Source organism: Streptomyces olindensis (genome assembly GCF_040645895.1).
GTDB classification, from domain to species: Bacteria; Actinomycetota; Actinomycetes; order Streptomycetales; family Streptomycetaceae; genus Streptomyces; species Streptomyces olindensis.
The window spans coordinates 1-57,671 of record NZ_JBEYZD010000005.1; the positions used below are offsets into that span (position 1 = coordinate 1).

Annotated in this window: 42 protein-coding genes and 1 pseudogene (1 of these 43 running past the window's edge); 20 read left to right on the forward strand and 23 right to left on the reverse strand. The window is 73.9% G+C overall.

The genetic code is table 11. The annotated features are described in order from the left end of the window. Window positions 1-193, reverse strand: a 193-nt coding sequence (locus tag ABZ948_RS04025; RefSeq protein ID WP_359757005.1) for a hypothetical protein, incomplete at its 3' end; no start/stop codon positions are given. Window positions 194-348: 155 nt separating this feature from the next. Between ABZ948_RS04025 and ABZ948_RS04030 the strand changes: the two genes are divergently transcribed. From ABZ948_RS04030 to ABZ948_RS04040, 3 genes are all read left to right on the forward strand, one after another. Then, entirely contained in the window at window positions 349-933 is a 585-nt protein-coding gene (locus tag ABZ948_RS04030) for an RNA polymerase sigma factor (protein WP_359757007.1), read from the forward strand. Beyond that, window positions 930-1,925, forward strand: coding sequence for a hypothetical protein (locus tag ABZ948_RS04035; RefSeq protein ID WP_359757009.1), 996 nt, complete (start codon window positions 930-932; stop codon window positions 1,923-1,925). Before ABZ948_RS04030 ends, ABZ948_RS04035 begins: the two co-directional genes overlap by 4 nt. A 167-nt stretch (window positions 1,926-2,092) precedes the next feature. Further along, window positions 2,093-2,839, forward strand: a complete 747-nt coding sequence (locus ABZ948_RS04040) for a dienelactone hydrolase family protein (protein ID WP_359757324.1) — start codon at window positions 2,093-2,095, stop codon at window positions 2,837-2,839. Between the two features lie 12 nt (window positions 2,840-2,851). Here ABZ948_RS04040 and ABZ948_RS04045 read toward each other — a convergent pair whose 3' ends face one another. The 4 genes from ABZ948_RS04045 to ABZ948_RS04060 form a co-directional block, all read right to left on the reverse strand. After that, window positions 2,852-3,814, reverse strand: coding sequence for a YihY/virulence factor BrkB family protein (locus tag ABZ948_RS04045; protein WP_359757011.1), 963 nt, complete (start codon window positions 3,812-3,814; stop codon window positions 2,852-2,854). A 171-nt stretch (window positions 3,815-3,985) separates the two neighbouring features. Continuing rightward, on the reverse strand, window positions 3,986-6,931 hold the full coding sequence (locus ABZ948_RS04050) for a hypothetical protein (RefSeq protein WP_359757013.1): 2,946 nt from the start codon (window positions 6,929-6,931) through the stop codon (window positions 3,986-3,988). A gap of 2 nt (window positions 6,932-6,933) precedes the next feature. Beyond that, the gene (locus ABZ948_RS04055; protein WP_359757015.1) at window positions 6,934-8,790 is read right to left on the reverse strand and encodes an HSP90 family protein; all 1,857 of its coding nucleotides are present in this window, start codon (window positions 8,788-8,790) and stop codon (window positions 6,934-6,936) included. A gap of 135 nt (window positions 8,791-8,925) precedes the next feature. Then, the gene (locus ABZ948_RS04060) at window positions 8,926-9,912 is read right to left on the reverse strand and encodes a hypothetical protein (protein ID WP_359757017.1); all 987 of its coding nucleotides are present in this window, start codon (window positions 9,910-9,912) and stop codon (window positions 8,926-8,928) included. Between the two features lie 185 nt (window positions 9,913-10,097). On the opposite strand from ABZ948_RS04060, the gene ABZ948_RS04065 reads away from it, so the two are divergent. The 9 genes from ABZ948_RS04065 to ABZ948_RS04105 all read left to right on the forward strand — a co-directional run bounded on the left by ABZ948_RS04065 (window position 10,098) and on the right by ABZ948_RS04105 (window position 29,406). After that, window positions 10,098-18,431 (forward strand): SDR family NAD(P)-dependent oxidoreductase, encoded by an 8,334-nt coding sequence (locus tag ABZ948_RS04065; protein WP_359757019.1) that lies wholly within the window; start codon window positions 10,098-10,100, stop codon window positions 18,429-18,431. 32 nt (window positions 18,432-18,463) lie between these two features. After that, complete coding sequence (locus tag ABZ948_RS04070) at window positions 18,464-18,955, forward strand: DUF2975 domain-containing protein (RefSeq protein ID WP_359757021.1); 492 nt, start codon at window positions 18,464-18,466, stop codon at window positions 18,953-18,955. Continuing rightward, the gene (locus ABZ948_RS04075) at window positions 18,955-19,200 is read left to right on the forward strand and encodes a helix-turn-helix domain-containing protein (RefSeq protein WP_359757023.1); all 246 of its coding nucleotides are present in this window, start codon (window positions 18,955-18,957) and stop codon (window positions 19,198-19,200) included. The genes ABZ948_RS04070 and ABZ948_RS04075 overlap by 1 nt, the downstream gene beginning before the upstream one ends. Next, window positions 19,197-20,351, forward strand: a complete 1,155-nt coding sequence (locus tag ABZ948_RS04080) for an NAD(P)/FAD-dependent oxidoreductase (RefSeq protein WP_359757025.1) — start codon at window positions 19,197-19,199, stop codon at window positions 20,349-20,351. Before ABZ948_RS04075 ends, ABZ948_RS04080 begins: the two co-directional genes overlap by 4 nt. A gap of 175 nt (window positions 20,352-20,526) precedes the next feature. Then, complete coding sequence (locus tag ABZ948_RS04085) at window positions 20,527-23,004, forward strand: transglycosylase domain-containing protein (RefSeq protein WP_359757027.1); 2,478 nt, start codon at window positions 20,527-20,529, stop codon at window positions 23,002-23,004. A gap of 529 nt (window positions 23,005-23,533) precedes the next feature. Beyond that, the gene (locus ABZ948_RS04090) at window positions 23,534-23,998 is read left to right on the forward strand and encodes a peptidase inhibitor family I36 protein (RefSeq protein ID WP_359757029.1); all 465 of its coding nucleotides are present in this window, start codon (window positions 23,534-23,536) and stop codon (window positions 23,996-23,998) included. Window positions 23,999-24,254: 256 nt separating this feature from the next. Continuing rightward, window positions 24,255-25,553 carry an MFS transporter gene (locus ABZ948_RS04095; RefSeq protein ID WP_359757031.1) on the forward strand — a complete coding sequence of 433 codons (1,299 nt, stop codon included), beginning with the start codon at window positions 24,255-24,257 and terminating at the stop codon, window positions 25,551-25,553. Between the two features lie 133 nt (window positions 25,554-25,686). Further along, window positions 25,687-28,116, forward strand: a complete 2,430-nt coding sequence (locus ABZ948_RS04100) for a SpoIIE family protein phosphatase (RefSeq protein ID WP_359757033.1) — start codon at window positions 25,687-25,689, stop codon at window positions 28,114-28,116. Between the two features lie 111 nt (window positions 28,117-28,227). Then, complete coding sequence (locus ABZ948_RS04105) at window positions 28,228-29,406, forward strand: GTP-binding protein (protein WP_359757325.1); 1,179 nt, start codon at window positions 28,228-28,230, stop codon at window positions 29,404-29,406. A gap of 104 nt (window positions 29,407-29,510) precedes the next feature. Here the strand turns inward: ABZ948_RS04105 and ABZ948_RS04110 are convergent, their stop codons facing one another. Beyond that, the gene (locus ABZ948_RS04110; RefSeq protein WP_359757035.1) at window positions 29,511-31,223 is read right to left on the reverse strand and encodes an IlvD/Edd family dehydratase; all 1,713 of its coding nucleotides are present in this window, start codon (window positions 31,221-31,223) and stop codon (window positions 29,511-29,513) included. Between the two features lie 49 nt (window positions 31,224-31,272). On the opposite strand from ABZ948_RS04110, the gene ABZ948_RS04115 reads away from it, so the two are divergent. From ABZ948_RS04115 to ABZ948_RS04125, 3 genes and pseudogenes are all read left to right on the forward strand, one after another. Next, entirely contained in the window at window positions 31,273-32,097 is an 825-nt protein-coding gene (locus ABZ948_RS04115) for an IclR family transcriptional regulator (protein WP_359757037.1), read from the forward strand. 64 nt (window positions 32,098-32,161) lie between these two features. Then, a complete protein-coding gene (locus ABZ948_RS04120) occupies window positions 32,162-33,184 on the forward strand; it encodes a zinc-dependent alcohol dehydrogenase (protein ID WP_359757039.1) in 1,023 nt (340 codons plus the stop codon). A 164-nt stretch (window positions 33,185-33,348) separates the two neighbouring features. Next, window positions 33,349-33,576, forward strand: a pseudogene (locus ABZ948_RS04125) (GNAT family N-acetyltransferase); the annotation flags it as partial. Between the two features lie 73 nt (window positions 33,577-33,649). Here the strand turns inward: ABZ948_RS04125 and ABZ948_RS04130 are convergent. The 8 genes from ABZ948_RS04130 to ABZ948_RS04165 form a co-directional block, all read right to left on the reverse strand. After that, the gene (locus ABZ948_RS04130; RefSeq protein ID WP_359757041.1) at window positions 33,650-35,164 is read right to left on the reverse strand and encodes a glycosyltransferase 87 family protein; all 1,515 of its coding nucleotides are present in this window, start codon (window positions 35,162-35,164) and stop codon (window positions 33,650-33,652) included. After that, window positions 35,161-36,033, reverse strand: coding sequence for a class I SAM-dependent methyltransferase (locus ABZ948_RS04135; protein ID WP_359757043.1), 873 nt, complete (start codon window positions 36,031-36,033; stop codon window positions 35,161-35,163). Before ABZ948_RS04135 ends, ABZ948_RS04130 begins: the two co-directional genes overlap by 4 nt. Further along, window positions 36,030-36,686, reverse strand: coding sequence for a TIGR04282 family arsenosugar biosynthesis glycosyltransferase (locus ABZ948_RS04140; protein WP_359757045.1), 657 nt, complete (start codon window positions 36,684-36,686; stop codon window positions 36,030-36,032). The genes ABZ948_RS04135 and ABZ948_RS04140 overlap by 4 nt, the downstream gene beginning before the upstream one ends. Further along, window positions 36,683-37,399 (reverse strand): glycosyltransferase family 2 protein, encoded by a 717-nt coding sequence (locus ABZ948_RS04145; RefSeq protein ID WP_359757047.1) that lies wholly within the window; start codon window positions 37,397-37,399, stop codon window positions 36,683-36,685. Before ABZ948_RS04145 ends, ABZ948_RS04140 begins: the two co-directional genes overlap by 4 nt. 110 nt (window positions 37,400-37,509) lie before the next feature. Further along, complete coding sequence (locus tag ABZ948_RS04150) at window positions 37,510-38,562, reverse strand: NAD-dependent epimerase/dehydratase family protein (protein WP_359757049.1); 1,053 nt, start codon at window positions 38,560-38,562, stop codon at window positions 37,510-37,512. Between the two features lie 123 nt (window positions 38,563-38,685). Continuing rightward, a complete protein-coding gene (locus ABZ948_RS04155; protein ID WP_359757051.1) occupies window positions 38,686-39,099 on the reverse strand; it encodes a hypothetical protein in 414 nt (137 codons plus the stop codon). After that, entirely contained in the window at window positions 39,096-40,232 is a 1,137-nt protein-coding gene (locus ABZ948_RS04160) for a molybdopterin-dependent oxidoreductase (protein ID WP_435857455.1), read from the reverse strand. Before ABZ948_RS04160 ends, ABZ948_RS04155 begins: the two co-directional genes overlap by 4 nt. A 96-nt stretch (window positions 40,233-40,328) precedes the next feature. Next, a complete protein-coding gene (locus ABZ948_RS04165; protein WP_359757055.1) occupies window positions 40,329-40,760 on the reverse strand; it encodes a MerR family transcriptional regulator in 432 nt (143 codons plus the stop codon). Between the two features lie 348 nt (window positions 40,761-41,108). On the opposite strand from ABZ948_RS04165, the gene ABZ948_RS04170 reads away from it, so the two are divergent. From ABZ948_RS04170 to fxsT, 4 genes are all read left to right on the forward strand, one after another. Next, window positions 41,109-42,614: a SulP family inorganic anion transporter gene (locus ABZ948_RS04170; protein ID WP_359757057.1), complete on the forward strand. Its 1,506-nt coding sequence runs from the start codon at window positions 41,109-41,111 to the stop codon at window positions 42,612-42,614. A gap of 185 nt (window positions 42,615-42,799) precedes the next feature. Further along, a complete protein-coding gene (locus ABZ948_RS04175) occupies window positions 42,800-43,258 on the forward strand; it encodes an SRPBCC family protein (RefSeq protein ID WP_359757059.1) in 459 nt (152 codons plus the stop codon). After that, window positions 43,258-43,587, forward strand: coding sequence for a TfoX/Sxy family protein (locus ABZ948_RS04180; protein ID WP_359757061.1), 330 nt, complete (start codon window positions 43,258-43,260; stop codon window positions 43,585-43,587). Before ABZ948_RS04175 ends, ABZ948_RS04180 begins: the two co-directional genes overlap by 1 nt. Before the next feature lie 132 nt (window positions 43,588-43,719). Next, window positions 43,720-45,741, forward strand: coding sequence for an FxSxx-COOH system tetratricopeptide repeat protein (gene fxsT / locus ABZ948_RS04185; RefSeq protein ID WP_359757063.1), 2,022 nt, complete (start codon window positions 43,720-43,722; stop codon window positions 45,739-45,741). Window positions 45,742-45,778: 37 nt separating this feature from the next. Here the strand turns inward: fxsT and ABZ948_RS04190 are convergent, their stop codons facing one another. Beyond that, window positions 45,779-47,536, reverse strand: coding sequence for a lysyl oxidase family protein (locus ABZ948_RS04190; protein ID WP_359757065.1), 1,758 nt, complete (start codon window positions 47,534-47,536; stop codon window positions 45,779-45,781). Between the two features lie 475 nt (window positions 47,537-48,011). Between ABZ948_RS04190 and ABZ948_RS04195 the strand changes: the two genes are divergently transcribed. Continuing rightward, window positions 48,012-48,374, forward strand: coding sequence for a (2Fe-2S) ferredoxin domain-containing protein (locus ABZ948_RS04195; protein WP_359757326.1), 363 nt, complete (start codon window positions 48,012-48,014; stop codon window positions 48,372-48,374). A gap of 40 nt (window positions 48,375-48,414) precedes the next feature. Here the strand turns inward: ABZ948_RS04195 and ABZ948_RS04200 are convergent, their stop codons facing one another. From ABZ948_RS04200 to ABZ948_RS04235, 8 genes are all read right to left on the reverse strand, one after another. After that, window positions 48,415-50,169 (reverse strand): ABC transporter ATP-binding protein, encoded by a 1,755-nt coding sequence (locus tag ABZ948_RS04200; RefSeq protein WP_359757067.1) that lies wholly within the window; start codon window positions 50,167-50,169, stop codon window positions 48,415-48,417. Continuing rightward, window positions 50,166-51,905: an ABC transporter ATP-binding protein/permease gene (locus ABZ948_RS04205; RefSeq protein ID WP_359757069.1), complete on the reverse strand. Its 1,740-nt coding sequence runs from the start codon at window positions 51,903-51,905 to the stop codon at window positions 50,166-50,168. Before ABZ948_RS04205 ends, ABZ948_RS04200 begins: the two co-directional genes overlap by 4 nt. After that, window positions 51,902-53,035: a nitroreductase family protein gene (locus ABZ948_RS04210; RefSeq protein ID WP_359757071.1), complete on the reverse strand. Its 1,134-nt coding sequence runs from the start codon at window positions 53,033-53,035 to the stop codon at window positions 51,902-51,904. The genes ABZ948_RS04205 and ABZ948_RS04210 overlap by 4 nt, the downstream gene beginning before the upstream one ends. Window positions 53,036-53,046: 11 nt before the next feature. Next, on the reverse strand, window positions 53,047-54,426 hold the full coding sequence (locus tag ABZ948_RS04215) for a YcaO-like family protein (protein ID WP_359757073.1): 1,380 nt from the start codon (window positions 54,424-54,426) through the stop codon (window positions 53,047-53,049). Continuing rightward, window positions 54,423-55,904, reverse strand: coding sequence for a CocE/NonD family hydrolase (locus tag ABZ948_RS04220; protein WP_359757075.1), 1,482 nt, complete (start codon window positions 55,902-55,904; stop codon window positions 54,423-54,425). Before ABZ948_RS04220 ends, ABZ948_RS04215 begins: the two co-directional genes overlap by 4 nt. Continuing rightward, a complete protein-coding gene (locus tag ABZ948_RS04225) occupies window positions 55,901-56,737 on the reverse strand; it encodes a hypothetical protein (protein WP_359757077.1) in 837 nt (278 codons plus the stop codon). The genes ABZ948_RS04220 and ABZ948_RS04225 overlap by 4 nt, the downstream gene beginning before the upstream one ends. A gap of 93 nt (window positions 56,738-56,830) precedes the next feature. Beyond that, window positions 56,831-56,944: a streptamidine family RiPP gene (gene amiA, locus ABZ948_RS04230; protein ID WP_268256018.1), complete on the reverse strand. Its 114-nt coding sequence runs from the start codon at window positions 56,942-56,944 to the stop codon at window positions 56,831-56,833. Window positions 56,945-57,002: 58 nt separating this feature from the next. Further along, window positions 57,003-57,671, reverse strand: partial view of an ABC transporter ATP-binding protein gene (locus ABZ948_RS04235; protein WP_359757079.1) — the 3' portion only. The gene runs 153 nt beyond the window's last position; 669 of the gene's 822 nt are visible here — the last part of the coding sequence; the start codon falls outside the window, past its right edge — the gene reads right to left on this strand; the stop codon is at window positions 57,003-57,005.

A 57,671-nucleotide genomic window follows, 5' to 3' on the forward strand; every position in this document is an offset into this window, starting at 1 on the left:
GGTCCGGCCGCCGCCGGGGGGCCGGATTCTCGGGCCGTGACCAGGCAAATGTCACAACTGCCGTGGTAATCAGCACTGTTGTGGTGCGTGCGATGCGCGGGCGGTACCCGAGCAAGCCTTCCGGAAGGGGAATGTGCGGCATGGATCCTGTGATCGTCGGAGCGGTGGTGACGGTGGCCGTCACCGTCGTCAACGGCGTAGTGAAGGTCGCCCAACGGCGTCTGAACGCCGACGTCGAGATAGCGCGCATCACCGAGTCCGGACAGACCGACCGGATCCGCTGCATCACGGCGCGAGGCGTCCGCCCCGGTCGCCCCGCGCGCCCGGTGCCAGCCGACGGGAACGGGGGTGGGCGCCGTGGAGGACGCGCTCAGTACTGAGATCGATCTCGTCGACCATGTCGAGATCAGCTCGGCGCCCCTGCCCGGCATCGAACTGGCCGAGGCGCTCCACCACGAGCAGTACCCGGCGCTGGTCCGCTTCCTGCTGCTGCACGGCGCCTCCTGGGCGGAGGCGCAGGACGCCGCCCAGGACGCCTTCACCCAGATGTGCGCGCCCGGTCTGTCGTTGACGCACCCCCGTGCCTGGCTGCGCACCGTCGCCTGGCGGTCCTGGGTGAGCCAGCAGGTCAAACCGGAGGACGCGTGCGCCGACATGCCCGAGCCGGAGACGACCCTGCGCTGGCAGACCCCGGCCCACGCGGCCGAGCTCGGGGAGGAGGAGCGCCGGGTGATCTCCCTGCTGCTCCAGTTGCCGGCCAAGCAGCGCGCCGCCATGGCCTGGCACCTCGACGGCTTCACCACCGAGGAGAGCGCCCGGGCCATGGGAACCACCCGGGCCGCCGTCCGCCAGAACCTGGCCCGCGCGAGAGCGGCCCTGAAGGAGGGCCTGCGCCTGGAAGGCCGTTACCACGAGGAGAGGAGGGCGACGTGACGGACCGCGATGCGCGTACGCCCGGGGCGCGGCCCGGCCGCGAGGACGTGCTGGACACGCTGCTGGCCCGTACCCACGACCGGTTGGGGACCGCCGTCACCGACCGGGTCACCGCACAGGGCGGGCCGCCCGAACTGCGGCCCCCGGACCTGGCGCTGGACCGTCTGCTGGCGGCCGCCCACCGTTCGATCGGGACCGCGGTGACCCGCCGCCGCTCCCGTGAGGCCCGCGCCGCCCTGGCCCAGCGGAACCCGGAGCTGGAGGCGCGCCTGGCGGAGCGGGGTCCGCTCTTCAACCGGCCCTCGCCGGTGCGGGTGAAGTACCGTCAGGAGGCGCTGCGGCTGGCCCACCGCTACTGGCCGGCCGACCTGGCCGAGGGCATGCGGGCCGCGGTCCGCACGGTGCAGAACCTGACCGACCTGCTGGAGGGCACCGCCCGGACGGTCACCGACGCGGAGCTGGTGGTGGAGCAGCTCCGGGAGAACCTGCGGGCGATGTCCCGGCTGCCCAAGCCGCAGCGGCCACCGGTGACGCTCACCGGCCTCGACTACCTCGTGGCCGTCGAGTCGGTGCTCGCCGAGCCCGCCGAGCGGCTGCTGCACGACCTGCACCGCATCCGGCAGTTGCTCGACGAGGAGCTGGAACCGGCGATCCTCACCCTGGAGTCGTCGTCGCCCGGCTACGTCTTCGGCGTGGACGCGGTCGCACAGGACCTCATCGACGATCTGACCCAGGGCTGCGACCAGGCGGACGCCCTGGCCAGGGCCGTCGCCGAGGTGGAGCGGGCGAGCAGCGACTTCGTCGGGGCGGACCTCAGCAGCGCCAAGCTGGACGGCGTGCTCCTGGAGGGGATCCTGTGGGACGCCACGACCGTGTGGCCCGGGGAGTGGGAGAGCCTCATCCGTCGTGCCTCGCTGCCGTCCGGCGAGGAACAGGGGGTGCTCATCGTCGCCGCCGAACCGTCCGAGACCGTGATCCACGCCGAGGCGTGACGGGGGCCGCGGCCTCCGCCACGGTGGCGGGGATGCGGGCGGGGGTGAGGATCGAGCCGATCACGGTGGTGTTCTCGCCATGATCGGCCGGCGGCCCTTGGCCCCCACCGGGCCGCACGACATGCTGAACCGGCCCGCCAGGGCAGTCGAGGAGAGGAAAATCCGCCATCGCCGGCAAGACGTTGCACATACCCACCCCGGACGGCCGGGCCGACGCGTTCGCCGTCTTCCCCGACGACGGCGAGCGGCACCCCGGTGTGCTGATGTACCCGGACGGCTTCGGCATCCGGCCCGTGCTGCGGGCGATGGCCCGCGAGCTGGCGGGGCACGGCTACTTCGTGCTCGTCCCCAACGTCTTCTACCGGCACGGCCCGGCACCGGTGATCGACCTTCCCGAGCACATCGGAGAGGAGGCCCGGCCCGCGGTCTTCGCCCGGCTGATGCCGTTGATCGAGGCGCACACGACCGAACGCGTCCTGCGGGACGCCGAGGCCTACCTCGGGTTCCTCACCGCCCGGCCCGAGGTCGGCGCCGGACCGGTCGCGGTGACCGGCTACTGCTTCGGCGGCCTCCTGGCGATGCGGACCGCCTCGGCCCACCCCGGCCGGGTGTCCGCCGTCGCCGGATTCCACGGCCCCGTCGTCGCCGACGGGCCCGACGGCCTGCACCGCCTGCTCTCCCCGATCACCGCCGAGGTCCACCTCGGCCACGCCGCGAGCGACCTGACGCCCGAGGCCCTCGGCGAGCTCAACCGTGCCCTGGACGCCGCGGGGGTCGACCACACCTCCGAGATCTACCCCGGCACCGTCCACGGCTTCACCATGTCCGACACCGACGCCTTCGACGCCGCCGCACTGCGGCGCCACTGGGACCGCCTGCTCCCGCTGCTGGAGCGCACCCTCGCCCACGGCTGAGGCGGCGGCGCCTCACGCGCCGGGGCCGGGGTCCGGCCGGACCGCCGTCTCGATGCCGGCGCGGGCCGCTTCCAGCTGGGCGGCGAACGCGATGCCGAGGAAGAGCGCGACGGCCGTGAGGTTCGCCCACAGCAGCAGGGCGATGAAGGCGGTGAGCGGCCCGTACACGGCGCCGAAGGCACCGCTCTCCTCGACGTACAGCGCGAGCAGCCAGGTGGCCGCCACCCACAGCATCAGATGGACGGCGGAGCCGAAGGCCAGCCAGGTGTAGCCGGGCTGGACGCGGCGGGGCGACCAGCGGAAGATCACGGCGGAGGCCACCCAGGCCAGCGCGAGCCCCACGGGGATGTCGAGGACACCCCACCACTGCGCGCCGCCCTCCCAGCCGGCGGTGTCGGCCACCGCGTCGCCCACGGCCTCCCCGGCGACGAGGACGACGAACCCCAGCACCAGGGGCAGACCGGCGGCCAGCGCGAGCAGGATCGCCCGGGCGTATTTGCGCGGGAAGGGACGGTCGCGCTCGATGCCGTAGATGCGGTTGGCGCCGCGCTCGATCTGGCCCATGGCCGAGGCGAGGTTCAGCAGCGCGAAACCCAGGCCGAGCCAGAGGGCGAGCGTGCTCCAGACGTCGCCGTGGGCGGTGCGCCGCGTCCCCTCGAAGGCGTCCTCGACGATCTCCGCGCTGGCCCCCGGCACGATCCGGCCGAGCGTGAGCTCGATGACCCGGCCCACGCTCTCCGTGTGCACCGAGGTGGCCAGCCCGACCAGCGCGACGGTGCAGGGCAGCAGCCCGACCACCACCTGGAAGGCGAGGGCCCGGGCGTTGGTGAAGCCGTCGGCGTAGCGGAACCGCGCGAAGGAGTCGGTCAGCAGGCGCAGTCCCCCGTAGTGGCGCAGAGCGGTGAACGCCTCGTCTCCGGAGAGCTCGTCCCCGATCATGTCCCGGGTCTGCGGGACGTGGACGGCGGTACCCATGGCGGACGCTCCTTGTCGTACGGCTGCTCCCTGTCCGGTTGCCCCGGGAACCTTCCCGTCCGACCTCGCCCTTGCGACACGGCCCGCGGGCCGTCCCCCGTTCGGCAGTCCCCGCGACGCCGCCCGCACCCCCGCGATGGCCAGGGCGGCCACCGCGGGGGCTGCCGGGTGTCACTCCTCGTCGCGCAGCCGCGCCGCCAGGGACGTCAGGGGCTCGGTCTCCTCGGTGTGGCCCAGGGCGGTCAGGCGGGAGATCGCCGCGTCGAGGCGGGTCAGGGCGGGGGCGGGGCGTTCGAGGTAGATGCCCTCCACGGCACCCGCGAGGCGGACGCACTCGGCCCACTCACCGGCCTGGTCCTGGTCCGGTCCCGGCTCGCCGAGGAGGGCGAGGGCCTTCTCCAGGGCGGCCAGGGCCTCCTCGTACGCGCCCGCGTAGGCGTTGACCCGTCCGTGCTCGTAGGCCAGGGCGGTGTCCAGGGAGCGGCCGCGGGCCTCGTACGCGGCGGCGCGGGCCTCGTCGGCGATCCGGGCGGCGTCGGCGAGGAAGGCACGGGCGCCGGCCAGGCCGTCGGGGCCCTGCTGCTGGGCCTGGAGCCGGGCGAGTTCGCGCAGGCAGTTGCTGAGCTGCTCGTGGCGCGGTTCCCGGGCGTGCGCGGCGAGTGCCTGGTCCGCGACCTCGCGGGCGCGGCCGAAGTCGCCGGACTCGCCGAGGAGTACGGCCGTCTCCGCGGCGATCATGGCGTGGCTGCCCGGGTCGTCGTCCCAGCCGGCCGACTCGGCCGCGAGGGCGACGAACTCCGCGGTGGCGGCCTTCAGGTCCTCCCCCGCGTGCAGCGCCCGGGCGCGGGTCAGGCGCAGCTGGGCGACGAGCCGGTCGTCCAGCTCTCCGGCGGTGACGTCGGGTTCCGCCAGCAGGGAGTCGAGCAGGGCGATGCTGTCCTCGACACGGCCGAGGTCGAGGCTGAGCTGGGCCGCGTTGCTGTAGGCGCAGTAGGCGTCCGTGCGGCTGCCGTGGCGGAGGTCCAGTTCGGCGGAGCGCGTCAGGTGCCGCAGTGCCTCGTCGGGGCGGCCCAGGTGCATGCAGACCTCGGCGAGTTCGCCGTGGAGGCGGCCGGTGTCGACCGCGTCGGCCGGCCAGTCGGCGGCCAGCCGCAGGGCCTCCGTCAGGTTCGCGTGCGCGGCCTGGGCGTCCCGCAGGCCGATCTGGAGCCGGGCGCGCAGGCCGAGGGTGCGGGGCAGGTGCCAGGCGGGGCCGTGCGCCCTCAGCCGGTCGAGGAGGGCGTCGAGCTCGGTGACGGCGGTCGGCAGGTCGCCGGAGATGGCGTGTGTGCCGGCCCGCAGCAGCAGGGCGCCGGAGATCTGCCCGGCGATGTCGTGCCGGGTGGCGAACGCGAGCAGCAGGTCCGTCTCGGCGAAGGCCGCGGCGGCGTGCTCCTCGCTCCCGGAGGTCTGCAGGCGCAGGCCGAGGGCGGTCGCCCGCATCCGCAGCAGGCGGGACTCCTGCTGCGGGGCGAGGCCGGGCGTCTCCTCCTGGAGGCGGACCATGGACGCGTGGGCGGCGGTCAGCGCGGCGGCCTTCGCCTCGGCCCGCTCCGCGCCGTCGGCGGGGCCCTCCGCGGGGATCTCGGCGGTGGCGAACAGGGCACCGGCGCGGGCCACCGCGGCATGACCGGGCAGGCCGGCGTCGTCGTACAGGGCCGCCGCCTCCTCGTAGAGGGCGGCGCAGTCGGCGAACTCGTCCTTGTCGCCCGCCCGGCTCGCCTCGTCGGCCAGCAGGTCCGCGCGCAGGCGCACGAGGGGGCCGACGGCCGGGTCGTCGGGGTGGGTGTAGTCGCGGGCGGTGACGAGGGTGCGCAGCCGCGCCCAGCAGGCGCGTGCGTCCGGGTGCCCCTGCTCCTCCAAGGCCCTGGCCCGGGCGATGAGTTCGGGCAGCGACTCGGGGACGGCGGCGGCCGTACGGGCGGCGGCAGCGGGGGCCGGTGCGGCCGGGGCCACCTCGTCGAGGCCGCGGGTGCGCAGGGTCAGTTCCAGCGCGTCCAGGAGCGGAGCCCGGTCGAGGCGGTCCTTGCGGCGGCCGGTGTGGGTCGTGGTGCCGTTGCGGGCGTCGAAGCGGGCGGCGAGGTCGTCGGCACGGCCGCGCACCTCGGCGCGCAGCCCGGCCACGGTCCAGGTGCGGCCCGCGTATCCGGCGGCGGGCAGCTCGCCGTGGCCGAGGAGTTCGACGCGCTGGAGGAGGACCTCCACGCCGGTGAGGAAGTCGAGCTGCTCCACCGGCGAGTCGACCTCGTCGAACAGGTTCCGGTTCTCGGCGAGCAGTTCCAGGCCGCGGGCCTCGTTGCCGGTCAGCGCGCAGAACTCCAGGTGCCGGCCGACCTCGCCGGACATCGAGGGGTTGCGGCGGCAGCCGCGATAGCCGGCGAGGTGCAGTTCGCGGGCCCGGTCGGTGCGGCCGGTGCGCAGCAGGGGCAGCAGCGCGTACGAGAAGGAGCGGGCGGGCTCCTCCTGGCAGGATTCCTTCCCGGCCAGCACGGGCTCCCAGGTGCGCAGGGCCCGCTCGTCGTCGCCCGCCCTGAGGTGGTGGCGGGCGCGCTGGCAGATCTCGCAGGCCTCGCAGTCGCTGAGCCGGGTGCGGGTGCGGCCCGCCCACAGCTCGTAGGCGAGGGTGGTGTCCTCGCCGACGTGGGCGGCGAGCTGGTACGCCTGTCCGTAGTAGGGCTGGAGGCCGAGGCCTGCCTTCTCGTAGCGGTCGCGCATCTCCGTCAGCCACTGGCGCAGACTGGCCAGCGGTATCTCGGGCAGGGCGCGCAGCGCGCCGGCCACCCACTTGAACCGCCAGAACAGCAGGTGGCGCAGGCGGTCGTCGAAGACGTCGGGCTGCTCGTCGAAGAGGTTCAGCAGGCGGGCGAAGACGACGGGCGACTTCCGGGGCTCTGAGCCGTAGGTGTACGCCTCCTGCAGTTCGAGGAGGGCGTGGACCAGGGGGACGGTCTCCTCGAACTGCTCGGCGGCGTCGACGAGTTCCTCGGCGGTGACGGTGCGGGTGCGGCCGTAGGGGCGCTGGTCGTTCTCCTGGAGCGCCTGGTACAGCTCGTCGGTGGTCTGGGGCGTGGTCGGCATCGTCAGCTGTCCTTGCGGAGGGCGTGGGCGAGGAGGTCGAGGAAGGAGCGGTTGATGAGGCTCGACTCGGCGGGCCTGAGCGGGCGGCGGGAGAGCATCGCGGCCTGTCCGTAGAGCGCTTCGGCGCTGGTGCGGGCGAGTTCGGGCTCGTCGATGGTGACGGCGGTGCGGACCAGCGGGTTCAGCTGGTTGAGGATGAGCTGGGCCCGCGGGGCCTCCTGGCGCAGGGCGCCGAGGATGTCGCCCCACAGGCCGCCCTCCTGCTCGCGGGCGAGCTGGGAGCGGGTGCGCTCGTGCCGGGCCTCGCGGCTGTCGACGAGGAGGGCGGGGGCGGAGGCGGGCTGGAAGGTGCGCAGCGCGACGTCGCAGTCGAAGACGGCGAGGGCGTCGCGGGCCTGGGCGAGGTAGGCCGCGGCGGCGAGTTCGGTCTCCCGGTCGACGGGGTCGAGGTGGGCGGTGAGGGTCGCCGGGTCGAGGTCGGCGACGGTGGCCTCGGGCCTGATCTCGGGCAGCCGGTGGACCAGTTCGCGGTCGTAGGTGTAGCCGCCGTTGACGACGCCGAGCCCGGCGGCCGAGGCGATCGCGGCGACCTGCCGGAACTCCTCCACGCTCGACGTCACGAGCACGGTGCGGTGGGTGCGCGCGAACTCGTCGAGGGTGGTGTGTCCGTCGGTGGTCTCGAACGGCAGCCAGGGCAGCAGCATCCGCAGGATCTCGTCGTCGTGCACGGCGAGGGACTTCACGGCCAGGTGGTGGGCCTGGAGGAAGCGGTGCAGCAGGTCCGGATCGCTGGCGGCGGCCCGGGCGATCCAGGCGCGCAGCCGCTCGGCGAGGGCGTCGCGGACGGCGGCGAGGGTGTCGTCCTCGTACAGGGACTCGCGGGACGCCGTGGGGCGCAGGCTCTCGGCGTCGACGACGCAGCGGACGAAGAACGCCCAGTCGGGCAGGATCTCCTCGGCCTGCTCGGAGAGCAGCATGCCCTTGACGTGCACGCGGTGACCGTGACGGCGCCCGGCCGGGACCGTCTCGGGCAGCACGCAGGCGATGCCCTTCAGGCCGACGGCCGGCAGGTCCAGCTCGATGGTGTCGAGCGGGGTGAAGCCGAAGACCTCCTCGCCGTACGCGGCCAGGGCGCGGGACCGGGCGCCCGGTGTGGGGTACGTGCGCGCCCAGGGGGCGGGCTCGGGGTTGACGGACGCGCCCGGGGCGTCGGGTCCGGCCGTGCCGTCGTCGAAGGTCACCGGGTGGCGCAGCAGGGAGCCGAAGTGGCGGGCCAGGGCGTGCACCTGGGCCGGGCGGGTCCACTCGCCCGCGTCGGCGCGGGGCGTCAGCGTGACGGTGGTGCCGGGCCGGGGGCGGGCGGAGGCGGGCAGGGCGCGGACGGTGTAGCTGCCGTCGCCGCGTCCACGCCACTCCACGGCGGGGGCGTCGGGGGTGCGGGCGGAGCGGCTGAGGACGTGGATCTCGTCGGCGACGAGGAAGCAGGAGAGCAGGCCGATGCCGAACTGGCCGATGAAGTCGCCGCGCTGCTCGGCGATCCGGTCCGCCCGCTTGCTGCTGCGGCCGATGGTGGCGAGGAAGCTGTGGACGTCGGCCTCGGTGAGACCGACGCCGTCGTCCTCGACGCGCACCACCGAACCGTCGGCGTACAGGCGCACGCCGAAGGCGTCGGCGGGTGCGGCCGGTTCGAGGGCGTGCCGGGCGGTCAGCGCGTCCACGGCGTTCTGCATCAGTTCGCGCAGGTAGACGCGCGGGCTGGAGTAGAGGTGGTGGGAGAGGAGGTCGACGAGGCCGCGCAGATCCACCTGGAAGGTGCGGTCGGCGCCGGCCGGGGTCGCGGCGGTGTCGGGCAGAGTCATCGGCAGTCCGGAGTGGGAGGGGTGACGGGTGTGCGGGCGCGCGGCACCGGGGCCGGGTCGGGCGGGTGAACGGGCGCGCGGGGCCGGCGGGTGCCCGAGGGAGGCGGCACCGGGCGCGGCGGGGCCGGCCGGTGGTCAGGCGCGGCGGTGGTGGCGGGCGAACTGCTTCTCGGGCTCGCCGAAGTAGGTCCAGGGCCACTTGGTGTAGGCGCCGTCCAGCGTCCGGAAGACGCGCCGGACCGTGTGGCGCTCGCCGGCCAGCGACAGGGCCATGGCGAAGATGTTGTAGTCGTGCTGCCAGCCCGGGCGCCACACGTAGGCGGGGTGGAGGATGCTGCGGTCGGCCGCCTCCCGCAGCTGCGCGCGGATCTCGTCGGTTTCGAGGTAGTCCCCGCGCTCCGCCTCGACCCACTCCTCGATGTACGCCATGGCGAGCACACAGCCGAGGCGGTGGCCCTCCGGGGCGCGGGCGGCGGCCTCCTGGGCGAACGCCAGGGCCTGCCCCGGCTTGCCGCCCCAGCGGGGCTGCAGCTGCGACACCCACTCGATGTGGGTCTCCAGGTCCAGCGGGTCGCGGCGCAGGGCGGCGTCGAGCCGGGTCTCGTTGACGGCGGAGCCCAGCGACATGCCGCGGCCGGAGGTGAGGAGGCGGCGCCACGGGGTGACCCACTCCGGCCGCAGTTCGGCGGCCTCGAACAGCTGCTCCTCGGCGATGTGGAGCCGCTCGTGGAAGATCCGCCACTGCTCCTGCGTGACGTCGACGGCCCGCGCGGCGGTGCGCGCCTCCCAGCCCCAGATGATGTGCCGGGTGCCGGATATCAGCAGGGCCGTCGCCCGGTGCTCCTTGTCCTCCTCCACGGCCCGGCCGATCCAGTCCTGCAGCCCGTCCAGTTCGGCGAGCTCGCCGAGGACCTGGTGGTCGCGGCCGAGGTCGAAGGGCGCCAGCGCCGCCTTGACCGCCTCCCAGTCGCCCGCGTCGGCCGCCTCGACCAGGGCGAGCACCCGCGTGTCCCCGAGCGCGCGCAGTGTGTACATCCCGTTCTTCTGCCTGTGCGGGACCGGCAGGGCGTGCGGATCCGCCACCGGTCTCTCCGCCCCGCTGCCGAACAGCTTGCCGAACATGCCGCGCCCTCCCCTGGTCCGCGTGATCGTTCGGAGCAGCATAAACGCCCCCACGGACACCGCTTCCACAGGGTTTTCACCCGCATTTCACGACCCCTGCCCCGGCGTCGTTCCCGAGGTCGGCGGCCGTGCGCGCCCGTAGGCTCAACATCGTTGTGCCGTCGGGGATTTGGAGAGTGGGGGACATGGGGCGTGACGAGCTGATCCGGCCGGTGGCGGACCTGTTGAAGGAGCACGCCGGGTCGGCCGCGCGGCGGGTCGCGTACGCCGACTCCTCGCGCGGCGTCACCTACGGCGAGCTGGAGCGGCGCACCCGGGGCCTGGCGGCGTACCTCCTGCGGACGGGGCTGCGTCGCGGCGACCGCGTCGCGATCTGCCTCGGCAACCGTGTGGAGACGGTGGAGAGCTGTCTCGCCGTCCTGCGGGCCGGGCTGGTCGGTGTCCCGCTCAATCCCCGGTCCTCGGACGCGGAGCTGGCGCACTTCCTCGAGGACAGCGGTGCCGCGTTCGTCATCACGGACGGCGCGCGCCTCGCCCGGCTGCGGCGCCTGGGACCGCCGTACGACGCCCTGGGCGTCCTGGTCGCGGGCGCCGGCCCGGTCCCGGCGGGCGTCCGGCTGTTCGACAGCGCGGCCGAGAGCGAAGGGGGCGCCGAGAGCGAAGGGGCCGCCGAGCCCGCCGGGATCGACACGCTCGGCCTCGACGAACCGGCCTGGATGCTGTACACCTCGGGCACCACCCACCGGCCGAAGGGCGTGCTGTCCACGCAGCGGGCCGCGCTGTGGTCCGTGGCCGCCTGCTACGCCCCGGTGTTCGGGCTCTCGCCCGACGACCGACTGCTGTGGCCGCTCCCGCTGTTCCACAGTTTCAGCCACTCGCTGGCGATCCTGGGCGTGACGGCCGTGGGCGCGAGCGCCAGGATCGCCGGGGAGCTGCCGGCGCCGGGCGGTCTGCGGCGGGAGCTGCTCACGGCCCACGAGGAACTCGGCGGGCCCTTCACCCTGCTGGCCGGTGTGCCGGCGACGTACCACGGCCTGGTCGAATCGGCGGGTGCCGCACCGCCGGCGCTGCGGTTGTGCCTTGTGGCGGGCGCGCCGAGCGGCCCCGCTCTGCGCGCGGCCGTGGAGGAGACCCTGGGGGCACCCCTGCTCGACGCGTACGGCAGCACCGAGACCTGCGGCATGATCGCGGCCAACCGTCCCGAGGGGCCCCGGGTCGACGGTTCCTGCGGGCCGCCGGTGCCGGGTGTGGACGTGCGTGTCGTCGATCCGGGCAGCGGCGCGGACGTCCCCGACGGTGAGGAGGGCGAGGTCTGGGTGCGGTCGCCCGGCCTGATGACCGGTTATCACGAGCAGCCCGAGGCGACGGCGGCCGCGCTGCGGGACGGCTGGTACCGCACCGGGGACCTCGGCCGCCGGGTCGAGCACGGCCATCTGCGGCTCACCGGGCGGGTCAGTGAGCTGATCATCCGGGGTGGCGAGAACATCCACCCGACGGAGATCGAGCAGGCCCTGCTGCGGTGTCCCGGCGTGTCCGACGCCGTGGTGGTGGGAGAGCCGCACGACGTGCTCGGTGAGGTGCCGGTCGCCTTCGTCGTCCCGGGCCCGGACGGGATGGACGCCGGGCGGGTGCTCGCCGCGTGCCGGACCCTCCTCGCCGACTACAAGGTGCCGGCCCGGATCCGCGAGATCGCCGCCGTCCCGCGCACCGCGTCCGGCAAGATCGCCCGGCACGAGCTGACGGTCCCGCCGCCGGCCGCCTCCCCCACGGCCGGCACCGCGCCCGCAGCCCTGCGCGAGCGGCTCCTGCCCCTGTCGGCCGACGACCGGCAGCGCGCGTTGCGCGCGAGGGTGCTCGCCGCGACGGCCGAGGTGTGCCGGCTCGCCCCGGACGAGCCGCCCGGCCCGGACAGCCCCTTCGCCGATCTCGGCATGACGTCCGTCGGCGCGGTCGAACTGGTGGACCGGCTCGCCGCGCTGACCGGCCTGAGCCTGCCGTCGACGCTGGTCTTCGACCACCCGACGCCGGAGGCGGTGGCCCGGTACCTGCGGGTCGCCCTCCTCGAAGCCCGGCCCGAGAGGAGCCCGGAGCGGAACGGCGGACAGGACGGGGCCGCCGAGGACGATCCCGTCGTCATCGTCGCCATGGCCTGCCGGTACCCCGGTGACGTCGAATCCCCCGAGGACCTGTGGGAGCTGGTGGCGCGGGGGCGGGACGCCGTCTCGGAGTTCCCGGCCGACCGGGGCTGGGATCTGGAGGCCCTGTACGACCCCGATCCCGACCGGATCGGCACGTCGTACACGCGGCACGGCGGGTTCCTGCACCGGGCCGCGGAGTTCGACGCCGGGCTGTTCGGGATCTCGCCGCGCGAGGCGCTCGCGACGGATCCGCAGCAGCGGCTGCTCCTGGAGACGTCCTGGGAGGTGTGGGAGCGGGCCGGGATCGCCCCGGCGTCGGTGCGCGAGAGCGACACCGGCGTGTTCGTCGGCGTGATGTACGGCGACTACGCCGGCCGCCTCACCCGCCCCCAGGAGCTGGAGGCGCACCTGGGCCTCGGCTCGACGGGAAGTGTGGCCTCCGGGCGGCTCTCGTACGTGTACGGGCTGCGCGGCCCCGCCATCACCGTCGACACGGCGTGCTCGTCCTCGCTGGTGGCGCTGCACTGGGCGGCGCGGGCGCTGCGCTCGGGCGAGTGCTCGATGGCGCTGGCCGGCGGGGTGACGGTGATGGCGACGCCCAAGTCGTTCCTCGCCTTCAGCCGGCAGCGCGGGCTGTCCCCGGACGGGCGCTGCAAGTCGTTCTCGGCGGCGGCGGACGGCACGGCCTGGGGCGAGGGTGTGGGGCTCGTGCTGCTGGAGCGGTTGTCCGACGCGCGGCGCAACGGCCATCCGGTGCTGGCCGTGCTCCGCGGCTCCGCCGTGAACTCCGACGGCGCGTCCAACGGGCTCACCGCGCCCCACGGCCCCGCCCAGCGGCGGCTGATCCGGCAGGCGCTGGCGGACGCGGGGCTGCGCCCCGGTGACGTGGACGTGGTGGAGGCCCACGGCACGGGCACGACCCTGGGCGATCCCATCGAGGCGCAGGCCGTCCTGGACACGTACGGGCAGGACCGGGAGCGGCCGCTGTGGCTGGGGTCGGTCAAGTCCAACCTCGGGCACACGCAGGCGGCGGCCGGAGTCGCCGGCGTCATCAAGATGGTGCAGGCCATGCGGCACGGGGAGTTGCCCCGGACCCTGCACGCCGAGTCGCCCACGCCGCACGTCGACTGGTCATCGGGCCGGGTGCAGTTGCTGACCGCGCACCGGCCCTGGCCGCCGTCGGACCGCCCGAGGCGTGCGGGGGTGTCGGCGTTCGGGATCGGCGGGACCAACGCCCACGTGATCCTGGAGGAGGCACCGCAGAGGGCTCTCGCCGCGCCCGAAAGCCCTGCTTCCGTGCCGGAGAGTGCTGCTTCCGTGCCCGAGAGCCCTGCTTCCGCGCGGGAGACGGCTGCTTCCACGCAGGAGCGTGCTGCTTCCATGCCCGAAAGCCCTGCTTCCGCCCGGGAGACGGCTGCTTCCACGCCCGAGAGCGCTGCTTCCACGCAGGAGCATGCTGCTTCCACGCCCGAAAGCCCTGCTTCCGCCCGGGAGACGGCTGCTTCCACGCCGGCGACGACTGCCCACGCTCAGCCGGGGGACGCGGCGCCCGAGACGGCCGCCGTTGCGCCGGAGCCGGCGGTCGCGGCCCTGCCCGCTCCGTGGCTGCTCTCCGCCGCCGACGAGGCCGCCCTGCGCGCCCAGGCCGGACGGCTCGCGGCCGCGGCGGCGGACCGGCCGGACCTGCCGCCCGCCGACATCGGCTACTCGCTGGCGGTGTCGCGCGGCGCCCTCGCCCACCGGGCACTCGTGCCGAGTGGTGACCGGACGCGCATGCTGGAGGGACTGCGCGCGCTCGCGGCGGGCCGGAACGCGCCGGGAGTGGTCCGCGCGGTGGCGGACCCGGAGGTCCGGACGGCGTTCCTGTTCACCGGACAGGGCGCCCAGCGCCCGCGGATGGGTGCCGGGCTGCGCGCCGCGTTCCCCGTCTTCGCCGCGGCCTTCGACGAGGCGTGCCGGCATCTGGACGACCGTCTCCCCCGGCCGCTGAGTGCGGTGCTGTCCGCCGAGCCGGGCTCGACGGAAGCGGCCCTGCTGGACCGTACGGACTTCGCCCAGGCCGGCCTGTTCGCCTTCGAGGTGGCCTTGTTCCGGCTGCTGGAGTCGTGGGGCGTGCGAGCCGACCGGCTGGTGGGCCACTCCGTCGGCGAGTTGGCGGCCGCGCATGTCGCCGGTGTGCTCGATCTGCCGGATGCGGCGACGCTGGTCGCCGCGCGCGGCCGGCTGATGCAGGCCCTGCCCGACGGCGGCGCGATGGTGGCCTTGGACGCGACGGAGGAAGAAGTCCGCACGGCCCTGGCCGCGTTCGGGGACCGGGTCGCGATCGCCTCCGTCAACGGCCCCCGCTCGGTGGTGATATCGGGCACGGAGAGCGCGGTGCGGGCGGTCGCGGCCGGTTTCGAGGTGGAGGGGCGCCGGGCCGTGCGGCTGCGGGTGAGTCACGCCTTCCACTCTCCGCTGGTGGAGCCGATGCTCGACGAGTTCCGGCGCGCCGCCGAGGAGTTGACCTTCCGGCCGCCGCGCATCCCGATCGTCTCCACCGTGACGGGCCGGGTCGCGGAGGCCGCGGAACTGTGCTCCGCGGAGTACTGGGCGCGGCACGCCCGGCTGCCCGTGCGCTTCCAGGACGCGGTGCACCGGCTCGCGGCGGACGGGGTCTCCGCCTTCCTGGAACTCGGCCCCGGGCCGGTGCTCACCGCGGCGGCCGCCGACTGCGTGACCGACGCCACGACGAGCGGCTCCGTCCTCGCCGTGGCCGCCCGGGGCGGTGCGGACGAACCGGAGACGCTCCTGTCGGCCGTGGCCCGGCTGCACGTGGCCGGGGCCGCCGTGGACTGGGCGGCGGTGTACGCGCGTTCCGGCGCGCGGCGCGTGGACCTGCCGACGTACGCCTTCCAACGGCGGCGGTACTGGCTCGACGAGCCTCCCTCGGCGCCCGCTGCCGAGGCGCTGCTGGGCCCGGCGTTCCCGGTGCCGGACACCGGGCTCACGCTGCTGACCGGGCTGTTGTCCCGCGCGGCCCATCCGTGGCTCGCGGACCACGTCGTCGCCGGGCGGGTCGTCGTACCGGCGACGGTGTTCGTGGAGATGGCCGTGCGGGCGGGTGACGAGGTGGGCTGCGACGCGGTCGACGACCTCGTGATGCTGGCGCCGCTCGCCCTGCCCAGCGCCGCGGGTGCGCGCATCCAGGTCGTGGTGGGCGCGCCCGACGACTCGGGCCGCCGGCCGGTCGACATCTACTCCCGGCCGGAGGAGTCCGCCGAGGAGGTCCCGTGGACCCGGCACGTCTCCGGGCAGCTGGGCCGCGGCCGTGCCACCGCGGACGAGCCGGCCCCGTGGCCGCCCGAGGGCGCCGCGGCGGTCGACCTCACCGGGGCGTACGCCGCCCTCGCCGAGGCCGGTCTCGCCTACGGGCCCGCCTTTCAGGGCGCCCGCGCCGTCTGGCGCCGCGGCGACGACGTCTTCGCGGAGGTCCGGCTGCCCGCGCCGCACGCCTCGGAGGCGGGGCGGTTCGGGCTCCATCCGGCGCTGTTCGACGCCGCGTCGCACGCGCCGCTGCTGGCCGCGCCCGCCGACACGGGCGCGATCCGGGTGCCGTTCGCATGGAGCGGGGTGCGCCTGTACGCCTCCGGGGCCGCGGAGCTGCGGGTGCGGGTGACCCGGACCGGCGCGGACACCGTCTCGCTCACCCTCACCGACCCGGCCGGCCGGCTCGTGGCCCGCGTGGAGTCCCTGACCACCAGGGAACTCCCGGCCGGGCAGACAGAGCAGGCAGCGCAGACCGATATCACGAACGACGCGGTACGAGGGTCTCTGCTGCGCCCCGAATGGACCGTCCTCGCTCTCCCCGGCGACGTCGGTGAACGTGCCTGGGAGGTGCGCGGGCCGGACGAGCTCGGCCTCGCCGCGCACCTGCCCGGCGGCGGGAAACCGGAGTTCGTCGCCGTCACGGCCGTGGCCCGCGCGACGGACCCCGACGGACCGGCGGCCGTGCACGAGCTGACCGGCAGGGTGCTGGCGACGCTCCAGGACCTGCAGGACGATCCGGGCGCGGCGGGCTCACGGCTGGTGGTGGTGACGCGGGACGCCACCGCGCCCGTGCCGGACCTGGCCGGGGCCGCGGTCTGGGGACTGGTGCGCACGGCCCAGTCGGAGCTGCCCGGCCGTGTCGTCCTGGTGGACGTCGACGGGCGGCCGGAGTCGCTGCGGATGCTGCCCGCGGCCGTCGCGACCGGCGAACCGCAACTGCGGGTGCGGGAGGGGCGGGTGACGGTTCCCGCACTGGCCGAGGTCCAGGGGGTCGCGGACGCGGGGCCCGCCTTCGGAGCGGACGGCACGGTGCTCATCACCGGAGGCACCGGGGCGCTCGGCGCCGAGCTCGCCCGCCACCTGGTCGCCGCGCACGGCGTACGGCATCTGCTGCTGACCGGACGCCGCGGACCGCAGGCGCCCGGGGCCGGGGCACTGCGCGCCGAGCTGGCGGAGTCGGGAGCCCGGGTCGGCGTCGTCGCCTGTGACGCGGCCGACCGTACCGCCCTGGCCGAGGTGGTCCGGCGCTGCGAGCCGCCGCTGACGGCCGTGGTGCACGCCGCCGGGGTCCTCGACGACGGGGTGCTGGACTCGCTGACCCCCGAGAGGATGGCCGCCGTGCTGCGGCCGAAGGCCGATGCGGCCTGGAACCTCCACGAACTCACCCGGGACATGGGGCTGTCGGCGTTCGTCGTGTTCTCCTCCGTCTCCGGCGTGCTGGGCCGGGCCGGCCAGGGCAATTACGCGGCCGCGAACTCCTTCCTCGACGCCCTCGCCCGGCGCCGCACCGCCGAAGGCCTGCCGGCGCTGTCGCTGGCCTGGGGCCCTTGGGAGCACACCGGCGGCATGGCGGCGGGGCAGCCCCGGCAACGGCCCGGGTGGCGTGACGTGCTGGTGCCGCTGTCCACGCGGCACGGTCTCGCCCTGTTCGACGCCGCGGTGCGCACGACCGAGCCGGTCCTGGTGCCGGTGCTGCTGGACCGTGCCGCGCTGCGGTCCCCGTCGCCCCCGCTGCCACCGCCGTTGCGCGGCATCGTCCGCCCGGACCGGCCGACCGCCGCAACGACGACGGCGACGACGGCGTCCGGCTCTCCCGGTGGTCTCGGGCAGACGCCGGAGCCGGGTGCCTGGCGGGCGCGGCTGGACCGGCTGCCCGTGGGCGACCGGCGGGCGATGCTCACGGAACTGCTGCGCGCCGAGGTCGCCGACGTCCTCGGCTACCCGCACGTCGACGCGCTGCCGGCCGGCAGGTCCCTGGCCGAGCTGGGGTTCGACTCCCTGACGGCGGTGCAGATCCGCAACCGGGTGAGCACCGCGCTGGGGCTCCGGCTGCCGGTGGGGGTGGTGTTCGACCACCGCACGGCAGAGGACCTGGCACACCACCTGCTCGGACTGCTGCCCACCGAGCCGGCCACCGCAGCCGCCCACGAGGCCTCTCCCGCCGGCACGGAGGCTGTTGCGCGGCCCGCGTACTCCCTCTCCTCGCTGTTCCGGGACGTCACTGCCGCCGGGCAGCCGGTGGCGGCGATGCACCTGCTCGTCACCGCCTCCTGGGCCCTGCCCACCTTCACGGCCGCGCAGGGTCACGAGCACGCGCTGCCCCCGGTCCGCCGCTCCCCCGGCCGGCCCGGCTCCGGACGGCCGACGGTCGTCTACTTCCCGGCCTACCACCCCTCGCTCCCCTCGGGCGGCGGGGACTTCCCCCGCTTCCACCGCGCCTTCCAGGACGACCTCGACGTCCTGGAGTTCCCGCATCCCGGGATCGGCGCCGGGGCGGCCGTGCCCGAGGACCTCGCCGCCCTGGCGGGCGCCCAGGCCGGGAACGTCCTGCGGCATGTCGGCGACGGGCCGTTCGTGCTCGTGGGACGGTCCGCGGGCGGCAACGTCGCGCACCTCGTGGCCCACCGGCTTCAAGCCATGGGCCGGGCGCCGTCCGGCCTGGTCCTGCTGGACACGTACCACATCACGCCGGACAACAGCGGCGCGGACTGGCTGCTGTCCCTGGCCGCTCCACCGCCGCAAGGGACAGGACAGCCCGTCTCCCCCGGGGACGCCGACAGGGCCCTGGCCGCGATGGGGGCCTACAACCGGATCTTCCTCGGCTGGGCCCCCGAGCCGGTCACCACGCCCACGCTCCTCGTGCGCGCACAGCGGCCCACGCCCGCCATGGCCGACTCCGCCGACGGGGACGACTGGCGCACGTCCTGGCCGACGGCGCACGACCTCGTGGACGTCCCCGGCGACCACCTGACGATGATGCGGGAACACGCCGAGAGCACCGCGGCGGCGATCCGCGCCTGGATCGAGGAACGCGTGGGGCCCACCCTTGCCCTCCCTATCGAATTTCGATAGGTTTCCATCGCGTTTCGATTGAAGGGGCATCGATGGGAAAGATCACCGTGCTGGCGCTGCGAGCCGTGCTCGTGGCGCTGCTCGCGGGTTCGCTGTTCGTGCAGACCGTGATGGTCGCGCTGCTGGCCGACGACATGGAGGGCGGCGCCCTCGCGGACCGGCGCGTCCCGATCCTGCTGATCGTGGTGCTGGGCATCGCCTCGGCCCAGGCGGTGCTGGTCTGTGTCTGGCAGCTGGTGACGATGGTGCGACGCGGGAACGTGTTCTCCGACGGCGCCTTCCGGTACGTGCACATCGTGATCGGCGCGTTCGTCGCGGCGGCGCTCCTGGTCTTCGCGCTGGGCGTGGTGCTGGCTCCGGGTGAGGCCGTGGCGCCGGGCGTCGTCCTCCTGCTGGGGGGCGTCTCCCTGGCTGTCTTCGCGGTGGCCCTGATCGTGCTCGTGCTGCGGATGCTGCTCGCCCAGGCCGTCGCCCGCGACGTCGAGGCGGCCCGCATGCAGGCAGAGCTGGCCGAGGTGATCTGATGCCGATCGTCGTCGACATCGACGTGATGCTGGCCAGGCGGAAGATGTCCGTGGGCGAACTCGCCGAACGCGTCGGCATCACCCCCGCCAACCTGGCGGTCCTCAAGAACGGCCGTGCCAAGGCGGTGCGCTTCACGACGCTGGCCGCGCTCTGCGAGGTCCTGGAGTGCCAGCCGGGAGACCTGCTGCGCTGGGAGGCCGAGAACCTCGCGGACGAGGCCGCACCGGCGGGACATCACCTGTGAAGCCGACCGACACCTCCCGCCTCGGGGCCACCACCCGCAGCGACGTCCTCGTCGTCGGCGCGGGACTGGCCGGCCTGCACACCGCCACGCTCCTCGCCCGGCAGGGCCACGACGTGCTCGTGGTGGACCGGCGTACCAGTCTCGCGGGCGCGATCCGCACCACGGGCATCTTCGTGCGCAAGACGCTCGACGACTTCCCGCTGCCTCCCGAGCACCTGGGCCCGCCGATCCGGCGGGTCGTCCTCTACCCGCCCGACCTGCGCCGCCCGGTGGCCCTGGTCAGCGAACGCGACGAGTACCGCGTCGGCGACATGGCGCCCCTGTACACGGCCACGGCGGCCACCGCGGCGGCGGCCGGCGTGCGGATCGCCCTGGGCACGCGCTACGCCGGCCGTCAGGACGGAGCCGTCCGTCTGGTCGGGCGCGACGGGCCGACCCTGGCCCGGGCACGTTTCGTCGTCGGCGCCGACGGGGCCCGTTCCAGCGTCGCCCGGGACCTCGGCCTCGACCGGAACCACCACCTGCTGGTGGGCGCCGAGGAGGTCTTCGCCGTGCCCGGTCACGGCGAGCCGCCGACGTTCCACTGTGTGCTCGACCCCTCGCTCGCTCCCGGCTACCTGGCCTGGGTGGTCGACGACGGGCAGCACGCGCACGTCGGCGTCGCCGGCTACCCGGACCGCTTCCCGGGGGGACTGCGCCAGGCGTTGCGGCGGTTCAGCGCGTCGGCGCCCGGCCTGGCCGGCGTGGACCGGCCGGAAGCGGTGGAACGGCGCGGCGGCCCGATCCCCGTCGGTGGTGTGCTGCGCCGGATCAGTTGCGCCGACGGTCTTCTGGTGGGGGACGCGGCGGGCGCGGTCTCCCCCCTCACCGCCGGGGGGCTGGACCCGTGCCTGCGGCTGTCGGAGTTCGCGGCCGCGGTCCTCGACGACGCGTTGCGGTCCGGGCGGCCGGACGCGCTGTCCTCCTACGACGGTGCCGCTCTGCGGGCCCGCTTCCGAGGGCGGCTCACGCTGCGCAGGGGGCTGGCACAGGTGCGCACGCCGGCCATGGCGGGGGCGGCTTTCACACTGCTGCGCACGCCGCTCGGCCGGGCCGCGGCCGGCCGGGTCCTCTTCGGCGACAAGTCCTTCCCCACCCCGGCCCCTCGCTGACTCCCCCTGCGGGTCGCTGACCGCACGCCGCCCTGCCGGCCCTTCGGCCAGGGCGATGCAACGGGACCGGAATATCTGCCCGATAAGCCGGTCAACAGCAGCCCAAACCGTCCGGCCCGCGCCTCGGCGGCCGCTTACGCTCATGCCCTCCGCACCTCACCGAAGGCAAGCAAGAATGAGCGATGGCCGCAGCGCACCCTCCTGGCCGGACGGCGAGTACGCCACACCGCCCGCGGCCGGGCAGGCCCGGTTGACGCGCGCGGAGATGCGCAGGGCCGCCCGGACGGCGAACCGGCGGCCGGCGCGCGGGAAGGGCCGGGCGCGGGCGCGAGGCGCCTCGGCGAGCGCCGGGTCCTCGTCGCGGCGACGGCCGTCGGACAAGCGCAGGCTCATCGACTATCCGCGGGCGGGCAGACGTGGCGTGCGGCGCTGGCTGCCGTCGTGGAAGCAACTGGCCGGACTGTTCCTGACGGTGTGCGGCAGCCTGCTCGCCGCGGTGGCCTACGCGTACGCGACCGTGTCCATCCCCAGCGTCAATCCGGACACCCAGACGCAGGCGAACACCTTCTACTGGTCGGACGGCTCGCAGATGGCGGAAGTCGGCCAGGTCGACCGGCAGAACGTGACCCTCTCCCAGGTGCCCTCCGCCGTCCAGTGGGACTTCCTCGCGGCCGAGAACGCCTCGTTCTACACCGACCCGGGTGTCGACCCGCAGGGAATCCTGCGGGCGATCTACCACATGGCGCAGGGCGGTGAGGTGCAGTCCGGGTCGACCATCACCCAGCAGTTCGTCAAGAACACGTACCTCAACCAGAGCCAGACCCTCTCGCGCAAGCTCGACGAGATCATGATCTCCCTGAAGATCGGCGGGAAGCTCAGCAAGCGGCAGATCCTCCAGGGCTACCTCAACACCTGCTACTACGGCCGCGGTGCCTACGGCATCGAGGCGGCGTCCGAGGCCTACTACGGCATTCCCGCGCAGAGACTGACCGTGAGCCAGGGCGCGTTCCTGGCGGCCACGGTCAACGCTCCCAGCGTGATGATGAACGCCGACGACCCGCAGCAGCGGGCACCGGCCGTGGCCCGCTGGAAGTACGTACTGGGACGGATGGCGGCCATCGGCAAGATCAGCGCCGCGCAGAAGGACCGTTACCTGCACGCCGGGTTCCCGACACCCGAACCGATGCGCGGACGGGGCTCCATGAGCGGGCAGATCGGCTATCTGGTCCAGGTGGCCGAGCAGTACGTCGAGCAGCACTCGTCGATCTCGGACCAGCAGCTGAACGAGGGCGGCTACCAGATCCACACGACCTTCGACAAGCACGAGGTGGCCGAGCTGAGTTCCTCGGTGGCGGCGATGCGCAAGCAGCACCTGGACCCGGACCACCGTGCGGCCGACCGGAACGTCCAGGTCGGTGCCGCCTCCGTCGACCCGACCACGGGCGCCGTCGTCGCCCTGTACGGCGGGGACGGGTGGGACAAGGGCCACTACACCGACAACGCCGACAGCTCCGGCGTGCCGGTGGGCTCCACGTTCAAGCCGTTCGACCTCGCCGCCGCGCTCGACCACGGCGCCGTGCTCTCCCCCGGCGCGGCGCCCTCCCCCATCACGCCGGAGAGCCTGTTCGACGGCGACGACGGCATCGAGATCAAGAACCAGCAGGGCCATGCCCTCCCGGACGGCAGTGACCCCACCGGACTGCTGCACCAGCAGAACGACACCCCCACCAAGTGGGGTTACATCACCCTGCGCAAGGCGATGGAGCAGTCGGTCAACACCCCGTACGTGCAGCTCGGGGAGTACGTGGGCTACGACAACGTGGAGAACGAGGCGCTGCAGGCCGGTCTGCTGCGCAACAGCCTGCAGTACGACACCGCCGGTTTCTACATCGGCACCTCCACCCCGTCGGCGATCCGGATGGCCGACGCCTACGGCACGTTCGCCGACCACGGCATCCGTCACCAGCCCTACTCCGTCACCGAGGTGGTGCACGCCGGCGGGCGGCTGCCCGGGTTCCGGGCGCCCTCGGGCACCCGGGCGATGCCCGCCTCGACCGCCGACACCGTCACCGACGTCCTCCAGGACGTCGTCCGGCACGGCACCGGCACCAACGCCCTCGCCCTCGGGCGGCCCGCCGCCGGCAAGACCGGCACCACCGACGACTACAAGTCGGCCTGGTTCATCGGCTACACGCCGCAACTGTCCACAGCGGTCGCCATGTTCAAGGAGAACCCGAAGAACTCGGGCCTGCAGTCGATGGCGGGGGTCGGCGGCTACAGCAAGGTCTTCGGCGCCGACATGCCCACCCAGGTCTGGCTCGGCTACATGACCGCGGCCCTCCAGGGGCAGCCGGTGCTCTCCTTCCCCGCCGCGCCGCAGCTCGGCCAGGGCACGAACGAGGACGGCGCGCCCTCCCCCGGCCCCTCCCCGTCCCCCAGCGCGTCCCCCACGCCCTCCCCCACCCCGTCGGCCCCCTCTCCCACCCCGTCCCTTACACCGTGCAGCGACATCCCGGGCGGGTGCGCCTCCCCCACCCCGACGCCCTCCCCGTCGCAGCCCGGCGACGGCACCGCGGGTGGCCTCTTCGGCCCGGGGACCGGAGGCCAGGGGCAGGGGGCAGCCCCCGGGCCGACGATGCGTCCGCGGAACTGAGGTCCTCGTCGGCCGGATGCGTCCAGGACGAGACGGGAGAGCGAAACACCCTGGACCAACGAGGAGATGTCCGGAAGATCCCTGCCGGCGCCCCGCCGGCATCCCGGAGGGGAGACGCAATGCTTCGGACGCCGCCGAGTACATCCCGCCGCGGCCCACCGAGGGCGGTTTCGAGACGGTGTCCCGCTCGCTGCGGACCCGCTTCGTCGAGGAGTGGAACGACCGCCCCGAGGCTGCCGCCGCGTCGGCGGAGGCGTTGCGCACCCAGGTGATGACGGCGCTGCGCGACGGCACGGCACACCGACTGATCCCGATGACGGGGCGTGACGGAGGGCTAGCCCCTCGGCCGGACGCGCCCGGGATGCCTGCCCGCCCGGGCGTGGAAGCCGTCGCCCGGAGATACCGGCGCGTGCGCGGGGGGCGTGCGGCGGGACGGTCAAGAACTCCGGTACAGCCATGTGGGGGAGCTCGGGCGACCTGGCCCAGGGGCATATGACTCCGTGACATCACTCTTCGTCGGGAGTCGCCCGTGAACCGCAACGCCTTCGACATCCTCACTCCGCCCAAGCGGTCCGCCGTGTTCTTGCGTACGACGAGCGGGGCGGGGAAGCGCCTGGCCTGGCACGCGGGCCTGGTGGCCGTCCTCACGGCGTTCCTGCTCCCGCTCGGGGCGGTACCGGCCCTCTCGGCCCCGGCCGGCCTCGGCGACTGCCCGCAGTACCGCTTCTGTGTCTACGCGGCCCACAACTTCGAGGGCCGGCCGACGGCGTACAAGCTGCCCGCCGGACGGGAGTGCCTGGACACCCGCGAAGGCAGGTCGTACTACAACACCATGCTCGACACCCTGCGGGTATGGGAGTTCAGCAACTGCACGGGCCGCTCGGAGCTGGTGGCGGTGGGACAGTCGGGCAACGCGACCGCCTTCACCTACGACGCCGTGAACTCCGAGTACTGCGGCGGCGCCTGCCGGCGCGCCGCCGGCGGTGAGCACTGAACGCTCGAGGGGCGGGCGAATTCCGCTTTCGCACCCGGTCGGCGACGACTAGGGTGCGGACGCGACGAGTCACTACCAGGAGCGAAGACATGGTCGGTGTTCCGAGCGCGCGTTGACGTTTTCGGCCGTGAGCGGCCCGTCATCGCGTGCTGCCCTTGATGTTGCGGCACAGCGAGCCTTCCCCTCGCCTGAACCACCGGTGCACGTCTCCGTGCTCGGTGGCGGGCCTCGTCGTCGGCAACCACAAGGGATTCCCGTGCCGTCCGCTTCCTCCGCCGTATCCGATTCCGATCGGCCTGTTCCGCCGAGCCTGTGGCGGAACGCCGACTTCCGCAGGCTCTGGGTGGGGCAGACGGCCTCCCAACTCGGCGAACACGCGACCCTGGTGGTCCTGCCGCTCTTCGCCGTCCTGACGCTCCACGCCGGTCCGGGACAGTTGGGGGCACTCCGCGCGGTGGGGCAGGCGCCGATCCTGCTGTTCTCGCTCTTCGCCGGCGCGTGGGTGGACCGTTGGCGGACCCGCACGACCATGGTGCTCACGGACGCCGGCCGGGCCCTGGCCCTGGGCGCCGCCGCCCTGGCCGGCCTCCTCGGCTGGCTCGGGCTGCCCGCCCTCTTCGTGCTCGCCTTCGCCGTCGGGGCCCTGTCGGTGTTCTTCGACGTGGCGTACCAGGCGTCCCTCGTACGCCTGGTGGAACGCGACCAACTGGTGCGGGGCAACAGCGCGTTGGAGGGCAGCCGGTCCGCGGCGCAGATCGGCGGCCCCGCCCTCGGCGGCGCGTTGGTGTCCCTGCTGTCGGCGCCGCTCGCCGCCGCCTCCGGCGCGCTGTTCTTCGCGCTGTCGTTCCTGTCGATCCGGCGGATCCGCCGGGCCGAACCGGTCCCGGAGCGCCCGGAGCACGCCCCTCGGGTGTGGCGGCGCATTCACGAGGGCCTGCGTTTCGTCGCCGGCGATGCCGCGCTGCGGACCGTGTGCCTCGCCTCGGCGGCCTTCCAGTTCTCCCTGGCGGCCGTGATGACCGTCTATCTGCTCTTCCTGCCGCGGGAACTGCACCTGTCGGGCACCGTCGTCGGGCTGGCGCTCACGGCGGCGGGGCCGGGCGCGCTCCTGGGCTCGCTGCTGGCGGCCCGCCTGCCGGGCCGGTTCGGTCACGGCGCGGTGCTGGTGTGCGCGGCGGCGGTCGGCGACGGCGCGTTCCTGTGGGTGCCCGCGTTGCGGGACTCCTCCGCAGTGACGGTTCCCGCGCTGCTCGCGGCCGGCTTCGTTTTCGGGTGCGGCGGCCAGTTGGTGAACGTCACCGTCATGGCCGTGCGGCAGGCCGTCACCCCGGACGGGATGCAGGGGCGCGCGGCCGCGACCCTCACCTTCGTGGGCATGGGGATGACCCCGCTCGGTTCCCTGACCGGCGGGTTCCTCGCGGAGGAGTGGGGGTTGCGCACGAGCCTGCTGGTGACGGCCGCGGGCATGATGCTCTCTCCCGTGATCATCGCCCTGTCCCCGCTCGCCCGCCTGGGACGGGAGCTTCCGGTCCGGCACGACGCACCGCCGGCCTGACGGGAGGCACGTCCTGACCACGGACCCACTCAGCGTCCTTTATTGCAATTTCATCACTAATGCTGAATTCTAAACTCTATGTACCAGTCTGCTGCCGCGTCGGACCGGTGCCTGCTGCCGGCAGGATGACGTGATGCCTCCACCAGACACCATCGGGGGCGATGGGGCGGGGCTGGAACCGCTGCCGTCGATCGACGACACGGCGACGGCCCGGGCCGTCGTGGACGCCCGCGGCACGGTCGTCGGATGGAGCGAGGGCGCGCACCGCCTCGTGGGCTACCCGGCCTCGGAGATCGTGGGCCGGTCCGCGGCCGTGCTGCTCGCCGGGAAACCCCCCGCCGGGCCACTGCGGTCCCTGGAAGGCGCGCGGCGGTGGAGCGGCTCGGCGACCCTGCGGCACCGGGACGGACGCGTCCTGCCGGTGACCCTGCTGGCCCATAGGCGGGAGCGGCCCCCAGGAGGCGAGTCGCACGAGTGGGTGCTGGTCTCGCCCGTGTCTGCCACCCGGCCGGAGTCCGACGAGCACGCTCTGATCGACTGGTCCCTCGCCCAGTCCCCGTGCACCATGGCCCTCTACGACACCCGCCTGCGGCTGCTGAGGGCCAACGCGGACATGGAACGCGTGATGGGTCTCTCCGAGGCGGAGATGCGCGGGCTGAGGGTGTCGGAGATCCTCCTCCATCCGGAGGGTGAGCGCGCCGAGGAGTTGATGCGGCAGATCCTCGGCACCGGCGAACAGCGGCACCTCGACGCGGCCCTGCACCTGGCCGGCGACGACCACGAGAGCGTGTGGTCGGTGTCCCTGGCTCCGGTCCGCGACCCCGACGGAGTGGTGCGGGGAGTGCTGCTGTCCGCGCACGACATCACCGAGCAGCAACTGGCCCGCCGGCGGCTCGCCCTGGTCGCCGAGGCCGGCGTGCGCATCGGCACCACCCTGGACCTGGCCCGCACCGCGCAGGAACTGGCCGACGTGGCCGTCGGGCAGTTGGCGGACTTCGTCACCGTGGACCTGCTTCCCGACATCGAGGACGACCGGGAACTGCGGGCGGAGACGCTGCCCGAGCCGATCACACTGCGCCGCGTCGCCAATCAGTCGGTGCTGCCGGGGTGCCCCGAAGCCGTCGTCCCGCTGGGTACGGTCGCCGCCTACCCGGACACCTCCCCCGCGGCGGAATGCCTGGTCTCCGGGGAGCCGCTGATCCACACGGTGACCCCGGAAGGCATCGACCGGTGGGCTTCCCTGGCGCCGGACCGTGCGGAACGCGTGCGCCGGTTCGGCTTCCACTCGGTGCTGGCCGTACCGATGCGCGCCCGCGGTGCCACCCTGGGCGTGGCCACCTTCTCCCGCCACCGGCGGCCCGAGCCCTTCGAGCACGACGACCTGCTGCTGGCCCAGGAGATCACCACCCGGGCCGCCCTGTCCATCGACAACGCCCGCCGCTACACCCGTGAACGCGACACCGCGCTGACCCTGCAGAGCAGCCTCCTGCCGCAGAAACTGCCCCCGCAGCCCGCCGTGGAGGTCGCGTCCCGCTATCTGCCCGCCAGTGCGCAGATCGGTGTGGGCGGCGACTGGTTCGACGTCATCCCGCTCTCCGGCGCCCGCGTGGCCCTGGTGGTCGGCGACGTCGTGGGCCACGGCGTGCAGGCCTCCGCCGCCATGGGACGGCTGCGCACCGCCGTGCGCACCCTGGCCGACGTCGACCTGCCCCCCGACGAGCTGCTGACCCACCTGGACGACCTGGTCAACCGGTCGCTCGCCGAGACCGACGGCACGTCCGGCACCGCAGACATCGGCGCCACCTGCCTGTACGCGGTGTACGACCCGGTGTCACGGCGCTGCACCCTCGCCCGCGCCGGTCATCCCGAACCCGTGCTGGTCAGCCCCGCGGGCGAGGCGCGCGTCCTGAGCCTGCCCGCGGGGCCCCCGCTGGGGCTGGGCGGCCTGCCGTTCGAGGCGGCCGAGGTCGAGCTGCCCGAGGGCAGTCTGCTCGTGCTGCACACGGACGGCCTCATCGAGGCCCGGGGCCGTGACATCGACGAGGGTCTCGACCTCCTGCTGAACGCGCTGGTCCGGTCGGGCACTTCGCTGGAGGGCATCTGTGACGCCGTCCTGCGCGAGGTGCTCCTGCCCCGGCCCACCGACGACGTGGCGCTGCTGCTCGCCCGCACCCGGGCGCTGGACTCGGCCCACGTCGCCACCTGGGACGTACCGCCGGAGCCGTCCGCGGTGGCCGAGGTCCGCAACAAGGCGATCCGACAGCTCCAGGAGTGGGGCCTGGGCGAGGCGACGTTCGTCACCGAGCTGGTCGTCAGCGAACTGGTCACCAACGCCATCCGGTACGCCGGGCCGCCGATCCAGTTGCGCCTGATCCTGGACCGCAAGCTCATCTGCGAGGTGTCCGACGCCAGCAGCACCGCCCCTCACCTGCGCCGGGCCCGTGTCTACGACGAGGGAGGGCGCGGCCTGCTGCTGGTCGCCCAGCTGTGCCAGGGGTGGGGGACCCGTCACACGTACCAGGGCAAGACGATCTGGGCCGAGCAGGCCCTGCCGGCCGGGTGACGCCCCGACCGGCGGACACTCCTCCCTCTGCTTTGGAAACGGGATCCGTTTTCATATAACGTCTTCCTCGCCCGTCACAGGAGGAGAACCATGGCCGTCCCCGAGGGAAAAATGTCGCACCGGCTGCCGGTGACCGTTCTGTCCGGCTTCCTCGGGGCAGGAAAGACCACGCTGCTCAATCACGTGCTCGGCAACCGTGAGGGACTGCGGGTCGCGGTCATCGTGAACGACATGAGCGAGGTCAACATCGACGCGGCGCTGGTGCGCGGCGGTGAGGCCGCGCTGTCGCGCACCGAGGAGCGCCTGGTCGAGATGACCAACGGATGCATCTGCTGCACCCTGCGCGACGACCTGCTGGAGGAGGTCGACCGGCTGGCCCGCGAGGGCCGTTTCGACTACCTCCTCATCGAATCGAGTGGCATCTCCGAGCCCATGCCGGTCGCGGCCACCTTCGCCTTCGCCCGCGACGACGGCGCCACGCTCGGCGATCTCGCCCGTCTGGACACCATGGTCACGGTCGTCGACGCGGCCAACTTCCTGCCGGAACTGGCGAGCGGCGACGAGCTGGTCGAGCGCGGCCTCGACCAGTACGAGGACGACGAACGCACGGTCAGCGACCTGCTGATGGACCAGATCGAGTTCGCGGACGTCCTGGTGCTCAACAAGCTCGACCTGGTCGACGACGCCGACGCGCGGCGGCTGCGGGCGACGCTGACCCGCCTCAACCCGGCGGCCCGGATCGTGCCCGCCGTCCAGGGCCGCGTGGAGCTTCAAGAGGTACTGGGCACCGGGCTGTTCGACCTGGAGCGTGCCCAGCAGGCCCCCGGCTGGGTCATGGAGCTCAATGGCGACCACGTTCCGGAGACCGAGGAGTACGGCATCTCGTCCACCGTCTTCCGCTCCGAACTGCCCTTCCATCCGGGGCGGTTGTGGAGGTTCGTGACCGAGGAGATGGACAGCGGCGCCTACGGCCAGGTACTGCGCTCCAAGGGCTTCTTCACCCTGGCCAGCCGCCCACGGGTGACGGGGCTGTGGTCGCAGGCCGGCTCCGTCGCACGCTTCGAGCCCTCCGCCGCCCGCGACACCGACAGCCCGGCGGGCCAGGAGCTGGTCTTCATCGGTACGCGGCTGCACGCCAAGGCGCTCCACGCCGCGCTCACCGACTGCCTGCTGGCGGACGGCGAGAGTCTGCCGGCCGACGACCCGTTCCCCGCCTGGGACACCTACGGCGTCGACGACACCTGCGACCACGAACAGCCCGGACACCGCGACCTCGTGGCGCACACCTGAGACCCCGGGCCGGGCGGTGGACGCAGCCACGGCACCGCCCGGCCCGGAACACCCCGTCCGCAGCCGACGCTCAGGCCCCAGGTTCCGGTGCGGGAGCCGGCAGGTCAGTGCGACTCGCGGCTGACCTCCGAGCCGCTGGAGCCGACGAGGAAGTCCAGGTCGGCACCCGCGTCGGCCTGGAGGACGTGGTCGACGTAGAGGCGTTCCCAGCCACGCCGCGGGGCGGCGAAGCCGACGAGGGTCGCGTCGTTCGGTGTGCGGTCGGCCAGTTCGCCGGCGGGGACCTCGACGTCGATGCGGCGGGCTTCGACGTCGAGACTGATGACGTCCCCCGTGCGCACCACGGCGAGGGGGCCGCCGGCCGCCGCCTCGGGCGCGACGTGCAGGACGACGGTGCCGTAGGCCGTGCCGCTCATCCGGCCGTCGCAGACGCGGACCATGTCGCGTACGCCCTGCTCCAGCAGCTTCTTGGGCAGCGGCATGTTGGACACCTCGGGCATGCCCGGGTACCCCTTGGGTCCGCAGCCCCGCAGGACGAGCACGGAGTCGGCGTCGACGTCGAGGTCCGGGTCGTCGATCCGGGCGTGGAAGTCCTCGATGCTGTCGAAGACGACGGCCCGGCCGCGGTGGCGCAGCAGGTGCGGGGAGGCGGCGGCCGGTTTGATGACGGCGCCGGCGGGTGCGAGGTTGCCCCGCAGCACGGCGATCCCGCCCTCGGCCACCAGGGGCTGGGAACGGGTGCGGATGACCTCCGTGTCCCAGATCGGGGCGTCCTCGAGGTGGTCCACGAGCGGGCGGCCGGTGACGGTCAGTGCCCCGGGGTCGAGCAGGTCGCGGACCTCCCGCAGGACGGCGAGCAGTCCCCCGGCGCGGTGGAAGTCCTCCATGAGGAAACGCCCGGCCGGGAGGAGGTCCACGAGCACCGGGACCCGCGAGCCGATGCGGTCGAAGTCGTCGAGTGTCAGGTCGATGCCCAGTCGGCCGGCGATGGCGAGCAGGTGGACGACCGCGTTGGTCGATCCGCCGATGGCGGCCAGCGCCACGATCGCGTTGTGGAAGGACGCCTTCGTCAGCAAGGCGCCCGGCCTCCGGTCGGCGGCCACCATGTCGACGGCCAGGCGGCCGGTCCCGTGGGCGGCTTCCAGCAGGCGGCTGTCCGGCGCGGGGGTGCCGGCGACACCGGGGACGACCGTGCCGAGCGCCTCGGCGAGCAGCGCCATGGTCGAGGCGGTGCCCATGGTGTTGCAGTGTCCGCGGCTGCGGATCATGGCCGACTCGGAGCGGGTGAACTCCTCCTGGGAGAGCGTGCCCGCCCGCACCTCCTCCGACAGGCGCCACACATCGGTGCCGCAGCCCAGCGGCCGGCCACGGAAGGTGCCGGTCAGCATCGGGCCGCCGGGCACGACGACGGCGGGCAGGTCCACCGAGGCGGCGGCCATCAGCAGCGCCGGGATGGTCTTGTCGCAGCCGCCCAGCAGCACCACGCCGTCGATCGGATTGGCCCGCAGCATCTCCTCCGCGGCCATCGCCGCCATGTTCCGCCAGAGCATGGCGGTGGGCCGCATCTGGGTCTCCCCCAGCGAGACCACCGGCAGCTCCAGCGGGATGCCGCCGGCCTCGTACACGCCGTCGCGGACGGAGGCGGCCACCTCGCTCAGGTGGGCGTTGCACGGCGTCAGATCGGAGGCGGTGTCGGCGATGGCGATCTGCGGACGGCCCTCGAAGGCATCGCCCGGGACGCCGCGTCGCATCCACGCCCGGTGGATGTAGGCGTTGCGGTCCTGGCCCGCGTACCACTGTGCGCTGCGCAGCTTCACACCCGCCTCTTTCCAGTAATCGGTACGGAGGTCTAACCTCTGGAACCCCATGGAGCATACGCAGACGCCCAGAGGATCGACAGACCGCGACGGGGACGACTCGGAGCCCGCCGGCGGCGGTCGCCTGGTCGGCTCCGACCGTGTCCTCGCCGTCCTCAAGGAACTCGCCCGCTACCCCGACGGGGTGGGCCTGGAGGAGCTGACCCGGGTGATCGGCAGCCCCAAACCCACCGTGCACCGGGCCCTGGGCGCCCTGCGCCGGGCGGGTCTGGCCGGGCAGGACGCGCGCGGCCGGTACGTGCTGGGGGACGAGTTCCTGCGGATGGCCTTCGCCCACCACGAGGCGCGCCCCGAGCACGTGCGGATCCGCCCGGTGCTGGAGGCGCTCGCCCACCGGTTCGGCGAGACGGCGCACTACGCGGTCCTCGACGGGCGGGAGATCGTCTACCGGGCCAAGGTCGACCCGCCCGCCGGCGCCGTCCGGCTGACCTCGACGATCGGCGGCCGCAACCCCGCGCACTCCACCGCCGTCGGGAAACTGCTGCTGGCCCACCGGTTGGACACCCTGGAAGCGGTCCGGGAGTGGATCGGCGACCGGCCCCTGGAGCCCCGCGCCCCGCACACCCGCCGCACGGCCGAGGACCTGCACGGCGAGCTGCGGGCCGTCAGGGAACAGGGCTACGCCCTCGACGACCAGGAGAACGAACCCGGCGTCAACTGCCTCGCGGTGCCCGTCTACGCGGCCTCGCCCACGGCACCCAGCGGCGCCGTGAGCGTCAGCGCCCTGACCTATCGCACGCCGCTGCGCACGCTGACCGAAGCGGCCGACGAGATCCGGGCCGCACTCGGCCCGCTGGCACACCCGCACCGCTGAGTTCCGCCTCCACGTCCCGCCCACCGTACGGAGACCACCCCATGCATCCCATGGACCCCACGGCATGAGGGCGTTCGTCCTGACCGCCCCCGGCACATACGAAGTGCAGGAGGTGCCCGCACCCGAACCGGCTCCCGGGGAGGCCGTCGTCGACGTCGAACGGGCCGGCGTCTGCGGTACCGACGTCGAGTTCTTCACCGGCGAGATGGCCTACCTCCACCAGGGTCATTCCTCCTACCCCATGCGCCTGGGGCACGAATGGGCCGGCAGGGTGGCGGCCGTGGGCCACGGTGTCGACCCCGCCTGGATCGGCCGGCGTGTCATGGGCGACACCATGCTCGGCTGCGGCATCTGCCGCCGCTGTCTGCGCGGCCACCAGCACGTGTGCGACCAACGGCATGAGGTCGGCATCCGCGGGGACCGGCCCGGCGCCCTCGCGGAGCGACTCGCCGTGCCGGTCTCCTCGCTGCACGTCCTGCCCGACACGGTCGACGCGACCCTCGGCGCCCTGGTGGAGCCGGGAGGCAACGCCCTCCGGGCCGCCCGGGCGGCACAACTGCGGCCGGGTGACATGGTGTTGGTGCTCGGCCCGGGCACCATCGGACTGCTCGTCGCGATGTTCGCCCGTGCCACAGGCGCCGAGGTCCACCTGATGGGGCGGACCGAGAGCTCCCTCGCCTTCGCCCGCGCACTCGGCTTCCCGCACACCTGGTCCGAGACCGAGGTCCCGGACCTCCCCTTCGACGCGGTCATCGACGCCTCGAACGCCGCCCACCTGCCCGCGACGGCCCTCGACCTCGTGGAACCGGGAGGCCGTGTCGTCTGCATCGGACTCGCCGGCGAACCCAGCCGGATCGACACCCGCACGCTCGTCCTCAAGGACGTCACCGCGGTCGGCATCCTCTCCGCCTCCCCCGGCCTGTCCGCCACCATCCGCGCCTACGCCGACGGATCCGTCGACCCCCGCCCCCTGGTCGCCGCGACCGTCCCCCTCACCGAGGCGGGAGCCGTCCTCGCCGGACAACGCCCACACGACGCGGGCCCCGGCCCGAAGATCCATGTGGATCCCCGCCGGCTCGACGTCTGAGCGGATCGAGGGGTGGCCGCAGCAACCTCGGGATCGCGCAGTTCCGGCCGAACGCTGTGACCGCCTGACTCATTCTTGAACGGCGCAACCGCAGCGGGCGCGCACATGTCCTGCAAAGATGTGGTCGTTCAGTGGTCGGTCAGGACACCGAGGGAGCCGGGGCCATGAGTTGGTCGGGGGGCGGCGGGGACTCGGGCGGTCGGTCGTTACGGGTCACCGGCGGCACGGCGGGGCATCCGGGCCGGGCGGCCGAGGTCGTCCTCGCCACCCGCGGGCACGAGGAGGTCGGCCGATTACGCTTCCGCGCCTGCCCAAAGTGCCGCACGGGACGGATCCTCGACATCTGGGTCGAAGAGGAGTGGCGGCGGCAGGGACTGGGGCGTGAGGCCCTGCACTGCCTGCTCGTCCTCCACCCGGGCCATCGGTGGACCACCACCCACCAGACCAGCGAGGGCCACACCTTCTTCAGTGCGATGTCCCAGGAGACGGGGACGGACTTCCCGGCCGGGGCTCCGCTGTGTCCTCATCTCCGGGGACCCATGAGGAGGTGGGTGCACCGCGTGCTCCGCCGGAGCGCAGACAGGCAGCAATGATGATCACGGTCGCCGCCGTGCCGTAGGCCCAGGCCTGGAGGGGGAAACCGGGCAGGAGACGGCCCGCGAGGTAGAGGGTGGTGCCTGCGAGCGTGACCGTGAGCCACTCCCAGCGGCCGTCCATGGCGACGAGCGCGACCACGAGCAGCGAGTACCAGGGGTAGCTCGGGGAGAAGAGGAGCAGGGCGGTGCCGGTGAGCAGCAGGGCCCCGCGCCAGGGGCGGGCGGGGTCCCCACGCCACCACACGTGCAGGCCGATCAGCGTGAGCAGCGCGGCCGCGGCCACGCCCGCGGCGGCGTCCGGCAACAGGAGCCTCAGCAGGGCGAAGCGGCGGACGTGGCCGGGCTGGTAGCCCTCCTCGTGGAGATAGCCGGGGAGATAGCCCAGGACGCCCGTGCCGGAGGCCGCGACGTAGGGCACATAGGCGAGGGCGACGGCGGTGAGGACGGCCGCGACGACGCGCAGGACGCGAGAAGGCCGGCGTTGTCCGGACAGCGCTCCGGGCAGGGCGAGGACGGGCAGGAGTTTGACGGCGATCGCGGTACCGAGGAGCACACCGCGGCGGGCCCCTGCCGTGGCGGTGCCGAGCGCGAGGACGACGAACAGGACGCCGAGGGTGTCGATGTGGGCGTTGTTGACCGCTTCCAGGGAGACGGCCGGGCACCAGGCCCACAACGCGGCGCGGGACGGGGCCCGCCGCGGATCGCCGCGGCGGCGCAGGGCGCGGAGCAGGGCGAGGGTCGTGCCGAGGGCCAGGACGGCGCCCCCGACCTGGAGCGGCTTGTGGCGGCTGTCCGGCGGCGACAGGCTGTGCACGGCGAGGTACCAGCCCTCGGCGACCGGAGGGTAGATGGTGGGGACGGTGGGCCGGTTGATGCGGACGCAGAGCCCGCCGCGCGTGTGGGTGAGCCCCCATCCCTCGCAGGCTTGCCGGGTGGGGAACAGCCAGGGGTCGCGCAGGCGGGCGAGCTCGGGTGCGGCGGGCGGGTGGGCGTAGGGGGAGATGCCGGCGGCCTGGACGCGGCCGTCCCAGGCGTAGCGGTACATGTCGTTGCTGGTGCGGGGCTGCGCGGTGAGCCCGGCCACGGCGACCGCGGCCGAGCCGACGAGGACCAGGACCGTCGCGGCACGGGCGGGGATCTTGCGTACGGTCCACACGGCGGCGGCGAACAGCGCCCAGGCGACACCGTATCCGGCCAGCAGTCGGCCGGGCGCGCCGATGTTGTCGCCTGCCTGGAGGGTGCCGGCGACGACGACGGTCAGAGCCGTGAGCAGGATCGCGGTCAGGACGATGCGGAGGCGAGCGCTCCGGGCGCCGGGGCGCGACGTCGGGGGTGCGGCGGGGTGCCCCGGGCCCCGCGACGGCGAGGTGGCGGTGTTCGTCATGGGCGGTCCGGCCCTCCTTCGGTCGTGGGCCTCACGTCGAACCGCGCGTGCGGGCGGCGGAGTTCCAGGAAGGGACGGTCGTCGGCCGTCCAGCGACCGGTGAGGATCCATCCCGTGGCGTCCGCGGCGCGCAGCAGGGCGGTGGTGCCGAGGCGGGCCCAGGGAAAGGGACGTCCGTGGCGGCCGTGGGCGTCCTCGACACGGACGGTGAGGTGTTCGTCCACGTCCTGCGGGGCCGCCTCGGCCAGCAGGCATCCACCGGGGCGGAGCAGGTCGCGCAGGCGGGCGAGGAGCGCCACGGGGTCGCCCCCGATGCCGATGTTGCCGTCCATCAACAGGACCGTGCTCCAGCGGCCTTCACGGGGCAGCCGGTCGAAGACGGACCGTCGCAGGGCGGCTCCGCCTCGGCGGCGGGTCCGGGCGACGGCGGCCGGGCTGACGTCCACTCCGAGCGCGGGCATTCCCCGGGCGGCCAGAGCGGCCACCAGGCGCCCCGGGCCACAGCCGACGTCCAGGACGGGTCCGGTGCAGCGGCGCAGTACGTCCGTGTCGGCGGCGTCGGGCGCGGCGCAGAAGCGCTCCACGTCCAGGGGCAGCAGTTCGGCAGCCCCGTCGGCCGGCGGTGGCATGCGGCGCAGGTACAGCGGGCCGTGGCCGGTGCGCAGGGCCCGGCCGTAGGGGTCGTCCGTCCACGGCTCGCCCGGTTCGACGGGGGTGAGGCGAGGCGTTCGGTGTTCGGGGGCCGGCAGTTGGGGAGGCAGCGTGACGTGCAGGGGGTCGTCGCGTTGCGGCCCCGTGCGCCCGGTGGGCTCGGTCCGTGCGGTGACCGGGGTGACCGCGGTGCGCGTCGGGCGCGCCGTGCCGCTCATCGGACGGTCTCCGCGAGGGAGGCCAGGGTGGCGGCGAAGCGGGATCCGCGCGGGCAGCTCGCGACCACCGCGGCCGCGTCGGCGGCGGTGTCCACGTCCCGCAGCGTCGGCAGGTCACCGATCGTCAGCCCGGCCTCCGCCAGCCTGCGCCGCTGCACGGTTCCGGTGTGGCCGGTGGACATCGGGACGCCCCGCACGCACGCCCCGGCGCGGGCCGGGTCGGCGAAGCCCAGGGCCCAGAAACCGCCGTCGGCGGCCGGGCCGAACCAGGCGTCGTGCCCGTCCCGGCCCACACCGGCCAGCAGGTCCGGGGTGACGTGCGGAGTGTCCATGCCGATGAGCAGTGCCGGGCCGCTGTCGCAGCGGTCGAAGGCGGCGGCGATCCGCTCGTCGAGGCCACCGGACGCCTGGGGCAGGACCTCGAAGCCGGGCGGCAGCCAGGGGCCGGGGGTTCCGTCGAGGACGAGCACCCGGCGGCCGGCGGGGGCCCGGAGCACCGCGTGGAGCGTGTCGGTCAGAGCGGCCTCCGCCAGGGCGGCCGCCTCCTGGGGGGTGAAGGGCGGGGTGAGCCGGGTCTTGACCCGCCCGGGCACCGGCTCCTTCGCGATGACCAGCACGGTGGCCGTGCCCGCGGCCTCGGGAGCGGGGCTCATCGGGCACCTCCCTCGACGCCGGCACCGGCGACAGCGGCGGCGGGTCGCTCGGCGAGGACCGCTCGCATGTCGCGCACGGCCTGCCAGGTGCCGCGCCAGGTGCCCGTGACCTTGGAGCGGCCGGTGCGCGGGTGATAGGGCACGTCGGTCTCCGTCACCCGCCAGCGGGCGTCGGCGGCGCGCACCACCATCTGCAGGGGATAGCCGGAGCGCCGGTCGGTCAGCCCCAGGTCCAGCAGGGCTTCCCGGCGTGCGGCGCGCATCGGACCAAGGTCGTGCAGGCGCAGGCCGGTTCGGCGGCGGACGAGACGGGCCAACTCCAGGTTGGCCAGGCGGGCGTGGACGGGCCAGGCATCGCGGGCGGTGGGCCGGCGGCGGCCCAGGACCAGATCCGCGGCGCCGTCGAGGACGGGTCCGGCGACGGTGGGCAGGAGTCCGGGGTCGAGGGAGGCGTCGCAGTCGCAGAAGCAGACCACGTCGGCCGTCGCGGCGGTGAGGCCCGCGTGGCAGGCGGCCCCGAAGCCCCGCCGCGGCTCGTGGACCACATGCGCGCCCGACTCGCGGGCGATGCGCGGTGAACCGTCACGGGAACCGTTGTCGACGACGATCGCCCGCCAGCCCGGCGGGATCCGCTCGAGCACCCACGGCAGGGCCTCGGCCTCGTCGAGGCAGGGCAGTACGACGTCCACGGAGGAGGGGGGATTCTCGATCACCTCACTCACCCTACGGACGCAAAACCGGCATAAGGGATGTCGTGTGCTTACGGAACGCTGACGTCGCTGCCGCCTCCCGGCCGCCCCTGCCGACCCGCCCCCAGGAGGGCTCATACCGCCCGCAGGGGCGCCGCGGCGAACTCCGTGACGCCTTCCGCGAAGGCGACCTGTGGCCTCCAGCCGAGTTCGTCCCGCAGCCGCTCGGAGGAGGCGGTGATGTGCCGGACGTCGCCGAGCCGGTACTCGCCCGTGACGACAGGTGCCGGTCCGCCGTGCGCGCCGGCCAGCGCGGCGGCCATCTCCCCCACGGTGTGCGGGTCTCCGCTGCCGACGTTGTACGCCCGCAGGCCGCCCGCCGGAAGGCCGTCCACGCCTGCCAGCGCCGCGAGGTTGGCGCTCGCGACGTCCCGGACGTGGACGAAGTCCCGCCGCTGCCCGCCGTCCTCGAAGACACGGGGTGCTTCGCCGCGGGCGAGCGCGGAGCGGAACAGTGAGGCGACTCCCGCGTACGGGGTGTCCCGCGGCATCCCGGGGCCGTACACGTTGTGGTAGCGAAGGGCGGTGACCCGCCCGCCGGTCGCCCGTGCCCACGCGGCGGCCAGGTGCTCCTGGGCCAGTTTGGTGGCGGCGTAGACGTTGCGGGGGTCGGCGGGGTGTTCCTCCCCCACCAGGCCGGCTGCCAGCGGCGTTCCACAGTGCGGGCACGGAGGCTCGAAGTCTCCCGTGTCGAGATCCGCCACCCGGCGCGGCCCGGGGCGTACGGCACCGTGTCGCGGGCACTCGTAGCGTCCTTCGCCGTAGATCACCATCGAACTCGCCAACACGAGCCGTCGCAGGCCGGCTCGGGCCATTTCGGCCAGGAGGACGGCGGTGCCGAGGTCGTTGCAGCCCACGTAGTCCGGGGCGTCGGCGAGGTCCTTCCCGAGACCGACCATGGCCGCCTGGTGGCAGACGGCGTCCGCTCCCCGCAGGGCGTCGGCCGTCGCCGCCCCGTCGCGGACGTCGGCGTGCCGCCAGTCCACCCCGTCGGGGATCGGCGGGGCCTTTCGGTGTGCCGCGGGCAGCAGCGCGTCGAGGACGCGAACCTCGTGCCCGGCGCCCATGAGGGCGGTGACGATGTGCGAGCCGATGAAGCCCGCGCCTCCGGTGACCAGGATCAACATGGCCTCGACCGTAGGGTCGCTCTTCGGGCCGCGGACGCCTCGCCCCGGAAACGTCAGGGGTTCGTAAGCCCTCCCGGCACCTCCTCGCCGGGACGGGACCGCCGGAGAGGAGGTGCCGGGACTTCACGCATCAGGCCGTCGGCGAGCTCGCCCGAGCCCGCGCACGGCCGACCACAGCGCCGCCACCGCCGCCACCGCCGCCACCGCCGCCAGTGCGATGAGCCAGTTGCGCCCATAATCCAGCGGCAGCACGGACGCGTTGGCCGGCCTGCCCGGCCTCAGGAGCACGGGCAGGGCCACCGCCGTCAGCGCGCCCATGACCAGGAGGGCGCCGCGAACCGTCCCGCGCGCACCGCCGCGCACCAGCAGCAGTCCGGCCAGCAGCACCAGCGGGGCGATCACCAGGTCGTGCAGGACGACCGCCCCACCCAGCCACAGCAGCACATCCGAGAGGTCACGGACATCCATCAGCAGCGACACTCCGACGCCCATGAGCGCCACACCGGCCGCGCCCGTCGTCACACGCAGGGCCTTCACGCCAGCACCTCCAGCCGGCCGACCCACTTGGTCTGCTGCACGCCCGGCCGATCGGGCGCCATGAGCCGCGCCGGATAGCCGTGATCGGGGTCGAGTTCCCCGCCGTTCAGCCGCAGCGCGAGCAGCGTCAGCGGGTCCCGGGCGTGCCGGGGCCCCAGCTCCGACACCCGGTAGCCGCCCCGCGGCTGCAACGACACCACCCGCACCCGCGCATGCGCCGGTGCCCCCGCCCGCTCCAGCAGGTCCACGACGCGCACGCCGGTCCAGCGCGCCGACTTGCTCCATCCCTCCACGCACGCGATCGGCAGCTCCACCTCGTGCTGGGGCAGAGCGCGCAGCTCCTCCAGCGTCAGGGTGTACGTCCGCGGACCGGCGACCACCAAGCGGTAGTGCGCGGCGTCGATCCGCCCGACTCCGGCAGCGGCGGCGGTCCGGTTGACCGGCAGGGACTGCGGGCCGTGGTCCGGGTGACGGGGTGCGAAGAGGACGAGGTCCTTGAGCGGGGTGAACGACTGCCCCACGGTGGTGAGCGTGACGGCCCCGACGGCCGCTCCCACTCCGGCCAGCAGCGAACGACGGTCGGGGCCGTCCTGCGGAGGCAGGGCGAGCGTCCCCGGTGCGCGACGGGTCCAGTGTGCCCTGATCACCGGAGCCTTGACGGCGATGTGCAGGGCCAGCGCCCCGATGACCAGCCACGCCACCGCGTAGTGCACGGGCACGAAGGAGAACGGCCACGGGTACCACTGGGCGATGTTCAGCAGCCCGGTCGTCAACTCGAAGACCGCGCCCGACACCAGCACCGCGACCGACGCACGCTCCAAGGCATGCCGTACCGACCGCACCGGCGGCCACTCGAACAGCCGTGGATACACCGCCCACAGCTTCGCGAGCAGCAACGGGACCGCCGCGGTGCCGGAGGCGACGTGCAGTCCCTGGGTGAGTCGGTACCCCCACACAGGGCGGCTCGGAATGCTGTCGGCCAGCCATCCCGGCGGATGCTGCATGACGTGACTGACCAGCCCGGTGACGAAACAGACGGCGAAGGCCGGTCCGAGCCAGCGGCCGATCGAGGTGGCCGTACGGGCGTCATGCGATCCGCCTCTGAACACCGGCCGGAGAACAGGCAGTTTCATGTGCTCCATCCCACCCGGGCCCTGGGCCCCGGCGGAACAAGCGAACTCTTACGGAACAGGGACGTCCTGCGGCGCTGCCGTCAGAGGCGCTGTGCCTCAGAGGTGAGTGGGACGTGCCCGTTCCAGGCGGGCGTGGAGGGTGGCGGCGAACTCCTCGGCGCGTGCCAGCTGCACCCGCAGTTCCTCGGTCTTCCGGTCCGCCGCGGCCGCGTACTCCCGCACGCGCTCCAGCAGCACCTCGCGCGCGTCGTCGTCTCCGAGCCCGCCCGCGGCGTCGAGGCGGTCATTGGCGTCGAGACGGTCGGTGGCGTCCAGCAGGTCGCGCATCTCGTCGAGGGTGAAACCCAGTGGCTTCATGCGGCGGATGACCATGAGCCGGGCGACATCGGTCTCGGTGTAGAGGCGGAATCCGCCCTGGGAACGGGCCGAGGGGATGACCAGGCCGGTCTCCTCGTAGTGGCGGATGGTGCGCAGGGACAGCTCGGTCCGCGCGGCGACCTCGCCGATCTGCATGTGCTTGCTGTCCACGCCCCGACTCCTGGCCCTTCGGCTGGGGTGGCCGCGTCCCGCGCGGGCCCCGAACGGACTCTACTCTAACGTTAGGGTAGAGTTGCCGAGGACGCCCCGGCGAAAACCACCGAGCCTTGCAGGAGAAGAGCGTGCGCATGTCCCTGGTGCTCGGCGCCGCCGCCTGCCCGCCGTGATCCTTCGCCCCTGACGCGACCCCGCCGCACACCTGCGCCAAGGATCACGTCCGCTGCAGAACTCCGGCCCGCCACTGGGCCACCCGCGGCAGTGCCGAACCGGCCCGCCGCGCCCTTCCCGCGCATCCCGGCCCGCCGTCGGGTGCCCGAGCACGACAGGTTCCCGACTCCCGTGTCCTCCTTCGCAACGACTCCCGCCGCCCGGCTGCGCGGCCTGCGCCCCGACTGGCTGAACAACCCCCAGGTCTGGCGTACCGAGGTGCTGGCCGGCCTGGTCGTGGCCCTCGCCCTGGTCCCTGAGGCGATCTCGTTCTCGATCATCGCGGGCGTCGATCCGGCGGTCGGCCTGTTCGCCTCCTTCACCATGGCCGTGGTGATCTCCGTCGTCGGCGGGCGCCGGGCGATGATCTCCGCCGCGACCGGTGCCGTCGCCCTGGTCATCGCCCCGCTCAACCGCGAGCACGGCTTCGGCTACCTGGTCGCCGCGGTCATCCTGGCCGGCGTCTTCCAGGTGGCCCTGGGCGCCCTGGGGGTCGCCCGGCTGATGCGGTTCGTGCCGCGCTCGGTGATGGTCGGCTTCGTCAACTCCCTCGCGATCCTGATCTTCATGGCGCAGGTGCCGGAGATGACGGACGTGCCCTGGCCCGTCTACCCGCTGATCGGCGGCGGACTGGCGCTCATGGTGTTCTTCCCGAAGGTCACCACGGTGATCCCCGCGCCGCTGGTGTCCATCGTCGTCCTCACCGTCATCACCGTCGCGGCCGGCATCGCGGTGCCGACCGTGGGCGACAAGGGCGACCTGCCGTCCTCCCTGCCGGTGCCGGGCCTGCCCGATGTGCCGTTCACCCTCGACACCCTCGCCACCATCGCCCCCTACGCGCTCGCCATGGCCCTGGTCGGCCTGATGGAGTCGCTGATGACCGCGAAGCTGGTCGACGACATCACCGACACCCACTCCTCCAAGACCCGCGAGTCCGTCGGCCAGGGCGTCGCCAACATCGTCACCGGCTTCTTCGGCGGCATGGGCGGCTGCGCCATGATCGGCCAGACGATGATCAACGTGAAGGTGTCCGGCGCCCGCACCCGTCTGTCCACCTTCCTGGCCGGTGCGTTCCTGATGGTGCTGTGCATCGTCTTCGGGCCCGTCGTCTCCGGCATCCCGATGGCCGCGCTCGTCGCGGTGATGGTGATGGTGTCGGTGGCCACATTCGACTGGCACTCCATCGCCCCGAAGACGCTGAAGCGGATGCCGGCCGGGGAGATCACCGTCATGGTGGTCACCGTCGCGTGTGTGGTCGCCACCCACAACCTCGCCATCGGCGTCGTCGTGGGCTCGATCACCGCCATGGTCGTCTTCGCCAAGCGCGTCGCCCACCTCGCCGAGGTCACCGCCGTCATCGAACCCGACGGCTCCGCGGTCGTCTACCGGGTCACCGGCGAACTCTTCTTCGCCTCGTCCAACGACCTCGTCAGCCGGTTCGGCTACGCCACCGACCCGGACAAGGTCGTCATCGACCTGTCCGCGGCGCACATCTGGGACGCGTCGTCCGTGGCCGCCCTGGACGCGATCGAGACCAAGTACGCCCAGCGCGGCAAGAAGGTCGAGATCACCGGGCTGAACCAGCACAGCGCCGAGCTCCACAAGACCCTCAGCGGTGAGCTCGCCGGGAGCCACTGACCGGCGCGACGGACCGGGAACCCCCCGGTGGCGCACCGTCGTACCCCCGCACCTCGCCGAACGGCACCCCTCCGCACGGGCCCGTACCGCAGGACGCGCCCGTCGAGGATCACGGCCATGCTGGAAGTGCGGTGCGGCACCGGCCGGCATCCCGGCCGGAGCCACCCGTGCGAGGAGGCGAGGCGATGGCGATCGACGTGACGGTGCGGCGGGTGATTCCGCTGCCGCCCGAGCGGGTGGCGGAGTACGCCCTGGACTGGCGCCACGACGCCGAGTGGACGCAGGGGATCCGCAGGGCGGAGCTGACGCGGCAGGCGGACGGCGGCGGCTTCGGGACGGGCGCCGAGGTCACCCGCACGGCGTATTTCCTCGGCCGGCGCATCGACTACGTCCTGCGCGTGGCCGCGTACGAGCCCCCACGGTTGCTGGACATGGTCTCCGTGGTCGCTCCCATGCCGATGCACGTGACCTACTCCTTCGAGCCGCATCCGCGCGGTACGCACGCCGCCATCCGCGTCCGGGGAGGGCCCGGCGGTCTCTTCCGCCTGGCCGCGCCCCTGCTCGCCCGCCAGGTCCGCTCCTCCCTCACCAAGGACCTGCGCAACCTCGAACACAGGCTCACCGAGGGACGAGGAGGCGCCTGATGACGTACGACGAAGGACTGGCCGAGCGGATCCGGGAGCGGCTCGGCGCGGATCCCGGTATCACCGAGAAGCGCATGTTCGGCGGGATCGCCTTCCTGTACCGGGGCAACATGGCCGTCGGCGTGACGGGTGACGACCTCATGGTCCGCGTCGGCCCGGACGCCACCGCCGCGGCGCTGACCCGTCCGGGGACGCGGGTCTTCGACATGACCGGCCGTCCGATGCGCGGCTGGGTCGTGGTCGCGGGCGAAGCCGTCGCGGAGGACGACGTCCTCCATGAGTGGATCGACGAGGGACGCGCGTTCGCGGCCGGCCTGCCGCCCAAGTAGGAGCCGCGTCACGCCGGGAACTGTCTCCACCCTGAACCGCTGGGCAGACCAGGCAGGTTGTTCACCCTGCCTACTTGAGCCGGTTCTCGGTTACGATCACGTCGGCCGTCGTCGCGACCGGAGAGGGAGCCCATGTGGCGCAGGCTGGTCGGCTCGGTGGCTGCTCTGCTGGTGCTCTTCGTCGGCAGTCTCGCCTTCAACGCCGCGTCCGGGCAGAGCCGCTGGCCGGGGCCGCTGGACTTCGTGCGCCTGCACCCGTGGGTGGTGCTCCTGCTGCTGATCCCGCTCGCATGGCTCGGCCTGCGGCCCGAGTCGCGCGGGGACCGCGCGCCCCGCCCTGCCGCACCCAGGACGTACCGTCTGCCGCCGCGCAACACCCGCTTCACCGGCCGTGACACCGCACTGAGGGTGCTGCGCCAGCGCCTCGGCTCGGCGGATGAGGTCACGATGGTGGCCGTGCACGGGCTGGGCGGGGTGGGCAAGACGCAGCTCGCGGTCGAGTACGCGTACCGCTACCTGTCCAAGTACCGGTTCGTCGCGTTCATCGACGCGGAGGACCCCGACCTGCTGGCACCGCAGTTCGCCTCGCTCGCCCGCGAGCTGGGTCTGGTGGACATGGGCTCGGGGCAGGTCGTCCCGGGTGTGTACACCAGGTTGCGGGACCGCAGGCCGTGGTTGGTCATCTTCGACAACGCGGAGAAGCCGGGAACGCTGCTGCACGCGCTGCCGTCGGGCGACCTGGCGAAGAACGGCCACGTCCTCGTCACGACGAGGGTGAGCGGCTGGTCGGGCACGGCCGATGTCGTCGATCTGCGGGAGTTCACCAGGCAGGAGTCGGTCGAACTGCTCCTCCAGCGGGTCCCCGGCACGAGCGCCGGGACGGCGGATCTCATCGCGCGGCAACTGGGCGACCTGCCGCTGGCGTTGGAGCAGGCCGCGGGGTACATGGGCTACCACCAGACAGCTCCCGACGCGTACCTGGCTCTGCTGACGTCGCGGCTGGAGGACATGATCGCGCGGGGCGAGGCGGCCGACCGGCCGACGGTGGTCGTCGCGACCCTGTGGCAGCTCAGTGTGGACAGGCTGCGGCGGGAACAGCCGCAGTCGCTGGAGCTGTTGCGGCTGTGCGCCCTGCTGGCCCCGGAGCCCATCCCGCTGGCTCTCTTCACCCGCGGCCCGGAGCCGTTGATCGCGGCGGCGGCGGACCCACTGGCGTGGGACGCGACGGTGGGATCCCTGGCCGGCCTCGGCCTGGCGCGGCGCGAAGACTCCGCCCTGGTGCTGCACCGGCTGGTGCAGGCAGCGGTCCGAGCCACGATGACCGACGAGTTGCTCGCGACGAGCCGGGCCCGTCTGTGTCGCGCGCTGCTGGAGACGGTGCCGCACGACATCCACGGTGACCCCGACGCCCGGCCGCGCTGGCACGCGCTGCTCCCCCACGTGCTGGCCGTGACCAAGGGCGACCCGCCGGCGCAGTGCGCGCCGGAGACGGCACAACTGCTCCGGCACGCCTCCGAGTTCCTCCTCGCGATCGGCGACCGCACGGGGGCGCTGCCCCTGTGCGAGCGCGCCCTGGCGCTGGACGAGGCCCTTGAGGGCCGGGACGCCGAGGTCGGCTTCGACCTGAGCACACTGGCGCAGATCCACCGGGACCTCGGTGCGCCGCGGACGGCACTTCCCCTGGCCGAGCGCGCGCTGCGCCTGCACGAGTCCTGCCTGCCTGCCGACAGCCCCGCCCTCGCGACGGACCTGGCGACCCTGGCCCGGACACTGTGCCTTCTCTCCGAGCACCGGGCGGCACTGCCCCTGGCCGAGCGGGCGCTGCGGATCGACGAGGCCGCGCACGGTCCGGACGACCCCTACGTGAGCTTCGACCTGATCGCCCTGGCGACCGTCCACTTCGACCTCGGCGATCCCGTGACAGCCCTGCCGCTCATCGAACGCGCACTCAGGATCCGCGAGGCGCACTACCCGCCGGACCACCTCTACATCGGCTACGCCCTGCTGTTCAAGGCCCAGGTCCTGGACGCGTTGAACGAGCGGTCCGCAGGGGAGTCCGCCCGCAGGGGCGCGCAGATCCTGCACGGCCAACTCGGCCGGACCCACCCCAAGACGGAGGACGCCCTCGCGCTGGCGGACCGTCTGAAACGGTGACCTCAGGCGGAGGCGCCCTCCCGGTCGTGCGGCGGGGTCAGTTGGCGTCGACCAGCTCGTGCGCCGGAACGGTGACCGTCCGCGCACCCGGCTTGCCGCCGAGCTCGATCTTCCGCAGGGCGCTGTTGTTGCCGAGGTCGGTTTCCTTCAGCCGCTTCTCGGGGTTGGCCAGCACCTGTATGTAGTAGGTGCCGTTGGGCACGTCGGTGATGTCGAAGGACTGGCCCGGCAGGTCCTGGGTGTAGGTGTCGCCGGAGCCGACGTCCAGCACCTCGCGGACGGAGATCGAGTTCTCCTCACCGCAGGCGGTGGACAGGTCGGTGTTGTACGGGTGCCAGTTGGCGTTCTTCACCGTGTAGTCGATCGCGTCGGTGTTGGCCAGGCAGAAGGCTTCCTTGCCGCTGCGCACGGCCTCCTTCTGGTCGGCCTTCAGCAGCCGGTAGCTGGCGAAGTCGGTGAAGTGCCAGTGCTCGTGCCCCGGTCGCGGGTCCCACTCCATGGTGCCGGTCGGGGTGTAGCCGACCTGCTTGCCCTTGGCGTCGTAGAAGTACTGGTAGGCGTCCATGGTGGCCTTGCCGGGCGAGCGGAAGCCGTCGACCACGAGCTGCGCCGGGCCGGCGTTCCAGACGTTGGCGCTGAACGCCAGATAGTCCTTGCCCGGGTTCTCCTTGCCGCCGTCCGCGATGGTGATGCCGTAGGCCGGCAGCGAGCGCAGGTCCGGCTTGGGGACGTCCGGGACGGAGGGCTTGCCGGTGGGCCGCTTCGACAGCGGTTCGAGGGCGGGCGCCTGACGCGAGCCGTCGGTCTGGCCGCTGCCGTCCCCGGCCCGCGGGGACAGCGAGGACTTCTGCTTCTTCTTCAGCGCCCACGGCAGGGCCGGCGGCGCGGCCTTCAGCGGACCGTGGCCCACGTTGTACGAGGGACCCGCACCGCTCGTCACCGGCGCGGCGGCCTCGGCGGGGGACGGGGCATGCCCGGGCCCGTGACCGGCGTGCGCGGCCGGCGACTGGTGCCCGGCACCGTGCCCGGCGTGCTCGCCGGCCTTCGCGGAACGGGGCGCCGCGCCGGTGGTGCTCTCCTCGTCCTCGTCGCTGCGTTCCACCACGGTCACCTTGACCGTGGCCGGCTTGTCGGCGATGCCGAACAGGTCGCGGTACTTCTTGGCGACACCGACCTTGGCCGTGTAGGTACCGGCCGGCAGCTGGACCGGCTCGGTGTAGGAGCCCCCGTAGGTGTTGGCCGCCCAGCCCTTCTCCACGCCCCACACGGAGCCGAGGGTGAAGGGGTTGGTGGGGCAGCTCTCCGGATACTTGGACGTGGAGGGGGCGTCGGGCCGCACTCGGCCGCTGGCGTTGTTCGGGCAGAAGCTCTCGCTGCGGGTGAGGACCTCCTGGCCTGCTTCGTCGGTGACGGTGATCTCCGTGAAGCCGGGCAGCCCGGAGAAGTCCTTCACGGTGCCCGTGGGCAGCTTCTTCGTCCGGGCCTTGCCGCCCTCGTACACGGTCTGACTGATGGTCACCGGGTCCTTGTAGGACTTCCGGGTCACCTTCAACTCCAGCGGAGTCCCCTCGGCGATGAGGTAGGTGCCGAGGTCCAGGTACACACCCGGCTCCTCCTTCCAGGTGGTGAGCGTCACCGACGTGGTCGCCGCGACGAGGCCCAGCTCGGGGCCCGTCGCGGCCTTCGCGGGCTCCTGCGCCGCGGCGACGATGCCGGCCGTCACGGCCGTCACGGCGATGGCCGTGGTGCCGGCGAGCAGCGTGCGCCGCAGCCGGGTGGTGCGTCTTCTGGTCATCGTTCCCTCGTTCTCCGGTGCTGTGAGAAGGAAGCAGACGGCACGGCGCGTCCGTGAAGTCCGGGCCGGGGCCGTCACGTGAGAGGCGTTGGCTCGCCCGCGTTGTGAGAGGAACGGACCGTTTGCGCGGTTGTCCGGAGGACGGAAAGGGGTGGAGGGTTGGCCGAATGCCGCCGTGGTGACGAGATCCGGCCGCCCGCTTTCACCGGCGGCGTGGGAAGCAGGACCGCGCTGCCGCCTTCCCGCAAGAGCGCCGAGCGCTGCCGCCTCGGCCGGCGATGCATGACCGCTGATTCATATGGACATAGCTTTCATTTTCATCTATCTCGAGGGCATGCCGCTTCGGACGAGCGCCGCTGGGGATGACCGGCCGTGACCAACCCCACGACCCGGCAGCGGGCCGCGCTGCTCGAGGGACTGGCGGGCTGCCAGGACTTCGTGTCGGCCCAGGAGTTGCACGCCCTGCTGACAGGCGCTGGTCGTCTGCCGGGGCTGCTGCTGCGGCCACCCGCGCAGACACCGGGGCTTCGACCACGCGGGCCAGCTGGACGTGCTGCGCGCCGGCGCCCTTGCCTCCGGCGGCCGCTTCACCGTCCGTACGACCGACTGCCTCGGCCCCTGCGACCAGGCCAACGTCATCGTCGTCCAGCCCTCCACCGCCGGACGCCGGGCCGGTGCCCGCGCCGTGTGGATCGGCTTCGCCGTGGACGACGACAGCACCGAGGAACTGCTGCGCTGGGCAGCCGACGGCGGGCCCGGCATCGCCGAACCACCGGCGGGACTGAAGCCGCACATCATCCGCCCGCCCCGCGAATCCCGGGCCCGTGCACGCCGGTGAGACACCGGGCGGCCGACTCGTCGCCGCCGTCGTCCTGGTGTCAGGACGAGGTGAGGGCGAGGACGCGGCCAAGCGCGCTGTCGGGACGGGCCGTGAGTTCGTCCCAGGTGCCTTCCTCCGTGATGCGGCCGGCTTCGAGGACGGCGACACGGTCGGCGCGGCGGATGGTGGCGGGGCGGTGGGCGATGACGATCGTGGTGCGGTCCGCCTCGCCGATCAGGGTGGCGAGTTGGGCGTCACCGGCGTTGTCGAGGTGGGCGGTGGTCTCGTCGAGCACGAGAACGCGCGGCCGCGTGAGCAGCGCCCGGGCGAGAGCGATCCGGGCGCGCTGGCCGCCGGAGAGGGTGGAGCCGCGCTCGCCGACGAGGGTGTCCAAGGGGGCGATCCGGTCGACGCCGCACAACCGTGTCGTTTCGGCGAGGAGGTCGTCGTCGGCCCCGGGCGCGGCGAGCCGCAGGTTGTCGGCGAGAGTGCCGTGGAAGAGGGGGGTGTCCTGGCCCACCACGGCGACGGCACGCCGGAGTTCGGCGTCGCTCACGTCTCGCAGGTCGACGGGACGACCATCGTCGGGTATCAGCTGGACGCTGCCCCCGGACGGGTCCCAGAAACGGGCGAGCAGGTGGGCGCAGGTCGACTTGCCGGCCCCGGAGACACCCACCAGGGCGAGGGTCTGCCCTGCGGGGACGGTCAGTTCGACTCCGTCCAGCACGGGCCGGCCGTCGTAGTCGAAGCGCACCTGGTGCAGCCGGACGCCCAGCGGACCCGAGGGGAGCGGACGGGGTGAGGCGGGCGGTGGGGCGAGAGCGGGCGCCTTGAGGGCCGCGTCGACACGGGCGGCTGCGGCGCGCAGTCCCACCGCCTGGCTCAGTGCCCTGGCGGACTCGGCGACCGGGCCCAGCACCGACAGGGCCAGCGCCATCGCCGCGGGGGCCCAGGCGCCGTGCAGCCGCCCCGAGGTCACGGACTGTGCCGCGGCGGCCACCACGCCGAGGACCGCGAGCACGATGAGGAGGTCGCGGACCGCGGCGGCCATGGCCTCCCACGTGGCCTCGGCACGCTGGGCCTCCCCCACCTGCCGGCCTTGCTCGCCCAGACGGCGCCGCCGCTCGGCCAGCCCGCCGAAGGCGAGCAGCTCACGCAGTCCATCGACGGCCTCCACGGTGTCGGCGGACAGCTTCGCGGTGGCCGCCCGGGTGCGGGCTCCGCGCGCCGCGCGTCCGCGCGCGTCGGCGAAGGGCGCCGCAGCGAGCAGCGCGGCCACCGGCAGGACCGCCGCCAGCAGCCATGGCTCCACCGTGGCCAGAACAGCCGCACCGCCGGTGAACACCACCCCGGATGCGAGGAGTTGGGCGGTGGTGTGGGCGTAGAAGAACTCCAGTGCCTCGACGTCGGCCATGGCGGTTGCGGCGAGGTCCCCGCTGCGGCGGCCGACGACGCGGGCGGGAGCGCTGCGGGCGAGCCCGTCGAAGACGCGCACGCGCAGTTCGGCCAGTACCCGGTAGGCCAGGTCGTGGCTGAGGTCCATCTCGCGCCAGGTCGTCAGGGCACGTACGAGGACGAGGACGATGAGCGCGGTGACCGTACCGGCCGAGGGAGCGCGGTCTTCGATGACGGCGGTTCCGACGGTGTGCGCGGCCAGCGTCAGCAGCGCGACGAGCGAGCCCTGTTCGACGAGTGCGGCGCCGCACGTGCGGGCCATCATGATCCGGTGCCCGGCCAGGACGGGGAGCAGGGCACGCAGCGAGCCGCGTGCGGGCAGATCGGCACTGCCGCGGTCGGTGGTGGTGCTGCTCATGCGGCGAGCCCTTCCTGGTGAGCGTGGCCCGCCTCGACGAGCTCGGCGTAGACGCCCCCGGCTTCGACGAGGGCGGTGTGCCGGCCTACGGCGTCCACGCGTCCGCCGTCGAGGACGACGATGCGATCGGCGTGCCGGACGGCGGCGAGCCGGTGGGCGACCACCAGAACGGTCCGGCCGCTCGCGGCGGCGAGCAGTTCCCGGACGATGTCCGCCTCGCGGCGTTCGTCGACCGCGCTGGTGGCCTCGTCGAGGACGAGCACCGGAGCGTCGGCGAGCAGGGCGCGCGCGAGGGCGAGTCGCTGGCGCTGGCCGCCGGACAGGGTGGCGCCCCGCTCGCCCAGGACGGTCGCGTAACCGTCCGGAAGGGCGGCGATCTCGTCGTGGATGCCGGCGGTTCGTGTGGCGCGCGTCAGCTCGTCGTCCGTCGCGCCCGGCCGGGCCAGGCGCAGGTTCTCGGCGATCGTCGCGTGGAAGAGGTACGTCTCCTGGGAGACGACGGCGATGCCCTGCCGCAGCGAGTCCAGCGCGTACCGCGTCACGTCGCGGCCGTCCAGCGTGATCCGGCCGCCCTGCGGGTCGTGGTGGCGCAGGAGCAGGGCGAGAAGGGTGGACTTGCCGGCGCCGGAAGGGCCGACGATCGCGGTCGTACGCCCCGCCTCCGCGGTGAAGGTGATGCCGCGGAGCGCGGGCGTCTCCGCACCGTCGTAGGTGAACTCGACGTCGTCGAAGCACAGTTCGGGCGGGACCGGCCAGTGCACCGGTGCCGTTCCCGTGTCGGGGACGGAGGGTTCGGCGGTGCGCAGCGCCGCGAGTCCGTCCGCGGCCGACACGCCCAGGTACCCGGCGTGCCATTCGCGGGACAGGTCGCGGACCGGTCGGAAGCACTCGGAGGCCAGGAGCAGCAGCAGGTAGGTTCCGGTGGCCGTGGTGGATCCGGTGACGGCCGACCAGCAGGCGAGGAGCGCGGCGGCCGCGGTACCGCCCTGGATGGCCAGGTCGGTGATGCCGGTGTCGACGAGGGACACGCGCAGCTTGGCGACGGTCGCGCGATGCAGCGCCGCCGAGCGCTTCTCCAGCCGTTCCCGGGTGCGCCCGACGGCGCCGGCGGCTCGCAGGGCGGGCATGCCCTGCAGGGCTTCCAGGTAGTCGGCGCCCAACTCCTCGTAGGTGTCCCAGTGTTCCTTGCCGCGCTTGGCGAGGAGCCGGTCCCAGGCTCGCGGCCCGACCAGGGCGAGCAGCAGGGCGGGGACGAGGATGAGGAGGGCGGCCGGTTCGACGACCGCCAAGGCCGCGAGCAGCAGGGGTGGCACGGCGAGGGTGATGAGGAGTTGGGGCAGGTAGCGGGAGACGTAGGCGTCGACGCCCTCCACCCCGTCGACGAGGGTGGTGCGGACGGCCCCTGCGCGGGCGGTGGTCAGGTGTGCGGGCCCCAGCCGTCCGAGGCGGGCGAGGAGTTCGTCCCGCAGCGCCACCCTGACCGTGGCCCCGGCGCGGGTGGCCGTGTGCCGCTGCCAGGTGCCGAGCCCGGCGCGTGCGGCGACGACGCCGAGCACCGCGCCGAGGAGCAGCGGGAGCCGGTCCGTCACGCCGTGGGCCAGGTCGGCGAGGGCGACCGCCAGCAGGACGGCCTGCGCCAGGTGGGTGAGGGTGACGACCGCCTGCAGGAGGGTGGCCGCGAGCAGGGGGCGCCGTGCGTGCCGTGCGGCGCGGCGCAGCTCGGGGTGGACGATCAAGGGGTCTTCTCCTCGTCGGGGTGTGCGGTGCCGAGGGCCAGGCCGTGGACGATCCAGTCCCGGCCCGGTGGGGCGCCGAGCGCGGCGCCCAGGTCCGCCTGCTGCCAGGAGCCGACGGGGCGGGCGGACAGCCCGTGTCGCAGGGCGGTCAGGTGGGCGAGGTGGACGGCGAAGCCGGCCCGTAGATGAGCTCGGCGGATCCGCGGAGCGTCGGCGTCCGTCGGGCAGCCGTACGCGAGCAGCACGGCGCCCGCGTCCGCGATCCACTGCTGCCCCGCGGCCCACGCGGCGAGCGTCGGCCGGGCCTCCCCCGCCGCAAGCCTCCGCAGTGTGCCGTCGGGGGCCAACTCGACCAGTCCGGGCCGTGGTGCGCCGACGGCCGCGCACAGAGCGAGTTCACCGGCGCTCGCCCGGACCGCGGTGGCGAGCACGGAGGCGAGAACGTCCCGGGGTGGGGTGCCTTCGAGCGGTGGCGGGACGCTGCGGCGGGCCAGCAGCTCGCGAGGGGCGGGCACGTCCGCGGGCGGGCTCGCCACCTGCGGCTGGGAAACCGGGCTTTCCGCCGGGGGCGGGGCGAAGCGCACCGCGGCCAGGGGGTGTTCGGTCAGCCCGTCCAAGCGGGGCACCGGCTCGGCGTTGCCCAGCACCCGAGCCGCGAGCCACAGCGCCGCGGCGACGTGGCCGGTGTCCAGCAGCATCAGCGGCCAGGCGCGGTGACCGTAGTGGGAGACCGTGCGCCGCGGGGTGACGGAGAGTTCGACGGTCGCTCCGGACGGTGTGCCGTCGGGTTCCGGGCCGAGTCGGTGGACGCGGTGACGCAGCGGGTCGTAGCCGTAGCGCCCGGGCGGCAGGGGGCAGCCGGCGCCCACGACGAGTTCGGCGTCCACCGGGTGCAGCCCGCCGGCGGAGGGCGCGGGCCGCAGCCGCCCGGAGCCGGCGGAAGCCGCCAGGGAGAGACGGAGCAGCCGGTCCAGGTCCAGCCGGCCGGGGCCGCCCGGCGGCAGGCCGCGCGGTGGTCCGGGCCAAGCGCGGACGGCGGGCCCGGCGGGCGTGTCCGGGCCGGGCTGTTCGGGCGAACGGGCGCGGGCGAGGGCGGTGACGAGGTCCACGCGCTCATGGGTGAGGGCCACGGGGAGGTCCCTCACATGTGGGGCGGAGGAGCCAGGGTGAAGTCCTCCGGCGCGGTCGGCGCGCTCGTCCGCCAGCCCCGGGCGACGGCGGCCTCGGCGAGGCGCGGGCAGCCGAAGTAGCCGAAGGCGGCAGGCGCGTTGGGAAGGAGCCCGGAGACGAGGACCCGGGCGACGCGCAGGGGCGTCTCGGCCACGTCCTCGGTGGTGAGGTCGAACGTCATGACGCGGTGGCCACCTTCGTGGAGCGCGCGTTCCAGCCGGTCCCGGCTGCCGGGCTCGACCTCGTCGATGGAGACGGTCCCGTGCGCCGGTCCGGTGAACCGCCGGGCCTCGGACGCCATCCGCCCGTCCAGCCACACCTGGACGTGCGCCCCCAAATCCCGCACGTGCTCGAACTGTTCGCCGCACACGTCCAGATAGCGGCCGTCGGCACGATGGTCCAGGTAAAGCCCGCGTGCGAGCAGCCCGGCTTCGACGGCCTGGAAGACCCAGCCGTCGGGGTCGGTCAGTCCTCGGGTGAAGACCCAGGTGTGGACGGCTTCGAGAACGGCCTTGCGGGCGGCCTCGGCCGGATCGTACTTGCAGGCGAACCCGGCGGCGTAGAGGCCGAGGCGGGGATCGTGGACGAGCGCGGCCACGCAGGGGGCGAACTCGGAGGGCATTTCGACGAGGTGGACGTCGAGCGCGGATCCGGCGAGGTCGTCGGTGAGACCGGGGACGCTGGCCGGGTCGATGCCGCGGGTGGGTCCGTCGAGGTGCCACCACACTTCGAGGGCGTCGCGTTCGACGATTTCCAGCAGGCCGCGCTCGGCGGCGTCGTCGAAGCCCTGCCCGGTGGCTATTCCCGCGTAGTTGAGGTGGTGGGTGCGTGGCAGTGTGCGCAGTTCGCCCTGGCGCCAGTTGAGGTGAGTGAGCGCGACAGGCGCCCACACCTCGGCGGTCCGTCCCCCGGGCAGCCGTTCGATGCCTCGGGTCCACAGGGACGGCGTTTCGGCGGTGAGGGGGCGGTAGGGGAACTTCTCCCGGGCGTACTGCCAGTCGGCGTAGGCCGGCAGCTCGTCCGGCCCGTAGAGCCGCAGCCCCTTCTCGGCCAGCGCGGCGGCCGTGGCGCGCATGGGGGCGTCTCGGTGGCCGGGCGGCGGCACGCGGTTGCCGCAGTATCTCTCTATGCCCTCGGCTATCGCGGCTGTCCGAGCGCCCTCGGGATCGCCGAAGGTGGTGCCCAGCGACACCCGGTCGGCGGGCCACAGGCCGAGCCGGCGCGCGTCGGCGATCTCGGCGGTGAGCGCGGTGTAGCGGGGCGGTGCGCCCGCGGGGTGGTCGACGGGCTTGACCGTGCGGACGATGCCGCAGACGGGGTCGACGAGAGCTTCCAGCGGCAGCGCCGTCATCGCAGGATCTCCTCTGCCGGGTCGGTGGGAGTGGGACGGGACATGAGTACGGGCAGCCGGAGCGCCACGCTTCCGGCGTCGACCTCGCGCCGGGAGGCGAGCAGCCGGGTGGCCGTGACCGGGTCGTCGCCGGTGTGCGGGTTGCGGGCGTGAGCCGGGAAGTGGTGCCCGGCGATCTCCAGACGGAGCCGCGTGCCCGCGGCCAGTCGCCGCGCGAGCCGGCCGAGTCGTACGGTGAACTCGCCTTGTCCGCCGGGTGGTTCCTCACGTCGGACGACACCGACGGCGAGCCGCTGAGCGACCCCTCGCGGTGTGAGGGCGACCAGCCGGACGGCCCAGTCGGCGGACGGGGTGTCGGCGGTGGCTCGCAGCCGCACCTCCACGGGGCCGACCACGTCCAGCGGACGCGGCAGCGGCGGAGTGACGAGCAGACAGCGGTCGGGCGCACCGTTCCTGGGGACAGCCAGGTCCGCGGACGACATGGGGCGTTCGGGGTCGGCCGTGAAGGAGGAGCCGTGCAGCAGCCGTACGTTCTGTGCGCGGGGCTCCCCCTCCACGTCGGCGGGCGTCCACAGGGGGCTGCCGCCCAGGCCGACCGCGCCACGGTGCCCGCGACCGAGGTCCCCGGCGAGGGCGCGGCGGGCCCAGCGCACGTAGAGCTCGCCGAGGTTCACCCGGTGCGCGGGCCCGGCGTCGGGGCCGGGTTCGGCGCCGAGGCCGTGCCCCCAGGGGCCCAGCAGCAGCCGAGCCGACGGACCGCCCCAGCGGCGCCACAGCGCGACGGTGTCCTCGGCGAAGTGGTCGTGGTGGCCGCCCACCGCGAGCAGGGGCATCCCGGCGTGCTCCGCTCCGGCGAGAAGCCGCCCGCGTTCGCGGTGCCGCCAGAGGCCGGGCCACGAGGGCAGGCTCCGGCCGAGCCGGTCGGGGAGGCCGGTCAGCGGCAGATGGGTGAGCAGGCCGGGGTCCGCCGCGAGGGCTTTGGCCAAGGCGCTCTCGTCGGAGTCCGGCCGGTCGCCGTGGGCCGCCCACCACCCGGCGCGGGCCAGCAGCCGTTCCACCCCGGAGGGTTCGCGGGCCGTCTCGGCGGTGCCCAGCGCGGGCACGGCGGCGATGACGGCGTCGGGCCGGGCGTCGGTGGGCGCGTCGAGCGCGAGGGTGAGGGCGCAGTGGGCGGCGTAGGAGGCGCCGACGGCGACCAACCGCCCGTCGTTCCATGGCTGTCGGCGGATCCAGCGGGCGGTCGCCGCTCCGTCGGCGGTCTCGTTCTCGTACGGGTGCCACTCCCCCGCCGAAGCGTGCCGGCCCCGTACGTCCTGGGCCAGTGCGGCGAACCCGCGGCGGGCCCAGCCGCGCAGCTCGGCGCGGTGCCGTGTCCGGTCGTAGGGCGTGCGGATGAGGACGGCCGGGAAGGGGCCGTCACCGTCCGGGAGGTGGATGTCGGTGGCGAGCCCCTCGACGGCCACCGTGAACGGCGTCATCCGGCCTGCTTCGGCATCGGGGCGACGTCGGGGACGGGCAGCACGGGGTGCTCGGTGATGGTCAGCGTGCGCAGGTCGACGCGCCGGAGCCGGCGCCGGGCGGGCAGGCCTCCCGTGTCGGGTGTGCCGGTGATCCACCGGCTGAGGTCGTCGGCGAGCAGGGCGGCCAGCAGCCCCGCGGCCGGGGCGGTGAGGTGTGCGGGCGCGCCGGACGTACGAGGTCCGCTCCAGTAGGCCGCCAGCTCGCGATGCGCGGGGGTGGCGGCGAGTCGGCGGGCCCGGACGTGTGCCGCGGTGACGTCCCCGGCGGCTGCGGCGAGGGGCTCGACGTACGCCTGCCAGCCCTCGCGGTGGCAGCGCAGCCAGGCGATGCCGCGCTCGGGCAGCCGGTCGGCGGCGTCCCACAGCCCTTCGGGCACGGGCCCGTCGAGGCACCACACGACGGCGGCGGGATCTCCGGCGGACAGGTCGTCAGGTGAGGTGCCGCTGTGGGCGGCCGTTCGCGGGTCGGCGCCCTGTGCGCGCAGGAGCGCGGCCAGTGGTGCGGTCAGGACCGCGTCGCCCAGCAGCCGGACGTCGCGGCGGTCGGCGGGCCAGCGCGGGCGCCGCGGCCCGTCCGCCAGGTACCCGGCGTCCTCGAAGGCCCGGACGACGCGGTCGAGTTCGTCGTCCGGCTCGCCCGCGGCCGTGCCGGAGAGGCGGGACAGCAGGGTTTCCTCGTCCGCGTCGCCCGTCCTGACGCTGAGGAACTCCCCCTCGGCCGTACGGACGGCGAGACCCCGCCCGGGTACAGCGACGACCTCGACACCGGGCACGAGCTGGCTGCGGGACACGTCGATCCTCCTGTGCGAAAGGGGCCTTGGAAGGGCGTGGGCCCGCCCGCAAGGTGACGGACGGGCCCACTATCGGGGGCGCTGGACCCTCGCTTACTCCTCGGTGTCCTCGAAGGGGTTCTCGACGAGCGCGTTGGAGTGCGTGGCCGAGGCGTGAGCCAGCTGACCCGGGTCGGCGATCGGCGCGAAGACCTTCTCGGTGTCCATGGACTCTCCTTCTTCATCGGGGAGATGCGGCGTTCCGCTGAGCGCCACACCAGGAACTTTAATGAATATGATTTTCATATTCTAGACTTGGGAGAGGGTGATCTGGGTAACACACGGGCCAGCCTCCTTCGGGATCCCGGCCCACCCGGCCGGCCACCCGCAGGACGTCCGCGAGCAGCCCCGGCGTGACCACCTCCTTCGGCGTGCCGTCGGCCACCACACGGCCGTCGCGCAGCGCGACGATCCGCTCGGCGAACCGGGCGGCGTGAGCCAGGTCGTGCAGCACCATCACCACGGTGAGCCCGCGTTCCTCGCGCAGCCGGACCACGGTCTGCAGCACATCGAGCTGGTGGTGCAGGTCCAGGTAGGTGGTCGGCTCGTCCAGCAGCAGGACCCGGGTGTCCTGCGCGAGCGCCATCGCGAGCCGCACCCGCTGCCGCTCGCCCCCGGACAGCGCGTCGACATCACGCTCGGCCCACTCCTCCACACCGACGTCGCGCAGTGCGCGGCGTACGACGGGGTCGTCGCCCTCGCGCAGCATGCCGAGCGGGCCGCGCGCCGCGTACCGCCCCTGCCGGACGAGCTGCCGAACGGTCATGCCGGGGACGGCCGGGGCCGACTGGTGCAGCAGCGCGACCCGTCGGGCGGTGGCGCGCCGGGACAGCCGGGCGAGGTCGTCCCCGGCGAGCAGCACGCGCCCCTCGTCCGGCCGCAGCAGCCCGGCGGC

Coding starts and splice junctions, on each gene's coding strand:
- ABZ948_RS04045 (WP_359757011.1), bottom strand. CDS start 3,814: ATGGGTACCGCCGTCCACGTCCCGCAGACCCGGGACATGATCGGGGAC.
- ABZ948_RS04050 (WP_359757013.1), bottom strand. CDS start 6,931: ATGCCGACCACGCCCCAGACCACCGACGAGCTGTACCAGGCGCTCCAG.
- ABZ948_RS04055 (WP_359757015.1), bottom strand. CDS start 8,790: ATGACTCTGCCCGACACCGCCGCGACCCCGGCCGGCGCCGACCGCACC.
- ABZ948_RS04060 (WP_359757017.1), bottom strand. CDS start 9,912: ATGTTCGGCAAGCTGTTCGGCAGCGGGGCGGAGAGACCGGTGGCGGAT.
- ABZ948_RS04065 (WP_359757019.1), top strand. CDS start 10,098: ATGGGGCGTGACGAGCTGATCCGGCCGGTGGCGGACCTGTTGAAGGAG.
- ABZ948_RS04070 (WP_359757021.1), top strand. CDS start 18,464: ATGGGAAAGATCACCGTGCTGGCGCTGCGAGCCGTGCTCGTGGCGCTG.
- ABZ948_RS04075 (WP_359757023.1), top strand. CDS start 18,955: ATGCCGATCGTCGTCGACATCGACGTGATGCTGGCCAGGCGGAAGATG.
- ABZ948_RS04085 (WP_359757027.1), top strand. CDS start 20,527: ATGAGCGATGGCCGCAGCGCACCCTCCTGGCCGGACGGCGAGTACGCC.
- ABZ948_RS04100 (WP_359757033.1), top strand. CDS start 25,687: ATGCCTCCACCAGACACCATCGGGGGCGATGGGGCGGGGCTGGAACCG.
- ABZ948_RS04105 (WP_359757325.1), top strand. CDS start 28,228: ATGTCGCACCGGCTGCCGGTGACCGTTCTGTCCGGCTTCCTCGGGGCA.
- ABZ948_RS04115 (WP_359757037.1), top strand. CDS start 31,273: ATGGAGCATACGCAGACGCCCAGAGGATCGACAGACCGCGACGGGGAC.
- ABZ948_RS04120 (WP_359757039.1), top strand. CDS start 32,162: ATGAGGGCGTTCGTCCTGACCGCCCCCGGCACATACGAAGTGCAGGAG.
- ABZ948_RS04130 (WP_359757041.1), bottom strand. CDS start 35,164: ATGACGAACACCGCCACCTCGCCGTCGCGGGGCCCGGGGCACCCCGCC.
- ABZ948_RS04135 (WP_359757043.1), bottom strand. CDS start 36,033: ATGAGCGGCACGGCGCGCCCGACGCGCACCGCGGTCACCCCGGTCACC.
- ABZ948_RS04140 (WP_359757045.1), bottom strand. CDS start 36,686: ATGAGCCCCGCTCCCGAGGCCGCGGGCACGGCCACCGTGCTGGTCATC.
- ABZ948_RS04150 (WP_359757049.1), bottom strand. CDS start 38,562: ATGTTGATCCTGGTCACCGGAGGCGCGGGCTTCATCGGCTCGCACATC.
- ABZ948_RS04160 (WP_435857455.1), bottom strand. CDS start 40,232: ATGAAACTGCCTGTTCTCCGGCCGGTGTTCAGAGGCGGATCGCATGAC.
- ABZ948_RS04175 (WP_359757059.1), top strand. CDS start 42,800: ATGGCGATCGACGTGACGGTGCGGCGGGTGATTCCGCTGCCGCCCGAG.
- ABZ948_RS04180 (WP_359757061.1), top strand. CDS start 43,258: ATGACGTACGACGAAGGACTGGCCGAGCGGATCCGGGAGCGGCTCGGC.
- fxsT (WP_359757063.1), top strand. CDS start 43,720: ATGTGGCGCAGGCTGGTCGGCTCGGTGGCTGCTCTGCTGGTGCTCTTC.
- ABZ948_RS04190 (WP_359757065.1), bottom strand. CDS start 47,536: ATGACCAGAAGACGCACCACCCGGCTGCGGCGCACGCTGCTCGCCGGC.
- ABZ948_RS04200 (WP_359757067.1), bottom strand. CDS start 50,169: ATGAGCAGCACCACCACCGACCGCGGCAGTGCCGATCTGCCCGCACGC.
- ABZ948_RS04215 (WP_359757073.1), bottom strand. CDS start 54,426: ATGACGGCGCTGCCGCTGGAAGCTCTCGTCGACCCCGTCTGCGGCATC.
- ABZ948_RS04220 (WP_359757075.1), bottom strand. CDS start 55,904: ATGACGCCGTTCACGGTGGCCGTCGAGGGGCTCGCCACCGACATCCAC.
- amiA (WP_268256018.1), bottom strand. CDS start 56,944: ATGGACACCGAGAAGGTCTTCGCGCCGATCGCCGACCCGGGTCAGCTG.